The sequence below is a fragment of the Streptomyces sp. DvalAA-43 genome, from assembly GCF_900091725.1.
GTDB lineage: Bacteria > Actinomycetota > Actinomycetes > Streptomycetales > Streptomycetaceae > Streptomyces > Streptomyces pulveraceus.
Genome location: NZ_FMBW01000086.1, coordinates 1 through 56830 on the forward strand (window position 1 = coordinate 1; position 56830 = coordinate 56830).

The following is a 56830-nucleotide window of genomic DNA, read 5'->3' on the forward strand; positions in this document are numbered from 1 at the left end:
GATCCTCAGCATTGGTCTTCTGACCTGTCTGGGGACCAACCCCGCACGCGCGGGGACCACACCTTGGCTCCTGAGTCCTTCAGGATCGCCAGGGGACCAACCCCGCACGCGCGGGGACCACGGCATGCCCATGCGTGCTGCAGACTGGGTGACGGGACCAACCCCGCACGCGCGGGGACCACCCGTATGCCTGGCAGCGTGGCCGGGAGCAGAAGGGACCAACCCCGCACGCGCGGGGACCACAGTTCCTGACCTGCTGGTTTATGGCAGGGGGAGCCTGATTTTACTTACTTCTTGAGATTCGGGCATTTCGTCACACTCTCGACTCGGTCAGTCGTGCCTCAGCCCCGCGCGGGAACGAACAAGAGCCGACATCGGCTTCGGCGCGGCAGGCCCGGTGATGCGCGAACGCCCTCCCGTCCTGCGTTTCCGCTGGTCGGGAGGGCGTCGATGGCGGTAGCGGAGGGATTTGAACCCTCGGTGAGTTTCCCCACACTCGCTTTCGAGGCGAGCTCCTTCGGCCGCTCGGACACGCTACCGAGAGAGAGCTTAGACCATGGCGGGCCGTGGACAGAAATCGGTTCTCAGGGGGTGCGGAAGAAGGATGTCAGGAGGCTCGCGCACTCGTCTTCCAGTACGCCCTGGATCACCTCGGGGCGGTGGTTGAGGCGGCGGTCGCGTACGAGGTCCCAGAGGGAGCCCGCCGCGCCCGCCTTCTCGTCGCGGGCGCCGTAGACCACCCGGTCCACGCGGGACTGGACCAGGGCGCCCGCGCACATCGTGCAGGGCTCCAGGGTGACGACCAGGGTGCAGCCGGTCAGCCGCCAGCGGCCGAGGGTCGTCGCGGCGCGGCGCAGGGCGAGGACCTCGGCGTGTGCGGTGGGGTCGCCGGTCGCCTCGCGTTCGTTGTGGCCCGTGGCGAGCGGAGTGCCGTCCGGGCCGAGTACGACGGCGCCGACCGGCACATCGCCGGCCAGCGCCGCCAGATCGGCCTCGGTCAGGGCGCGGCGCATGTGCGCCCGCCACGGGTCCCTCACGGGGTCGTGCGGTTCCGGCGGTCCTTGCGGGTGCGGTGGTTCGCTCACCCGCGGACCCTAACGGACGGTCTCCAGGACCTCGGCCGCGCCCAGCGCGTCCGCGATCTCCACCAGCGCGTCCGTGCGCAGCATCAGCAGTTCGGCCTCGGGGAGCCCGAGATCGGCCAGGAGCCGGGTGTCGCCGAGCGGGCCGGACGGTACGGCGTCGGCATCGGTGTCCAGGCCGTCGTCGTCGTTGTCGTCGTGGTCGGTGGTGTCGTTGTCGGGGGTGGTGTCCGGATCGTCGTCCTCCGTCTCGTCGAGGCCGACGAGCTCTTCGAGGGCGGCGATCGTGTCCTCGGCCCCGGGTTCGCGGCCGAGCAGTTCGTCGGTGAGCAGGATCTCCCCGTACGAGGATCGGGCGGCGGCGGTGGCGTCCGAGACGAAAATACGGGGATCGTCCTCACCGTCCACCCGGACGACGCCGAACCAGGCGTCCTCCTGCTCGATGAAAACAAGCACCGTGTCCTCGTCCACCGAGGCCTCACGGGCCAGATCCGTCAGGTCGGACAGGGTCTCCACATCGTCGAGCTCCGTGTCGCTCGCTTCCCACCCGTCTTCGGTGCGCGCGAGCAGTGCGGCGAAGTACACCGTGACTCTCCCACTGGTCATAGGGGTGTCGGTCCGGCGGGAGGGCAGTCGGTGGCCCGGCTGTCCTGCGTCCCGCCCATCGGAATCGTGGCAGAAACAAGGGCTTCGCGAGAGGAGTTCGGCCGTTGCGTCGGCCATCAGTTCTCCTGGACGCCGCCACCAGGGGGATGCCGGGGAGGCCGGGGAGGCCCGGACGGCCGTCCGGGCTACCAGCGGAAGGTGCGCATGCGCATGGCCTGACGCATCCGGGCCGCCCGCGCGCGGCGGGGCTGCACCCGGTCGCGGAGCGCCTTCGCCTCATGGAGCTCGCGCAGGAACTGGGCGCGCCGCCTGCGGCGTGCCGCGTCGGTCAGCTCCGGGTCCTGCGGGTCCTGCTGGGCCTGGGCATCCTCCGGGGCCGACGCGTCCCCTGGGAGCGGCGCGTCCGGCGCGTCCCGCTTCCGCTTTTCCCCGTCCGGCATCGACTCATCACCCCAATGCTGGGTCCGTATGCCCCCACCTTCCCCCCGAACATGCGGTTGATGCCAGCGCACGCGTGCGGGAGGCACGGTTACTGTTGAACCCATGCGGATCCACGTCGTCGACCACCCACTGGTCGCGCACAAACTCACCACCCTGCGCGACAAGCGCACCGATTCCCCGACTTTCCGGCGGCTCGCCGACGAGCTGGTCACCCTGCTCGCCTACGAGGCCACCCGGGATGTGCGCACCGAACAGGTCGACATCGAGACCCCGGTCACACCGACGACCGGCGTGAAGCTGTCGCACCCGCGGCCGCTCGTCGTGCCGATCCTGCGGGCGGGCCTCGGCATGCTCGACGGCATGGTGCGGCTGCTGCCGACCGCCGAGGTCGGCTTCCTGGGCATGATCCGCAATGAGGAGACCCTCAAGGCGGAGACGTACGCCACCCGGATGCCGGAGGACCTCTCGGGCCGCCAGGTGTACGTCCTGGACCCGATGCTGGCCACCGGCGGCACGCTGGTCGCGGCCATCCGGGAGCTGATCGACCGCGGTGCGGACGATGTCACCGCCGTCGTGCTGCTCGCGGCGCCCGAGGGCGTCGAGGTGATGGAGCGCGAGCTGGCCGGTACGCCGGTGACCGTCGTCACCGCCTCGGTCGACGAGCGGCTCAACGAGAACGGCTACATCGTCCCGGGCCTCGGTGACGCGGGCGACCGGATGTACGGAACGGTCGACTAGACCGGTAGACCGGGAATCCTGCGTGTACGGCTGCCGGGGCGTCCCGGCAGCCGTCAGCAGGACGACGGCGCGGGGGCCGGCTTCGTCAGGGCGGCGAGGGCCTCGGCCGCCGACCGGGGCGTGCTGAACGTCTTGAACTTCGTACCGAGAATCAGATCGATGTCCGTCGTCCTGCGCGCGTCGGTCTTCGGCGTGGCGCCCGCCAACTGCGTCCCCAGGACCGGGAGCGACCCGCCCGTGGCCGAGGGGGCGCCCAGCAGTACCCCGGGGCCGGGGACCTTCTTGTCGTACGCGGCCGGTGCGTTCCCCACCTTGCCGATGGTGAAGCCGCGCTTCTTCAGCTCGTCGGCGGCCTGCTTGGCGAGCCCGCTGCGCGGTGTCGCGTTGTAGACGTTGACGGTGATCTTCGCGGGCTTCGGCAGCGCCTTCGCGGGCGCGGACGGCTTGGTGGAGGGGCAGTCCGTCTTGTGGTCGGCGGCGCTGGCCGTCTTGTCCCCGCCGGTGAAGGCGTCGATGAGCTGCATCGTGCCCCAGCCGGCCAGCCCGAGGGCGACCACGGAAGCGGTGGCAGCGAGGATCAGTCTGCCGCGACGCGGGGGACGGCGCATCCGCGGGTACTTGTCGCCTGTGATGCGGTACTTTCCGCCCATGCCGGGGGGAGTGAGCATGCTCATGGGCGCAGCGTAGTGCGACCCGGTGATGATGCCTACTAAATGATCAATGGATCGCACCCGTCCGGGTGGGAAAGCACCCGAACGAACCCCGAAGTGGCCGTGGGCCGTGGGTCATGGTCCGCGCAGGGGGCGCGGGCCATGACCGTCGTGCGAGTGGGTACGAGTCGTGTGGCTCGTACGAGTCGTCGTGCCGGTCCTTCGGGTCCGTGGACGGACCCGCTTCGGTCAGCCGAGTTCGAGCACGCGGGCGTGCAGCACCTGGCGCTGCTGAAGCGCGGCGCGGACCGCGCGGTGCAGTCCGTCCTCCAGGTAGAGGTCGCCCTGCCACTTCACGACATGCGCGAACAGGTCGCCGTAGAACGTCGAATCCTCGGCGAGGAGGGTTTCGAGGTCCAGGTTGCCCTTGGTGGTCACCAGCTGATCGAGGCGAACCGGGCGCGGCGCGACATCCGCCCACTGCCGGGTGCTTTCCCGGCCGTGGTCGGGATAAGGCCGCCCATTTCCGATGCGCTTGAAGATCACACGGAAAGCCTACCGGGCAAGAGCCTCCGGGCGCAGCCACGGGGCCGGACTGCGATGCTGACGAGAACGCCATAAAACCAGGCATTTCGGAACGGTGACCCCATGAGTGACAGCCCAAGCGGCAGCTTGAGTGACAGTCCGAGTGATAGTCCGGGCTCCAGCTTGACGGACAGCGGCGGCGGTACGGGCAGTGGCGGCAGTGCGGGTGGCAACGGCGGTATGGGAGGTAACGGTGGTGCGGGCAGTGGTGGTGCGCTGCCGGAGCCTGCCCGGGAGATCGCCGCCGGATACGTTGTCTCCGGGGCCGCCCTCGATCTGGGCGCGCTGCTCTGGGACGGCGTCTGCCTGCCGGACGCCCGGATCCGCATTCCGCTGGCGATGCTCAACCGCCACGGACTCGTCGCGGGTGCCACCGGAACCGGGAAGACCAAGACGCTCCAACTCGTCGCCGAGCAGCTCTCCGCCAACGGCGTCCCCGTCTTCCTCGCCGACATCAAGGGCGATGTCTCGGGCATCGCCGCTCCCGGCGTGCCGGGGGAACGGGTCACCGGGCGCGCCGGGCAGGTGGGGCAGGTGTGGGAGGCGCAGGGCTTCCCGTGCGAGTTCTACGCGCTCGGCGGCATCGGCCCCGGCATCCCGCTGCGCGCGACGGTCACCAGCTTCGGACCCGTACTCCTGTCCAAGGTGTTGCAGCTCAACCAGACGCAGGAGCAGTCGCTCGGCCTGATCTTCCATTACGCCGATGCCAAAGGCCTGGAGTTGGTCGATCTCAAGGATCTGCGGGCGGTGGTCGCGTTCCTGGTCTCGGACACCGGGAAGGCCGAACTCAAGGAGATCGGCGGTCTCTCCACCGCTACCGCGGGAGTGATCCTCCGGTCGATCACCGCCTTCGAGCAGCAGGGCGCGGGCGCCTTCTTCGGTGAGCCGGAGTTCGACACGGCCGAGTTGCTGCGGCGGGCGCCGGACGGGCGCGGGCTCGTCTCCGTACTGGAACTGGCGGCGGTGCAGGACAAGCCCCAGCTCTTCTCCACCTTCCTGATGTGGCTGCTCGCCGATCTCTTCCACGATCTGCCGGAGGTCGGCGATCTCGACCGGCCGAAGCTCGTCTTCTTCTTCGACGAGGCGCATCTGCTCTTCAACGGGGCCTCGAAGGCGTTCCTGGAGTCGATCACCCGGACCGTGCGGCTGATCCGCTCCAAGGGCGTGGGCATCTTCTTCGTCACGCAGACGCCGCGCGATGTGCCCGCGGAGGTACTGGCCCAGCTCGGCAACCGGGTGCAGCACGCGCTGCGGGCCTTCACCCCGGACGACGCGAAGGCGCTGCGGTCGACGGTGAGGACGTTTCCGAACTCGCCCTACGACCTGGAGGAGTTGCTGACCCGGCTGGGCATCGGCGAGGCCGTGATCACGGTGCTGAGCGAGAACGGTGCGCCGACGCCGGTCGCCGCGACCCGGCTGTGGGCACCGCAGTCACTGATGGGGCCGTATCCGGCGGCCGAACTCGACGCGGCCGTGAAGGGCTCCTCGCTGTATGCGCGTTACGCGGAGGCGGTGGACCGGGAGTCGGCGTACGAGAAGCTGAGCGCCGGTCAGGAGGCGGAGCGGAGGGCCGCCGAGGCGGCGGCTGCGGACAGGGCGGCGGTGGAGGAGGCGGTGCGCGGCGAGGGGGAGGCCGGGCGGAAGGCCCCGGCGGGCCGGGGCCGGAAGGCGGAGAAGGAGGACGCCTCGCTGGTCGAGCAGGTGGTGGGGAGCGGGATGTTCCGGTCGCTGGCCCGGTCCGTGGGTACGCAGCTGGGCCGGGAGATCTCGCGGTCGCTCTTCGGCACGGCCCGCCGCAGGCGGTAGGCCGGTCCTGTCGCAGGGTGGCGGGCCGCCGGTTCCGTCGTGGGCGGTGGGGTGGCGGGGCGGCGGTGCTGTGGGGCGGTAGTGCTGTGGAGGGTGGCTGGTTCCGGTGCCGGGTGCTGCTGAGCGGTGGTGCGGGCCGGGCCGGGCGGTGGTACCTCTCGGCTTGCCACCGCTCGGCGCGCTACTGCTCGGCGCGCTACTGCTCGCGCTACTGCTCGCGCGCTACTTCTCGGCGGCGCGCTTGGCCGCCTTCGCCGCCTGCTTCGCGTGCTGTTTGAACGCGCGGACCTCGGCGAGTGATTCCGGGCCCGTGATGTCGGCGACCGACCGGTGCGAGCCGGCCTCGCCGTACGGGCCCGCCGCCTCGCGCCAGCCCGTCGGGCGGACCCCGAACTGCTTGCCCAGCAGAGCCAGGAAGATCTGCGCCTTCTGGGCGCCGAACCCGGGCAGCGCGTTCAGCCGTTTCCGCAGCTCGGCCCCGTCGGCGACATCGGCCCACACCGCGCTCGCGTCGCCGTCGTACTCCGCCACCAGGTACTGGCACAGCTGCTGGACCCGCTTGGCCATGGAGCCGGGATAGCGGTGCAGGGCGGGCTTCGTGGTGAAGAGCTCGGCGAACGCCTCCGGGTCGTAGGCGGCGATCTCATGGGCGTCCAGGTCGTCCCCGCTCATCCGCCGCGCCAGCGAGTACGGGCCGGAGAAGGCCCATTCCATCGGTACCTGCTGATCCAGCAGCATGCCCACCAGCGCGGCGAGCGGGCTGCGCGCGAGGAGCTCGTCCGCCTTCGGCTCCTGGGCGATCCGCAGGGTGACGGGCTGGTCCTTGTTGCTCTTGGTCATGCCTTGATCATCCCGATGGCGGTGTGGCCCGGCCACCCCACTGCCCGCCGGTGCAGCCGTTTGCCGTACGGACGGGGCGGGTGCCCGAAGGGGCAGGACCGGCTGCCCCCGGCCGGCGGGGTCCGGGCTGGACGGGGCAGTGGGGCGTCGTGAAGGTGGAGTGGTGAGGCCATCACGACGCGCCGTCGACCGGGCGCGGGCAGGGGAGATGAGGATGCACGCACAGGAATGGGACCAGGAGCACGACCACGAGCGGGATCACGGACAAGGACACGGGCATGAGCACGATGAGCCGGTCCACGCGTCGCGGGCGTCCGAGGGCCGGGAGCCGGCGGACACCCCGCACCTCTACCGGGCGGCGGCCGCCGGGCGGGCCGATGTGGTCGGGGCCGGTGGCATGAGCGTGCTCCAGCGGGCGGTCGGCAACAGCGCCGTGGGGTCGATGCTCCAGCGCAAGGAGGAGGAAGAGCGCTCCCCCGTGCACGATGTGGTCTCGTCGGGCGGAGGCCAACCCCTGGACACCGACACCCGGGCCGATCTGGAGGGGCGGATGGGCGCGGACTTCTCCGACGTACGCATCCACACGGACTCCGCCGCCCACGAGTCCGCGAAGGGCGTGGGCGCGCACGCGTACACGGTCGGCAACAACGTGGTCTTCCAGCGGGACGCCTACGATCCGTCCTCGCCGCAGGGCCGCACCACGCTGGCCCATGAGCTGACCCATGTGATCCAGCAGCGCAACGGTCCGGTGGAGGGCACGGAGGCGCCGGGCGGTATCCGGGTGAGCGACCCCTCCGACCGGTACGAGCGGGAGGCCGTCGCGAACGCCGACCGGGTGCTGTCCGATCCGGCCCCGGCCCCGGTTGCGGAACCGGCTCCCGCTCCGGCTCCGGCAGCGGGGGCGGCCGCCGTGCAGCGGGCCGCGACGGAGGACGAGGACGAGCAGCCGGCCGATGTGCAGGGTTCCTTCGTGCAGCGGGCGAAGGAGGGCGGCGAGGAGGAGGAAGAGGCTCCCGCCGAGTGACGGAGGTGCGGTGTGCGGGGTTCGGTGGGGCGGTGGGGTGGTGCGGGGCCATCGATGGGGCAGGCCTCGTCAGCCGTGTCCGTCAGCCGCGTCAGTCCCCCGTCTCGGTCCCCCGTCTCAGTCCGCCGCGTCAGTCCGCCGTGTCCGTCTTCATCGTGCCGCCGAGGAACAGCGACTCCGAGCACCGCGACGGCGTCGGCGCGTTCACCGGCTTGCCCACCTTCCGGCAGTCCACGGTCATCGTGACCTTGCCACCGGCGGGCACCATGATCGGGGTGACGAAGTGGTAGTCGGAGTCGCGGAAGTTCTCCATCGCCAGCCGGAGCACGGGCGCGTCCCGGCCCGAGGAGACCACGAGCGTGCCCGCGTCGCCCTGCGGGTTCTGGACCACGATGTCGGTCAGCTGGAACGTGTGCCCGCTGGGCACCTGGATGGCTGTCGAGGTGTTCGAGCCGCCGCCCACCGAGTCCCTGACCTGCACCTGCGCACTGGTCGGGGCCGCGGCGGACGCGTCGGAGGAGGCGTCGGCGCTGGGTGAGGGGCTGGGCTTCGGTGAGCCGCCGTTCGCCCCGGAGGAGTCGCCACCGCCCGATCCGGCGCCGGCCGGGTCGCCCTTGTCGGGGGCCTTGCTCTTGTCGGCCGCGGCGGCGGACCGTACCGCCTCCGGTGTGATCGCCTCCCGGGCCGCCGACTTCACGGCCGGGCGCAGCAGCGCGTACCAGAGCCCCACCAGCGCGATCAGCAGAACAGCCGCGGTGATCAGCGCCCGGGGGAGCCAGCGCGGCAGGATCGGTTCCTGCTGGTACGAGCCGTCCACGACCACCGGTGCGACCGGGGCCTGGTCCTCGGCCACCTCGGGGGTGGCGGTCAGCTGGAAGGGGTGCGTGACCGGGATGCCGCGCCATACGCGCTTGGCCGGGCGGATCCGTACCTTCCCGAACTCCGCGCGCCCGGGGTCGATCCGCAGCGCGTCCGCCGCGAACGAGACCCGCGCCCGCTCCGTACCCGACCGGGCTCCCAGCCGTACGGTGACCGGGGCGTTCCCCCGGTTGTCGACGGCGAGTTGATGCCTGCCGCGCCAGGCTCCGTGCGAGCTGCGCGGTACCAGCTCGGCGGTCGTCTCGGTGAAGGGGAGGACGGTCACCCGCCCTTCGGGCACCACCGTGTCGCCCTGCTCGCTGGTGGGCACCACCCGGATCCCGAAGGGAGTCTCCGCGGCGAGCACGGTCGAGTCCCGGGGCGGACGCAGCATGAAGGAGACCGTCTGTGAGTCACCCGGATACAGGGACAGCGTCGCCGGCTCGACCGCGGACCAGGCCGCACACGCACCGACCACCTCGAAGCGGTACTCCTCCACGGTGCTGCCGGAGTTGAGGATCCGCAGAGGGAGGGCCGTCTCCTCGCCCGGTGCGGCAGTGACGGACGATTCGTCGAGGCTTGCCGTGAGACTCATACGGCGCACCGTAGGTTCGCCGCCCAACGCCGACATCGTCCGTGAAGGAACACTTCCGGGCAGATTCCGTGCCCGGATCGGCTTTTTTGTTTCCCTGTAAGGAAACACGGGCATCTTTTGACCGCCTCAGACGAGTGAGGCATGACGAAAACAGCCGTGTTGGTTGTGATCGAACGTGACGCCATCGGCTGTTGCCCAGGGGGAGCATTGCCATGGAGCGCACCACTGTCGCATTAAGGGCCCAGGATCCGATCTCGCAAGCGGGCGTGGCCAGCCAGTTACGTACCCGGCCCGAAGTCAGCGTGATGGAGTGGGGGGAGGGCGACGCCTCTCCTCAGATCGTGATCGTCGTCGTGGACGCGGTCGACGAGGCGGTGTTGACGATGCTGCGCCACATCCAGCGCACCAGCACCTCGCGTACCGTCCTGGTCACCACGGACATCGACGAGCAGAAGCTGGTGAGCGCCGCGGAGTGCGGGGTCGCCGGTGTGGTCAGGCGCTCCGAATCGACCCCGGAACACCTGGTGCAGGTCATCGGGACGGTGGCGCGGGGCGAGGGCCATCTCCCGTCCGACCTGCTGGGAAGGCTGCTTGAGGAGGTGGGGCGCCTCCAGGGCCAGGTGCTCGGCCCCCGCGGTCTGCACTTCACCGGTCTCGCGGCGCGCGAGGTGGATGTGCTGCGGCTGGTCGCGGAGGGGTACGACACCGCGGACATCGCGACGAAGCTGGCCTATTCCGAGCGCACCATCAAGAACGTGCTGCATTCGGTGATGACCCGGTTGCAGCTGCGGAACCGCTCGCACGCGGTGGCGTATGCGATGCGGCAGGGGCTGATCTGAGCCGACCCGCGTCCGTGCGGGTGCCCGTGCGTGCGTCCGTGCGTATATCTGCGCGTACGGCCGTGTGTATATCCGTGAGTACGTCCGTGCGTACGTGGCCTCGGGCCGGCACGTGCCGGTGGGTGCGTGGACCCGGCAGGGCTCCGGCTGCACTTTCGGGCAGCGGTGCCTACCCGAGGGTGTGACTTCCGTACCGCTGTGCGTCCGTCGCCGGTGCAGGACCCTGACGTCCGGCATGCCGATCGGGCGAGGGTGGGGGAGGACTTCCGTGCGCTGGTTCCAGCCGCTTCGGCGGGTGCGGTGGACACGGCGGGACGGAGCGACCCGGGCCCGGCCGCCCATGTCGCACCGTGCTTCCACGTCGCGCCCCGCTTCCACGTCGCGCCGCGCCCTCGCCGTGCTCCGTATCCCGGCCCTCGCGCTGCTGCTCGTGGTCACCGGCATCGCGCCGGGTTCGGCCGTCACCTCCGGTGCGCCGACGGCGGCGGTGCCCGAACCCTGGGTCACTCCCGCCGAGTTCACCGACGCGGTCGACCCGGGCGGCTCCACGGGCGTGGACAAGCAGGTGCGTACGCCGGCGATCCCGCCGAGGCCGGATGTGATCCTGCTGGTGGACGGCACGGGCAGCATGGACGTCCCGATCCAGCGAGTGAAGGAACGGATCCCCGCGATCACGAAGGCGATCCGCGACGAGCAGCGGGACTCACGTTTCGCGGTGGCCACCTTCGGCGACCAGCAGGTGGACCCCGATGCGGGCTTCAAGGTGCTGCAAGGACTGACCGACGACCTGGGCAAGGTGCAGAAGGGCGTCGACCAGCTCAAGGCCGACATGGGCGACTACAGCATCGGCCCGCCCGAGGACTGGATCTACGCCCTGTGGAAGCTGGCCAACGGCGGTGACGGGCAGACCGTGTTCCGCCCCGACTCCAGCCCCGTCATCGTGCTGGTAGGTGACGCGTCCAGCCATGACCCCAGCAACTACCGGACGACTTTCAGTGACGCCGAGTTCGCCCTTCAGGACGCGGGGGTCCGGCTGATCGCGGTCGGTCTGACCAGTGACAAGGGCGACGGTCTCAACGGAAACGGCCAGATACCCGAGTACCCCAATGACAAGAAGCACGATCCGGACCAGGCCCTGCGACTGGCGACCGCCACCAACGGCCGGATGCTCGACGACATCGAAGGCAATGATGTCGTGGACGCCATCATCGAGGGGTTCAGCAACCTTCCCACCAACGTGAGCTACCGCCTGGACAACTGCGATCCGCATCTGTCCGTCAGCCTCGACCCACCCACCCGGCAGCTCACCAGTGGCGACACCGCGCACTTCGCCGAGAACATCGACGTCTCCGCGGACGCGCCCCAGGGCACCCGGCTGAGCTGCACCGTCCAGTTCCTGATGGGTACCCAGGTCCCGGGAGCGGAGGCGATCGGGCCGGCCGCCGCGGCCGATCCGGACTTCCAGGAACAGATCAACATCGATGTGAACGACATCGACGCGCCCGTCGTCACCGTGGACGATCTGACCGTCCGCGCCAAGGACAAGAAGGGCGCGCGGGTGACGTACGCCGCCACCGCCCAGGACGCCACCGACGGCACGCTCCCGGTGACGTGCACCCCTGCCTCCGGTTCGCTCTTCCCGGTCGGCCGCACCACGGTGAGCTGCTCGGCGACCGACTCGGCGGGCAACACGGGGACGGACACGGCGGAGATCGAGGTTCTGGAAGCACCCGTCCCGCCGTCGGCGGATGTGGCGATGAAGGTCGACGTCAGCCCGGACCGTACCTACACCGGCCGCCCGGCCCGTGCCCGCTTCACCGTCACCAATGCCGGTCCGGACCCGGCGACCGGCGTGGTCATCGGCTCCACCTGGCCGAAGCCGTCCCAGGGGAAGGACCGCAGCCTGCCCGCCCTGACCCGTTGCACGGCGGCGAAACCGTGCACCATCCCGGCCGGTGGCCGCATCGAGGTGACCCAGACCGCGACCTACCGCGCGGCCGTCACGGGCGACGTACGGGCCACCGTGCGCGGCACCCTGCCGGACCGCCGTGAGGCCAACAACCAGGACACCGACCGGCTGCGCGTCCTGAAGCCCTCGCTGACCGTCACCCCGCAGGTCGCCAAACCGGGCCAGCCGGTACTGGCCCGCGGCAAGGACTACCCGCCGGGCGCGACGGTACGTTTCACGTGGAACACCGGCATCACCCCCGGGGGCACCACGGCCACGGTGGGCCGCGACGGCACCTTCGAGGTGCAGGTCCTGGTCCTGCGCAAGGACAAGCTGGGCCCGCGCGAGCTGAGGGCGGACTCGCACGACCTCGACCGGCTGAAGAAACCGGTCCTGGTGGTGCAGCGCAATCTCCAGCCACCGGACTTCGCGGGCCGCGCATGAGCACCGGCGACCGCACGGGAGTGATCAGGTGATCCACGAGGTCGACGACGTACTGCGGGCGCTGATCAGGGCGGAGGTGCTCGAAGGCGGCCAGATCGCGGTGGTCTTCGACGCCCCGACCCGGGAATGGGCGGCGAAGGTCAACGCGCCCATGGTCAACCTGTACCTCTACGACATCCGTGAGGACATGCGCAGGCGCGAGCGCGGTCTCCACAACGACTACGACGAGCGGGGCACGATCATCGCGCGCCGCCGCCCGCCCCGGTTCTTCAAGCTGTCGTACCTGATCACGGCGTGGACCAAGCGCCCGGAGGACGAACACCGGCTGCTCTCGTCGCTGCTCGGCTGTCTGCTGCGGTACGAGGCGCTGCCTCCGGAGCGGCTGGCGGGAACCCTGGCCGAGATCGGGGCACCTGTACCGATGTCGATCGCGCTGCCACCGCCGGAGGACCGCTCGTTCGCCGATGTGTGGAGCGCGCTGGGCGGGGAGCTGAAACCCTCGCTCGACCTGGTCGTCAGCGTGCCGGTGACCGCGTCGCCGAGCTATGTCGTCGGTCCGCCGGTGGGCGACGACGGGCTCCAGGCCCGCTTCGGGGACGTACCCGAGGGCGCCGAGCCGGTGTCGGAACCGATGCCGGGGCGCGGGGGCCTCCCGGTGTACGGCGGCCGCCCGGGGCGGCCGGGCGGGGGCGCCGCCTCGCGCACGCCCGACGGGGAACGACGACGCGGCCTGTCCCTCCGCATCGTGGAGACCCGGAAGGGCCGTACGGAGTCCGGGGCGGCCGGTACGGGGTCGGGGGTGGTTGCCGCGGAGTCCGGGGCGGCCGGTACGGAGTCCAGGGCGGTTGGTACGGAGTCCGGCAAGTCCCGTGCGGAGCCAGGGAAGTCCGGTACGGAGCCAGGGAAGTCCGGTACGGAGGAGCGGAAGGCCCACACGGAGGACAGCGCCGAATGACCGCCGCGGGTGATCCGAACCTGCGCCATCTCCTCGCCCGCGCGGTGGCGGTGGAGCAGCGCATCCGACGGGCCGTCGAGGCCCGGCAGCTCACCGATCCGGACCCGGACGACGCCTTCCGCGGCCTCTACCTCACGGACGAGAACATCGCCCGACTGCTGGACGAGAGCCAGGCCCGCGCCTTCCCGTACCCCGTACCGCCGTCCGCTCCGGCTCCCGGTGAGGCGCCGGACTCCTGGGAGGCGCCGGACTCCGGCGAAGCACCGGCGGAAGGGTCCAGACTGACGTCCCTGGCGGGCGAGTTCGGCCTCACCGCCCTCGACGTCGAGATCCTCCTGATCGCCCTCGTACCGGATCTCGACGACCGCTTCGAGGCGTTCTACGGCTACCTCAACGACGACGTCACCCGTCGCCGTCCGTCCATCGGCCTGGCGCTGGGCCTCTGCGGACTCTCCCCGGCCGACCAGGTGGCGCGCGGCCGGCTGTCGGCCCGTGCCCCGCTCCGCGAGGGCCGCCTCCTCCTGGCCGAGGACCTGGACCGGCCGTTCCTGAGCCGGGCGCTCCGCGTCCCCGACCGGGTCACCGCGCACCTCCTGGGCGACGACACCCCCGACCCCCGGCTGGCCGATCTCCTCGCCCGCTGGCACGCCGTACCGGGGGTCGGCGACCCGGTCCCGCTCGCCGGGGCGCTCGCCCACGGTGCCTCGCTGGCCTACCTCCGCGAGGACCAGGGCGGCGCGGGCACGGCCCTCGCGGCCTCCGCGCTGACGCGTGCGGGCCACCGGGTCCTGGGTCTGGACCTGGCACGGCTGGCCGAGGACCCCTCGCCCGCCGAGGCGGTCCGCTCCCTGGTCCGGGAGGCCCGGCTGACCGGCGCGGGCGTGGTCTGCGCCCCGCTCGACGCGGTCTCCCGCGACCACCCGGAGCTCCTCCGGCTGCTCACCGGCACCCCTGTCCCCACGATCCTGGTGGGCCGGGCGCCGTGGGACGCGGCCTGGTCCGCCGCCCCGCCCCTCCTCCTGCACGCCCCACGCGTGGAACCCTCGACCCGGGCGGCCCTCTGGACCGACGCGTACGGCGGTCCCGTCCCCGGGTCCGTCGACGTGGACCGGCTGCTCTCGCCGTTCCTCCTCACCCCGGAACAGATCACCCGCGCCGCCCGGGGCGCCGCCCAGACCACCCACCTGGACGGCGGCACCCTCACCCCCGACCACGTACGCCAGGGCGCCCGCGCCCAGAACGCGGCGGGCCTGGACCGCCTGGCCCGCCGCATCGAACCCACCGTCACCTGGAACGACCTGGTCCTCCCGCCGGACACCCATGCCCAGCTCCGCGAACTCACGGCCCGCGCGCGGCACCGTGACCGGGTCCTGGGGGAGTGGGGCATGCGCCCCGGCGGCGGCCGGGGCCGGGGGGTGTCCGCCCTCTTCGCGGGCGACTCCGGCACCGGCAAGACGATGTCGGCGGAGGTCATCGCCGCCGATCTGGGCCTGGACCTCTACACGGTCGACCTGGCGACGGTGATCGACAAGTACGTGGGCGAGACGGAGAAGAACCTGGAACGCATCTTCTCGGAGGCGGCGGGCGTGAACGGAGTGCTGCTCTTCGACGAGGCGGACGCGATCTTCGGCAAACGCTCCGACGTGAAGGACGCCCACGACCGCTACGCGAACGTCGAGAGCGCGTACCTCCTCCAGCGCATGGAGTCCTTCGACGGCCTGGCCATCCTCGCCACCAACCTCCGGGCCAACCTGGACGACGCGTTCACCCGCCGTCTGGACCTCGTCATCGACTTCCCGGTCCCGGACCCCGAACAACGCCTCGTCCTCTGGGAGCGGTGCCTGGGCCCCGTACTCCCCCGGGGCATGGACCTGGACCTCGCCTTCTGCGCCGAGAACTTCGAGCTGGCGGGCGGCAACATCCGGTCGGTCGCGGTGACGTCCGCGTATCTGGCGGCGGACACGGGCGAGCCGGTGACGATGGCGACGCTGATCCACGCGATCCAGCGCGAGTACCAGAAGCTGGGCCGGCTGACGCTGGCGTCGGAGTTCGGCCCGTATCTGAAGCTGCTGGGCTGAGGCGGTGCGAAGCGCGGGCGGTGCCCTTGCGCGGGCCCGGAGTTGGCGCCACCGTGGGCGGGGGGCCGGTCGGTGACCGGCCGGTTCCTCTCCGTACGGCGACGGGAGTCAGCGTGACCGCATTGCCTGTTCTGCCCCACGAACTGCACGGCGACGGCCCGCACAAGGTGATCGCGGTGCACGGCTGGCTCGCCGACCGCTCCGCGTACGCCCCCGTGCTGCCGGACCTCGATCTCGGTGCGTTCCAGTACGCGGTGGTGGACCTGCGCGGATACGGCGAGGCGCGGGACGCGGGCGGCTCGTACACCACGGCCGAGGGCGCCGAGGACGTGCTCGCGCTGGCCGACCGGCTCGGCTGGGAGCGGTTCTCGCTGATCGGCCACTCGATGGGCGGCTCGGTCGTCCAGCGGGCGCTGGCCGCCGCGCCGGAGCGGGTGCGCCGGATCGTCGGGATCTCGCCCGTCCCCGCGTCGGGCCTGCCGCTCCCGCCCGAGCAGTGGGAACTCTTCGCCGCGGCGGCGCACACCCCGCGGAACCGCCGCGTCATCCTCGACACCACCACCGGAGGCCGGCGCCCCGCGGGCTGGCTGGACCGCATGGTGCGCCGCTCGGTCGCGTGCAGCGACGCCAAGGCCTTCCGTGCCTGGCTGGATTCCTGGGCGGGCGAGGACTTCCACGAGGAGGTCGAGGGCTCGCCCGTGCCCGCCCTCGCCGTCGTGGGCGCGCTGGACCCGGCCCTCTCGGCCGACGTGCAGCGGGCGACCTGGATGCGCTGGTACCCGCGGGCCGAACTGGTGGAGCTGCCGTCGTGCGGCCACTACGCGATGGACGAGACCCCGCTCGACCTGATCCGCGTGGTCGAGGACTTCCTGCGGGCGGACGCGGGGGCATGAGCGCGCACGTCGCCCCCGGCGCGCCCGTGCCGGACGTCTTCGACCCCAGGCAGTACGGGCGAGGCATCCCCCACGACCACTACCGCCACCTGCGCGACCACCACCCCGTGGCGTGGCAGGAGGAACCGGAGGTGCTCGGCTGGCCGGCGGGCCCCGGCTTCTGGGCGGTCACCCGGCACGAGGACGTGGTCCGGGTCCTGAAGGACTCCGCCACGTACTCCTCGTACCTGGGCGCCACCCAGATCCGCGACCCGGACCCCGCCGACCTGCCGTTCATCCGCCGCATGATGCTCAACCAGGACCCGCCGCACCACCGACGCCTGCGCGTACTCGTCAGCCGCGCCTTCACCCCGAAGCGCGTGGACCGTTTCGCCGAGGTCGTCCGCGAACGCGCCCGCTCGCTGCTCACCGGGGCGGTGGCCGAGGCGAGGTCCGGCGACGGCACGTGCGACCTGGTCGCCCGGGTCACCGACGACTACGCGCTCCTCAACCTGGCGGACCTGCTCGGCGTACCGGACACCGACCGCGCGCTCCTCCTCCACTGGACCCGCCGCGTCATCGGCTACCAGGACCCCGACGAGGCCGGAACACCATCGCTCGGCCCGGACGGCAGCCCGGTCAATCCCCGCTCCCCCTCCTCACTCCGCGACATGTTCGACTACGCGCACGCCCTGGCCGCCCACAAGCGCCGCGACCCCGCCGACGACGTCATGACGTCCCTGGCCACGGACCCCGAACTGACCGCCCCCGAGCTGGAGATGTTCTTCTTCCTCCTGGTGGTGGCCGGCAACGACACCGTACGCAGCGCGGCCCCCGGCGGCCTGCACCTCCTGGCGGAGAACCCCGAGGCGTACGGCCGCCTGCGCGATGGCGAGGCGGGGTTCGCGACGGCCGTGGAGGAACTCCTCCGCCGCCACCCCCCGGTCCTGACCTTCCGCCGCACGGCGACCCAGGACACGGCCCTGGCGGGCACGCGCATCCGCGCCGGCGACAAGGTGGTCGTCTTCCACGCCTCCGCCAACCACGACGAACGCGTCTTCTCCGACCCGTTCGCCCTGGACCTCTCCCGTACCCCGAACCCCCACGTCTCCTTCGGCGACGGCCCGCATGTCTGCCTGGGCGCGCATTTCGCGCGCTTGCAACTACGGGTGCTCTACGAGGAAGCGTGCCGGATCCTTCCGGCGTCGCTCGAACCTGCGGGTTCGCCGGGGCGACTGGTGTCGAACTTCATCAATGGGCTGAAGTCGCTGCCGGTGCGGGTGGGCGGGGGCTGACAGCCGACTCGTCAGGCAGAGGCCGGACGCCCGGCATGGTGGCAACCGCAGGCGCAATGCAGCTGTTCGACGGGAGCATCGCCAGGCCTGACGCGGATGACCTGTTCGCCGTGGCACAGGCGGTGCCCCTCGGGCCAGGTGGTGCCTGAAGTTCTGCATTCCGGGGATGTGTAAGAGGCATGAGGCACCGGCTGGGACCTGGTGCTCACGACAGACTGGCGGCATCGGAGGCGGTGAACGGCACACAGTCGGGATGGGCGAGGGCATCGGGCCGCGCTCCGCTCATCGAGAAGCCGTCGCCAAGCGCGGCGGCCGCACCTTCGATGACTTCCTGGCAGTAGATACAGATCTTCATGACGTCTCTCGCTTCCCGCAGGTGTTGCAGCAGCGAGGGAACCAGACGGCGATGCAACCATGACCGCCCCTTCCCCTCGGGCCAAGGTCCACCGCTGTGCGCGGGGTCAGGGCAACGTCGCACCACACGCAGTGTGCCCCGCGCTGCTGGGCCTGGGAGAGGCAGTCAGGGTCCGGAAGCATCCTGGAGCCGCGCGTATCGCTGTTCGTCCTGTAGGTGTCCACGCAACGACGGTCCCAAGCGTGGGAGCCTGACGGGAGACGACAACCTATGACACGGAGTTGATCATGCACACCGTGGCGATTACGGGCACTCGGTCAACAGACCATCGCCCGCAAGACGAATACGTGGCGCTCTTTGCCACGTACCTCGGGGCGTTCGCTCGCAGCACCTTCTACATCGGTGGTGCAAAGGGCATCGACTCATGGGCTTTGCTGTGGCTGGCGGAAAGTACATCCGCAGACATCACGATCGTCGTTCCGGGCACGGTGGCCCAGCAACCGGAAGAGGCTCAGCAGGCCGTCTCCCGTGCCCACAACGGCCAACGGATCAAGGAGATTGTCGAACTCGGAGCTCCTGTCCTGTCCGCCGAGGCGTACCACGTGCGCAACCGCTGGATGGTCGATCGTTCCGCGCTGACGATCGGGTTTCCTCACGCGACTGAGCCGTCATCGGGCACGTGGCAAACCATCAACTACACAGTAGAACAGGGCAAGCCGCGGCTGATCGTGCCCGTGTAGCAGCGGTATGCGTCACGATGAGGGGATGGGCAGCTCAACCGTGGGCGCGGCGGCACTGAAGAGGCTGAGGGTTCGACGTGGCCTGTCTCTGGCCGACATGGCTCGTGCTCTGACGCAGATCGCACAGGACTTGGGCATGCCCAGGCTGCCGCAGGTCGCGAGTGTCCAACGTTCGGTCGCACGTTGGGAGTCGAAGTCGGCGACGATGCCGGACGAGCGCTACCAACTGCTGCTTGCTCATCTGTACGCGACTACGCCCGGCAGCAGCCGCTCGCTCGGAGCAGGCTCGGACTTCGCGCAGTACCTAGATGCGTTGGGGCAACTGGGAGAGAGCGAAAGCCGGGTCTCGGAGCTGCGGAGCATGCTGGTCCGGGCAGTGACGGAGGACAGCGGCGGACTGCTGATGTTGCTGGCGCCAGAAGCCGGTGCAGGCTTGGGACAGGCCCTCGCGGATGCGTCTCTCTTGAACTCTGAGACCGTCTCTGGGCTTGCCTCCGTTGTTGCGGGCGTTAGTGCGCAGGTGGGGAGCCTTCCGTTCGTACGTTTGCATGTGATGCTCGCTCCAGCGTTGGAGGCATGCCGCCGGTTGATGGCCGACGGGCAGCCGGAGCCGGTGCGTGAGCACTTGCGGTGCACGCGGGTGGAGGCAGCGATGCTGGCAGGCCGCCTTGCGTTCGAGACGCGTGACGATGCTGCCAGTCGGGCTCTGTACGAGGAGGCGACCCGGGAGGCCGCCTGCTTGGGACAACCTTGGCGACAGGCATCGGTGCACCTGAGCCACGCTCTCACTGTCCTGTACGCGTCGCCCGAGATCGCGAACGCGGGCGCGCTCGTTGAGAAGGCGGTCCGCACAGCCAGTGGTGGAGAAAGCCGTCTGGTCCGTGCGCGAGCGCATGCACTGCAGGCGGAAGTTGCTGCTCGGTCGGGTCAGATCCGACAATCTGACGCTGCGCTTGGGTTGGCCTGGTACGACATCGAGCGGCAGTCTCCCGACGACCCTCTGCCGGGCGCGTTCTCTGCGGAGTACCTGCGCGGCTTCGAGGGGGTATGCCAGCTGTATGTGGGTGATCCGGCAGTCGCGCACGATCAGTTCGCGGCCTCGGCCGACTCTCTCGTATCCCCTCGGCAAAAGGTGCAGCGCGTCATCGTCACAACGGACCAAGCACTGGCGAGGATGCGGCTCGGCGAGCCGCATGCGGCAGCCGATCTCCTGCATGAATGCATCACAGAGGCGGCATCGGTGGGCGGGAGGGTGCCAATGATCCGTTTGCGGAGGGCCCGGCAGGAGCTTCGACCATGGCGACGGGAGGACTTCGTGGCGGATTTGGACGACCACATGATGGACGTGCTCGGTCGGTGACTTTGCTGCGGATTCCTGCTCTGAGCGGCGAAACCGAGTGCACAAAACCGATGAGAGGGCGCCGTTTATGGCGAGAATCACCTGGCCCCGATGCGTCAAGTGGGCACGACGTACCCGCTGTCGAATATGGAGTCCTCCAGCGGTCCGTAAATCTTGGCAAAGGGTCTACGAGCCAACAGAAGAAATCTTACCCGCTACCTGGATCTATTCGCAAGGTCATTGGATAGGGGGCTATTTTGTATACTCTATTTAAAATTTATTAGTGACATTGATGCCAGATCTCGGACCTGTTCATCAGAATCGCTGTTTGCCGCAGCTGAGATGGCATCCTTGAGGTCGGGCCAGGGGGCATACATTGAAGCAATTGCGGCAGCCTTCCTGACGTCTGGCTGATCGAACCTGATTCCATGTTTGATGACTTGGCAGATGCCGGGTGCGAAATCTTCTCCGGCTGCTGCAGCAATCATCATCAGTGCGAGAACGCGCGCATTCCAATCTGGCTCAGCGTAATAGAGGTCGATCAACTCCTGGGTAGGTATTGTGTCGAATTCTCCTGTAACTGAATTTAGTGTCGATCGCACGGCTTCCGGAGAGGTACCCTTAATGGAGTAGTTCTCGATGGAGAGGTATATCAAGTCTAGTGCTGCGTCTTCGATCAAGTGCAGTCCTACTCCGGCTGGTGTAGCCCATACCATTTCTGCCGGCGCTGATTCGACGGCTGGGTAGGTTCCCTGGAAAGCCCAATTCTGCCCCTCGGCGAATCTGGCGAATATTTGAGGGTCAATGGAGTCTCGAAATATCACGTTGAGGCGCATTAGTCACCTTCATTTGTGTGATGATCCGTTGATTGATTCGATGACCCAATTCGTTTACTTATTCGTGTTCTCTAGCATGTCGCGTATCCCGATCTTAAGTAAGCGGAATTCATGTTCTATTTGCGAGGGGGAGGCTCCAGACATTTTGGACTCTGCGTACCTTTCGATCTGCTCCGCGAGCGGGTTGACACTGTAACCGTCCGCCACCAGCATGTGAACTGAAGAGATCAGACTTTGTCCCGCTATCTGTGATTGTCCAGCTGTGGGAGCGGACTTGATCATCTCAATGAGGACGGTGCCGAGGCGCTCTTCGCGTTTCTGTTGCTGAGCGGGGTCCTGGGCGAGGGGCGCCATGATGTTCATGCTGCCATCCACCCCAAGAATCGGATCCAATCCCGTAACGGTGCCAGATTGCACCAGTGAATTCCTCATGGTGGTCGCGCTTGGCACACCATGCATGCGTCCTGTTTCCACGGACTGCACGAGTCTGTGATTCCTCCTCATGGCACGTATGAATATTTCCAGAGCCTTCTGTGCGGTCTTTGTGGTTCGTGTGGCGCGACTACGCAACACCGTTTCGTTAAATTCTGAAGAGCTCAATGATTTCGCTATGTCTTGATCGGGTAAAGGTGCCCCGTATGCTTTTTGTGACTTCCTTCGCAAGTCTTCCGATACGCTGAGTATGTCGACAATCTTTCCCTTTTTGTTCATTTTCTGCTTGGCGGCATAGGCGCCAACAGCGTTGACTCTCCCGATCACTCCTACGGATGAACTGCTTCGCTGGCTGTCCGGAGTGAATATAGAAACGGATTTTTCGATTGCCAGTACCTTTGCTCCGGGGCGGAAATATGCCATGACCATGGCTCTCTCGAAAGATGAAAGTTTGGCGAGAGAGTTTGCCCGTCCGCCTGTCCAGCCGGAAATTGCCTTCGTTATCACCGGGCCGCGATCTTCGGTGAGTAAGAGGTGGGCAAAATATTCCTGCTCGACTTGCGCCAGGGCTGGGATAATGAGAAGTGCCAATTCTTGATCCTTGACGCTGATGTTGCCTATGGTGATAGAGGGGTTGATCTTAGCGGTGATCGAACCGTCCTGTGACACCGTCAGACTTGTAAGGCGGTACTGTCGGCGCCAAATCCCTAGCCTTGCTTCCAGGGCTTTGTGGGACTTTCCCGACCCTACATATTTGGCAATTTTTGGCGTTAGGGAAGCTACTATTCGGTTGAGGTCTTCTTGTTTCTTTTTAGGGCTGTCCTTTTCGCGGCTTTCATTTGTTTTGCTCTTTGGATTATTCTTGGTGTCTCTCTTTTTGAGTTTCTCCCAGAGGCCTTTTCCTTTCTTGGTGATGAAGTTGACGATTTTGTCGATGGCTCTGTTCACGGGGCGGGCAACGGCGTGAAAAACGCTCTTGACCTTGTTGGCGAGGCTGCCGATGCCGAGGAGTGAGGCGAGGAAGCCGATCAGCAGGGGGACGCTGGTGGCGAGGGCGGCTTCGACCATTTTTGGGACGCCTGCCGAGCCGCCGTTGGCGATGGCGATGACCGCGTCCAGGACCGCGTTGACGAATTCGACGATCTGGGCGCCCTGGTTCACGATGAACGTGACGATGTCGATGATTCCCTTGACCGCGCGGACGAAGGCGGAGGCGGGGTTGAGGAGGGAGATGATCCAGGTGATCCCGGCGATGATGACGGTGGGGATCAGGTAGCTGGTGAGTTTTTCGAGGATGGTGGCCTTGAGGTCGCCTGCCTCGGACTCGATTTCCTTGACGGCGCCTGCGGGGCCCTCGGCGGCGAGTTTCTTCGCGACCGGGACGGACTGTTCGACGGCGGTCAGGGCCTGGTCGGGGATGCCCTTGCGGGTGATGCGGGCGCGGATGTTGGCCCAGGTCAGGCCCAGGAGGGCTCCGATGAGCTGGATGATGCCCTTGAGGTCGAACTTCTGCGGGAGTTCGAGGCCCGCCTTGACGGCGGTGCCCAGCAGCCAGGACACGACACCCGTTTTGAGGTGTTCGGCGACGTTGGTGATGAAGAGGTTGAGGCCTGCGCCGACCGCGCGGACGAGGTTGCCGAGGAACCCGATGGGGTCCTTGATGATCTTCATGATCGCGGAGGCGGCCTTGGCGAGGATCCCGAGCAGGAGGTTCTTCAGCTCGTTGATCGTCTTGATGACGCCGACGATCGCGTCCTTCGCCTTGTCGATCAGGCCCTTGTTGGCCTCCTGGAGCTTCTTGATCTCCTCGTCGACCTTGTTCAGTGCCGCGGTGTACTTCTGTGCGAGGTCCTGGACCAGCTGGTCGGACTTCTCGTTGACCGTGGCTTCGAGGTCGTCGAACTTCCCCGCGAAGTCCTTCGCCGCGTCTTCGCCGAACTGCTTGAGGTCGGCGGGGAGTCCGTCGACCTCGGCCTTGAGCTCGGTGCGGCCCTTGGCGATGCGGGCCTTTGCCTTGCCCAGTTCGGTACCGATGATGTCGGCCACGGACGAGATGACGGTCTGCATCTTCGCCACGTAGAGCTTGCGGGCCTCCTGGTAGAGGTTGTTCGCCTCCTTCGGGAGGCCGGCGAACTTGTCCTTCACCCAGCGGGCCTTGCCGGTCCAGCTCGAATAGCGTTTGTCCTTGTACGCCTTCATCCGGCGCTTGTGGTCCGCGGTGAACGCGTCCCGGGCCGCCTTCTCGCCCGAGGTGAACGCCGTGTCGACCTTCTTGTCGAGGCCGGAGAGGGTGGTCTCGACGTCCTTCTTCGTGCCGTCGTAGACCTTCTGGAGCTTCGCCGTGACCTCGGCGCGCTTCTTCTCGTCCCTGCTCTTGGTCTCGCCCTTGCCGCCGTCGACCTGCTTGCCCGCCGACGCCCGGGTCGCGGTCAGGGCGTTCATGGCCTGGGTGCCGGAGGCCGCCGCCCCGGCCTTCGCGGTGCTCAGCTGCTGGGCTTCGGCCGCCTTGCCCTTGGCGGGGGCCTTCGCGGAGTCCGTTTCCGCGGTCTTCTTCGCGGACAGGGCCTGGTCGAACTCCGGCTCGTTGCCCTTGGCCAGCTGGTCCTCGGTGACCTCCGCGTCCGCCATCGCCTGGTCGTTGGCGGCCGGGCCCTGGGAGAAGTCGGTCACGGAGGCGGGCTGCTGGGCGGGGACCGCGTCCGCCGCCGACGGGGCGCCGGGGTTGCCCGGGGCCTGGTCCGGGGTCATCGGGGTGACGGGCTTGTCCTTGGCCGCCGAGGTGTCCGGCGGGGCCTTCGTCGCCGTGTCGATGTCCTTGGCCGAGGACTCCTTGCCGTCCTTGACCTTCCCGTCGACCTCGCCCTTGATCTTGTCCGCCTTGCCGGACTTCGAGAACTTGTCGGCGTCGTCGAGATTCTTCGGGGCCTGTGCGTCGATCGCCTTGTTCACCGCGTCGATGAACGCCTGCTTGTTGAACTCGCCGGGCTTCGCGGCGTTCATCTTCTCGGCGTTGGCCGCCTTGCCCTGCGCCTCCTTGTCGTCGGGAGGTGCGACGGCCGCGTCCTGCGCCGATCTGGACTCGGCGGCGGCGGGGGCGTGATGGGCCAGGCGGACTCTCTTGGCCGCCACGTCCGAAGTGACCTTGCGGAAGCCGGGGGCCTGGGCGGGGGACGGCTTCACCGGGGCCGTGTACCGCTGCGCGACCAGGCGGGAGACGGCCCTGTTGCCCGCCGCCCGCTGCAGGCCGACCAGGCCGCGCCGATCGGGGGCGGGGCGGTCGCCCGGTAATCTCGCCGGCGCGGCCGTCGCCGTCGTCCGGGAGACAGCCGGGTGCGCGGGAGACGGGTGGGCGGCGGCGGGGTTCTTGTCCGGAACCGCCTTCATCCGTCCTCCCGGCCGCACATGTGCTCCGTCGACGTCCCAGGGTGTGGGCAGTGCCGACCCCGTACGCAGCGCGCGCGCACCGTGAACGGGGGCAGTTACCGGCAGTACGTACGGCGTCGGCGCATTGCCTGATCGGGCAGCGGCCGGTGCACGGGTGGGCGGCCGAGCGTCCGTTCCCGGTGATCGCGGGTGTCGCGAGAATTGCGGGCGTTCCCGGCCAAGGAGAGACTCATATGCCGTCGTACCTGTCCCCGGGCGTCTACGTCGAAGAGATCGAGTCCGGGTCCCGGCCGATCGAAGGGGTGGGCACCTCGGTCGCCGCCTTCGTCGGTTTCGCCCAGAAGGGGCCGTTCGACGAGCCGACGCTGATCACCAACTGGAGCCAGTTCGCAGGCACGTTCGGTGACTTCGTCGATGGGACGTATCTGGCGTCGGCCGTCTACGGGTTCTTCGCCAACGGCGGCGGCGTCTGCTACGTGGTGCGGATCGGTGACGGCACCGAGCCCCCGGCGGACGGGGACGACGAGCAGGGCGCCGGGCAGCTGCCCGTGGGGTCGGAGACGCAGCTCGGGCCGTACGCGGTGAAGCCCCGCCCCGGTGCGGCCGGAGAGATCACCGTCGAGGTGGCCGAGGCGGAAGGGGACGATCCGCCCTCCGACGTCTTCCAGCTGATCGTGAAGCGGGACGGGCAGGTCGCGGAGACGTACCCGGGCGTCACGACCAAGCGCAGCAAGGAGAACGTCGCCACCCGGGTCAACGCGAAGTCGGAGATCATCGAGATACGCGAGACGGCCCGCGGCGCCGCCCCGGCCAGGCCCGAGCCGCAGAGCGTGACCCTGGCGCCCGCCGCGCCCGCCTCACCCGCGAGCGGGGCGCTGACCCCCGAGCTGTACGTCGGCGATCCCGACCGCCGGACCGGTCTCGGCGGGCTCGAAGCGGTCGACGAGGTCACGACCATCGCCGTGCCCGACCTGATGAGCGCGTACGAACGCGGGCTGCTGGACCTGGAGTCGGTCATCGCCGTCCAGCAGGGGCTGATCACCCACTGCACGCTGATGGGCGACCGCGTCGCCATCCTCGACCCGCCGCCGGGGCTGAGCCCGCAGCAGATCCGCGCCTGGCGCACCGACCGCGCCAACTTCGACTCCAAGTACGCCACGCTCTACTACCCCTGGATCCGGGTCGCCGACCCCTCGTCCGGGCGCGCCCGGCTCGTTCCGCCGAGCGGTCACATCGCCGGGGTCTGGGCGCGCAACGACGAGTCGCGCGGGGTGCACAAGGCACCCGCCAACGAGGTCGTCCTCGGGGCGGTCGCCCTCCAGACCCAGCTGACCAAGGGCGAACACGATCTGCTCAACCCGATCGGGCTGAACTGCATCCGGTCCTTCCCCGGGCGCGGCATCCGGGTCTGGGGCGCCCGGACGCTGGCCTCCGACCCGGCCTGGCGCTATCTGAACGTCCGGCGCCTCTTCAACTACCTGGAGGAGTCGATCCTCGCCGGTACGCAGTGGGTCGTCTTCGAGCCGAACGACGACGCCCTGTGGGCCCGTATCCGGCGCACCGTCTCGGCGTTCCTGGTCAACGAGTGGCGCAAGGGGGCGCTGTTCGGGCTCACGCCGGAAGAGGCGTTCTACGTCAAGTGCGACCGCGAGACCAACCCGCCGGAGAGCATCGACGCCGGCCAGGTCATCTGCGAGATCGGGGTGGCACCGGTCAAGCCGGCCGAGTTCGTCGTCTTCCGCCTCTCCCAGCTGACCGGGGGCACCGGTGGCGTCGACGAGTAGCGCCGCCGGGAGCGGTGCCCCAGCAGCGCGGCCGTCCTGAGGTCCACCCAGCGGTATGAGCGGTAAAGGAGTCTGTTGTGCCACTTCCCGATCTCGACAGCACCGTCGGGGCCTCCTTCGGCCTCGAATTCGACAGCGTCGTCATCAAGCAGATCACCGAGGTCAGCGGTCTGAAGATGGAACAGGACGTCATCGAGCTGAAGCAGAACACCGCCGACGGCCGCTACGCCATCAAGAAGCTCCCCGGCAGGCCGAAGGCCGGTGAGGTGACCGTGACCCGTGGTCTCACCGAGGACAACAGCTTCGAGCGGTGGATCAAGGACTCCCGGTTCGGCCGGATGACCGCCGCCCGCCGCAACGGCGCCGTCATCGTGTACGACCACGAGGGCATCGCCATCAAGCGCTACAAGCTCATCAACGCCTGGCCGAAGTCCCTGGAGATCGGCACCCTCAAGGCCGGTGACACCTCGGTCCTGACGGAGAAGCTCGCCATCACCTACGAGAGCATGGAACTCGACTGATGCGGCGTACGGCTCCGGCGGAGGCCCCCGAACGGCCAGGCACGCACCACCCGGCCGGTGGCAACGGACGTTCCGGCCAACGGGAGCCGCTCCGTACCGAGTTCACCTTCGAGCTGCCGCGCGGTTACGTCGACGAGACGGGCGCCGTGCACCACACGGGTGTCATGCGGCTCGCGACCGCGCGCGACGAACTCGTGCCGCTGCGGGACGACCGGGTGCGGGAGAACTCCGCGTACCTCTCGGTCGTGCTCATCTCCCGGGTCGTCACCCGGATCGGCACGATCGACGACATCCACCCCGGCGTCATCGAGGACCTCTTCGCCTCCGACCTGGCCTTCCTCCAGGACTTCTACCGGCGGATCAACGCCGAGGGCCACACCCGCGCCGCCGTCACCTGTCCGTCCTGCCAGGAGGAGTTCGCGGTGAATCTCGCCGGTGGCCGCCTGGGGGAATCGTGACGTACGCGGCCGACCTGCTCTACGAGGAGGTCGCGTACCTCGCCTATCACTTCCACTGGCCGCTCGATGAGCTGCTGGACCTGGAGCACCCGGAACGACTGAGGTTCGTCGCGCAGGTCGCTCGCCTCAACGGGCAGTAGCGAACGGCGCGGGGAGGGCGGAGGATCCATGGGCCTGATGTCCTGGCTGCTCGGAGGCGGGCGCACGGAGACGGGTACGGGGGCGGGGGCCGGTGGTGCGGGCGTCGCTCCGGCGCCGCCGCGCGAACGGGTCGACCCGAGTGAGCTGCCGCCCATCCAGCGGACCCTGGGCGCCCAGGATCTGGTCATCGACCCCGCCGGGTTCCAGGGGTCGCTCTCCACCCGGCAGGACGTTTCGCTCGGGACCCCGCTCGGGCACCTGGTCAGCCCGGACGCGCCCACCGGGCTGGTGCACGGGATCAGCGCTCCGGCCGGTACGGACGGTCCGGCCGCCGTGGACCGTCCGTCGGCGGTGCAGCGGTCCGTGGAGCGTCGGGGGGAGCTGCCGGTCGGGACACGGTTCGTCCCGCTTTCCGTACCCCTCTCCGTGCCTGTGCAGCGCGTCGTTCCGGGTGACGCGCCTGCGATGACGTCGGCGGGAGCGGCCGCCGTGGCGGAGTTGCCGGTGCGCCAACTGGTGGGCGAGCAGCCACTTGTGGCGGCGTCCGGAGCGGTTGCGTCCGAGGCCGAGCCGCCGGCGCCGGGCCCGTCGTCGCCCCCGGCTCCGCCCGTTCAGCGGTCGGTGATGCCGGCCGGCCCCGCCCCCGGCACGGCCCGGCGCGCGCCCGGTCTCGGCGCTCCCATGTCCGCCCTTCCGCCAACGGCTCAGCGGCAGGCTGACGTTGAGGGTTCCGGTGCGGAGGCCGGGGGGATGCCGATGGCCCGGAGCGCGGTGGACGGTGGGGGCCATGGGGACAGTGGGGGCGGTGAGGTCTCCGAGGTTGCCCAGGTGCCCGTGGCCCCGGAGGTGGAGCCCGATGCCGGCGGGCCCACCGCGCCGCTGCTCGGCGACTCCCCCCTGCTCCCCGCCGCGTCGGACTCCACACCGCCGGGCCCCACGCAGGCGGTGCAGCGGACTCCCGCCGTGCCGCCGCAAGCCCCCCTGGCGCCGCCCCCGAGCACTTCTCCGGTCGCGCCGCTGCTCGCCGACCGGCCCGTGACGCTGCGGAACGTGAGCGGTGGCGGGCCGGGGGCCGTACAGCGTTCCGCAGTGGACGGGGTGGCGCCGTCTCCGCCGGCCGGTGCGGGGCCGGGGCCGATGCAGGTGCAGGTGCCGGGTGCGGAGCCGGTGTACCTGGACGATGCCGTTCCGGTGCGCTGGACCTCCGGCGGGGCGGGTACGCCGTCGATGGCGTCGGCGACGCCGTCCGCACCGGCGGCGCTGCAACGTACCGCCGCGGCTCCGGGGCAGGCGACGGGCGCCCCGCCGCTTCCCGCCCTCCAGCGTCAGGCAGTCGGGGGGCCTCCGGTGCCGCGTTCCCTGCCGGGTTCCGGTGGCACCGGCACACCGACGACCGCCCGCGTCCCCTCCGCGCCCTCCTTCATCACGGCGGGCTCGGCCGCCGTGGCCGCCGGGGTGGCCCAGCGGATGGCCGACGGCAGCGTCGTCTTCGGGTCGCCGCCCCCGCCGTACGCGCCGCCCGTCGTCCAGCGCGAGACGGAGACCGAGGAGCCACCACCCCCGGACCCGCCTGCCCAGGAGCTCGCGCCCGAACCCGACCCGGAGCCGGAGGCCGGGCCCGTGGCCGAGGGGCACGGGCCACCGGGCGCCGCCGCGGCCACCGGGCCCGGAGGAGCGCCCGTCGTCACCGACGAGCTGGTACGCGCCCTGTATCCGCCGCTCAGCAGGCTCTTCAAGGCGGATCTGCGACTGGAACGCGAACGAGCGGGATTCCTCATCAACACCAGGCACTGAGAGCACCGCCGGGGACAGAGAACTGAACGCACCACCAGGCACGGAGAACTGAGAGCACCGCCAGGAACCGAACGCACCACCAGGCACTGAAACGAGAGGTACGCGCCATGGCCACCGCCCAGGACAACGATCCCGCCGTCAGTGTCTGCTTCGTCGTCACGATCGACGACATCGAGCTCGGATCGTTCAACACATGCGACGGGCTGGGCTGCGAAGTGGTGCTCGAAACACGGGAGGAGGGCGGGAACAACGGGCATCTGTGGCAGCTGCCGACCCGCCTGAAGTACTCGAACGTCAAGCTCTCCCGGCCGCTCACCAAGGAGACCGAGAAGGTGGCGCGCTGGTTCGCCACCATGACGACCGGGTTCAGCCGCAAGACGGCGCACATCGAGGCGCGGACCGGTGACGGGCAGAAGGTGGCCCAGTGGGGGCTGCTGGAGGTCGTGCCCGTCCGCTGGACCGGCCCGTCCTTCACCCCGGAATCGCCCAAGGTCGCGATGGAGACGATCGAGATCGCCCACCACGGCTATGTGATGGAGGGCTGAGCGTCGTGAGCGGTGCGGGTCCCATCGCCTTCAGCGCCGCCGGTACGTCCGGGGCGTCGGCCGCGAAGGCGGGCAGGGGAGGTTCGGCCAGGCCCAAGCTGGAGCACGCCTATCTGGAGCTGCGGACCCCGCCGACCGGCGGCGGCCTCACCCCCGGCGGCCCGTGCGGGCGGATCGACTTCCAGTTCAACCCCAAGGAGCTGAGCCTCACCAAGGCCGCTTCCTGGAAGCGGAGCCCGGCCAAGGGCGCGAAGAGCTCCGGGCCGCCGGAGTACCAGGGCTCGCAGCCCAGCAAGCTCACCGTGGAGATGTTCTTCGACGCCAGCGACACCCAGGACACCCGGGTGGTGACCTCGGTGGAGCAGCTCTTCGCGTGCTGCGTGCCGACCAACGAGACCCGCCAGCAGCAGCGCTCCTCGCCGCCGTGGGTGGTCTTCCACTGGGGCGGGCTGACCGGGTTCCCCGGCTATGTCAGCCAAGTGCAGGCGAAATACACCCTGTTCACCACCTCGGGCGTGCCGATCCGGGCCGTCTGCCAGGTGACCATGGAGGAGATCAGCGGCGACACCCCGGGCCAGAACCCGACCTCGGGCGCCCTCGCGGCCCGTCGGGTGCACCGGCTGGACGCCGGGGACTCGCTGCCCTCGCTGGCGCAGCGCGAGTACGGCGATCCGGCGGCCTGGCGGGTGATCGCGGAGGCGAACGGGATCGACGACCCGCTGCGGCTGGCCCCCGGACGGCAGCTGCTGCTCCCCGCGCTCGACGAGCTGAGCCGGCTCGAAGAGGGCCGGGACGGAGGGCGGTCCTGATGGCGCAGCCGGGCGTCGCGACGGCGCTGGTGGTGGAGTTCGGCGGCAGCCCGCTGCCGCCGAAGTTCGTGAACACCCTGGTCGAGGGGTACGTCGACGACAGCCGGACGCTGCCCGACCTGTTCCTGCTGCGCTTCCGCGACCCGGACCGGGTGCTGCTGGAGCAGACCGGGCTGAAGATCGGCAGCGAGGCCAGGCTGCTGGCCCGCGCGGGCGGGGACTCGGCACCGAAACCGCTGCTCAAGGGGGTCGTCACCGCCCTGGAGGTGGAGCTCGACGAGACCGGCACCTTCACCGTCGTACGCGGGCTCGACGAGTCGCACCGGCTGTTCCGTGGCCGCAGGGTGGCCAGCTACCAGAACATGACGCTCGCCGACATCTGCGCCCAGGTCGCCCAGCGCGCCGGACTGAAGCCGGGCACGGTCGACGTGGCCGGGCCGGTGCTCGAACACATCGCCCAGCCCAACGTCACGGACTGGGAGTTCATCCGGGACCTGGCCGAGGAGGCGGGCGCCCAGGCGTATGTGCTCGACGGACAGCTGCACATCACCCGGCCGTCCGAGGCGAGCGGCGCACCGGACGGTTCGGCGCGGGCCGACCGCCATCCGCTGGTCCTGGAGATGGGCAGCAATCTGCTGCGCTGCCGGGCCGGGGTGTCCTCCGCCGAACAGGTCTCCGAGGTCGAGGTGCGCGGCTGGGACGTCAAGGCCAAGCAGCCGCTGATCGGACGGGCCCCCGCCGGGAAGTCGGCGACGCTGGAGCTGGGGGTGAGCGCGGCCGAGGTGTCCGCCCCGTTCGGCGAGGCGCGCTTCGTGGTCACGGACGCGGCGTACGGGGCGCAGGCGCAGGTGGACCAGGCGGCGAAGGCCCTGGCCGAGCGGATCGCCGGGTCGTTCGCGGAGCTGGAGGCGGTGATCCGGGGGAACCCGGAGGTGCGGGCCGGGAGCGCGGTGGCGCTCAACGCGGTGGGGGCGCCGTTCGAGGGCCGGTACACGGTCACGTCGTCGCGGCATGTCTTCGACCCGGTGCGCGGCTACGAGACCTGGCTGACCGTCTCGGGCCAGCAGGAGCGTTCGCTGTTCGGGCTGACCGGCGGAGGGCCGGGTTCCGGCGGCTCCGGCGCGGGGGGCGGGGGCGCGTCGCGCTGCGCGGGGCTGGTCAGCGGGACGGTCACGGACACCCACGACCCGGAGGGCTCGGGCCGGGTCAAGGTGCGGTTCCCCTGGCTGTCGGACGAGTACGCGAGCGACTGGGCGCGTACGGCGCAGTCGGGCGGGACGAGCGGGGGCGAGGCTTTCATCCCCGAGGTCGGCGACGAGGTGCTGGTCGGGTTCGAGCACGGGCACCTGGACCGTCCGTACGTACTCGCCGGGCTCTACAACGGGAAGGACCGGCCGTCCCAGGGCAGTGGTGGCGGTGGCGGGAACGGTGGTGGGCCGGCCGGAGCCGTGACCGGCGCATCGTCCGCCGGGGGAGCCGCCCCGGAGCCCGCCGCCCCCGGCGGCTCGCTGGTCGACCCGACCAGCGGGGCCGTCAACCGGCGCTCGGTCGCCTCCAAGAGCGGCAACCAGCTGGAGATCCTGGACGGCGCCAACGGCCCGCAGGGCGTACGTCTGCTCACCGGCGACGGAAAGCTGAAGATCGATCTCGACCGCAAGGGCACCGTGATCGTGATCAACAGCGACGGCAGCGTGAATATCGAGGCCAAGCAGCAGGTGTCCATCAAGGCGGACCGCGGGGTCGCGCTGGACGGCGGCCAGGGAGCCCTCGAACTGCGCGGCGACAGCGTCACGTTGACGTCCCGCGGCGGAGTCAGCGTCGACGGCGGGAACGGCGAGGTCAAGCTCTCCACCGGCGGCACGGTGAACGTCCGGGGTGCCCAGGTCGCGGTCGACGGAACACAGCGCACCGACATCAAGAGCGGCGGTTCCCTGGCCGTCAACGCACCCATGGTGAAGATCAATTGACCGCGCGGACGCGCCGATCGAGAGGAACGGGCTCCCATGCCAGCAGTCGCGGCGGCAGCCGCACGGGTCGGCGACCCCACCGGACACCCCGGCACGGTCGGGCCACCCGGCGTCCCGACCGTGCTGATCGGCGGGCTCCCCGCCGCCACGGTCGGCACCCCGCACCTGTGTGCCTTTCCGCCGCCCGCGGTGCACGCCCCGTCCGTGATCGTCCCGCCCGGCAGCACCACGGTGCTGATCGGCGGGCGGCCCGCCGCACGCGTCGGGGACCGGTCCGCCTGCGGCGCGCCGATCGTGTCCGGGTGCCCGACGGTGCTGATCGGAGGCTGAGCGGCCATGGGTCAGGAGTTCATCGGCGCGGGCTGGGCCTTCCCGCCGCGCACCGACGCCACCGGTTCCATCGCCCTGGTGCGCGGGGAGCACGAGCTGGAGGAGTCCATCCGGCTGGTCCTGGCGACGTCACCGGGCGAACGCCCGATGCGGCCGGAGTTCGGCTGCGCCATCAACGACTACGTGTTCGCCCCGGCGGACGCGGGCACGGCCGGGCAGCTCGCGTACGAGGTGCGCCTCGCGCTGGACCGGTGGGAGCCCCGGATCGAGGTCACCGAGGTCGTCGTCCGGTTCGACCAGGTGGACGACGGGGTCCTGTACATCGACATCGGCTACACCGTCCGGGGCGCCAACGACCCCCGGAACCTGGTCTTTCCGTTCTATGTGATCCCGCAGCACGAGGAGGTGGACGGCGCGTGACGCTGCCCAGCCCGCATCTGGACGACCGCCGTTTCCAGGGCCTGGTCGACGAGGCGAAACGGCTCGTCCAGCAGCGCTGCCCCGAGTGGACCGACCACAATGTGTCGGACCCGGGCGTGACCCTCATCGAGGCCTTCGCGACCATGGTCGACCAGCTGGTCTACCGGGTGAACCGGGTCCCGGAGAAGAGCTATCTGACCTTCCTCGACCTGATCGGGGTCCGGCTCCACCCGCCCACGGCCGCGCACACCGATGTGACGTTCCGGCTCTCCGCACCGCAGCCCGGACCCGTGCGGGTGCGGGCCGGGACGGAGGTCGCGACCGTCCGTACGGAGACCGAGGAAGCGGTGGTCTTCACGACCGTCGGCGAACTGTCCATCGTCCCCTGCGAGTTCGCCCACCTCGCCACCTGGCCGACTGCCGGGGACGCCGTCGACCGCTCCGAGGAACTCGCGCTCGGCCGGTCCGTCCCCTGCTTCGGCGCCACGCCCGCGCCCGGCGACGCCCTCTATCTGGGCCTGTCCGCGGCCGTCCCCTCGGGAGTCGTCGCGCTGCGGCTCGACTGCTCGGTCGAGGGCGTCGGCGTGGACCCGCTGCGGCCGCCGCTGGTCTGGGAGGCGTGGGACGGCAGCGCCTGGACGGCCTGCGAGATCGAGAAGGACGACACCGGCGGCTTCAACCGGTCCGGCGAACTGATCCTGCACCTGCCCGAGGGCCACACGCCCGCCGTCGTCGTACGCCGGACCGGCGGCTGGCTGCGCTGCCGTCTGGTGGAGGCCGCCCCGGGGCAGCCCACCTACATGGCGCCCCCGGTGGTCCGCCGGATCACCGCGTTCACGATCGGCGCGACCGTCGGGGCGGTGCACGCCGAGACCGTGACCGACGAGGTGCTCGGCCCGGCCGAGGGCGTACCCGGCCAGACCTTCACGCTGAGCCGGCCGCCGGTCGTCCCCGGCGACTTCGTCGTCGAGGTCGCGGATCCGGCGGGCGGCCCGGACGGCACGGAGTGGACCCGGGTCGACGACTTCGCGCACTCCGGCCCCGAGGACCGGCACATCACCCTCGACCCCAACTCGGGGCGGGTCGAATTCGGTCCGGCGGTACGGGAGCGGGACGGCTCCATCCGCTACTACGGGAAGGTGCCGCCGAAGGGCGCCGCCGTACGCGTGCGCTCGTACCGCACCGGCGGGGGGCTGCGCGGCAACGTCGCCCGCGCCACCCTCCAGGTGCTGCGCAGCGCCATCCCCTACGTGGCCCGGGTGGAGAACCGCCGCCCCGCGCTCGGCGGGGTCGACGGCGAGACGGTCGAGAGCGCGCGGGTGCGCGGCCCGATGACGCTGCGGACCCTGCACCGGGCCGTGGTGCCGCACGACTACGAACTGCTCGCCCGGGAGGTCGCGCCCGACGCGGCCCGGGTGCAGTGCATCCCGGCCGGCGGGGACCCGGACGTCGAGGCGGGCGGGGTGCGGCTGCTGGTCGTACCGGCCGGGCGCAGCGACGAGCAGGGCCGGATCCGGTTCGACGAGCTCGTCCCGCCGCAGCACACCCTCGCCCTGATCGCGGGCCATCTCGACGAACGCAGGCCCATCGGCGCCCGGTTGGTGGTCGAGCGGCCCTTCTACCAGGGGGTCACCGTGGTCGCCACGGTCCAGGCCCGCCGGGGCGTCGTGCTGGAGCGGGTGCGCGAGGAGGCGCTGACCGCCCTCTACAGCTACTTCAACCCGCTGAGCGGCGGACCGGGCCGCGACGGCTGGCCGTTCGGCCGGCCGATCCAGTCGGGCGAGGCGTTCGCCGTACTGCAACAGGTGCCGGGCGTCGACCTGGTGGAGGACGTACGCCTCTTCCCGGCCGACCCGGTGAACGGGCAGCGCGGCGAACCCACCACCAAGATCGCACTGGACCGGCACGCGCTGGTCTTCAGCTACGAGCACCAGCTCCGGGTACGGGAGGCCTGACCACCATGCGCACAGCCGTGACCGGGCTGCCGACACCGCACCCGCTGATCGAACAGCTCCCGGCGGTCTACCTGGAGCAGGACTTCCTGCGGCGGTTCCTCGCGGCGCTCGACGACGTACTCGCCCCGGTCCTGCTCTCCATCGACAACCTGCCCGCCCACCTCGACCCGCGCAGCGCGCCGGAGGACTTCCTGGCCTGGCTGGCCCAGTGGGTGGCCGTCGACACCCGCACGGACCACCCCGTCGCGCAGCGGCGCGCGACGGTGCGCGGCGCGGTCGAGCGGCACAGCCGGCGGGGCACCCGGCGCGGTCTGGCGGAGGCGGTGTTCCTGGAGACCGGGATCGAGCCGGACATCGTGGAGAGCGGCGGCACGGCCTGGTCGACGACACCGCGCACCCAGTTCCCGGGCGGCCCGCGCCCGTGGGTCACGGTCCGGGTCCGGGCCGCGCAGCCGTACCAGGTCGACCGGGTGCGGCTGGAGGAGCTGATCCGGACCGAGATCCCGGCGCATGTGGGCTTCGACCTGGAGGTCCTGTGATCTGCGGGGCGTGCGGCCAGAGCAACGCGCCGGGGACGCAGTTCTGTACGTCGTGCCGGGCGTTCCTGGAGTGGGAGTCACCGGAGAGCGGTACGCCGACGGCCCCTGAGGCCACCCCTCCTCCCGCACCACACCCTGCGCCTGTGCCGCGTCCCGCTCCCGCGCCTCAGCCGCAACGACCTCCTCAGCAGTCCCCCACCCCTCAGCCCCCCGTCGCCGCGACCGCCGCCCCGCGTCGCCCCGGCGACGAGGCGGCCACGCCGGTGCCGGGGCCCGAGGCGCTGCCCGACGTACCGCCCACTCCCGCGCACCCGCCCCCGGGCCCGGCACCCGCCCCGCCCGTCCGCTGCCCCAACTGCCGTACGGAGAACGACCCGGGCCGCACCCTGTGCGTGCGCTGCGCGCTGCTCCTGGACCCGGGCCCGCCGCCCGGGGTCCGGCCCCCCTGGTGGCGGCGGATCCTCCGGCGGCGCACGCGTCAGGCGCCCACCGCGGGTACCCGGCCGAAGCGGCGGCTGTGGCGCCGTCCCGGTCTGACGCTGCCGATCCTGCTGATCGTGCTGGCGTGCGGGGTCTGGTTCGCGCTTCCGCACCTGTCCGGCTGGTTCGGCTTCGCCAAGGACGAGACCGGGACGCCGGAGGCGGTGCCGCCCACCCGGTTCCGGGCCTCCAGCAGGGCTCCGGGGCATCCGGCGGGCGAGGCGTTCGACGGCTTCAACAACCGTTACTGGGCGCCCTCGGCGGCCGGACCCGACACCGGGGTGGGCCAGTACCTGGAGTGCGACTTCGAGCAGCCGGTACGGGTGCTGAAGCTGGTCGTCTTCTCGGGCACCTCGACCAAGATGGACGAGTTCCTCACCCAGGCCCGCCCGGCGCGGATCACCGTCGTACTCACCTCCGCCGACGGAACCAGCGCCACCAAGCAGCTGCGGGTCAAGGACCAGCCGGGCCAGCAGACCTTCGACCTGCGCGGATCGGAGGTCGTCAGGGCCCGGCTCACCACCGACACCACATACGGAGCGGGCCCCGGCCGCCGGCTCGCCGTCGCCGAGATCGAGTTCTTCGGCCGCAGATCCTGACCGGAGTCATCCCGTGCGCAGCGCCACCAGGTTGTCGGCCTGTGCGAGGCCGCTCTCCTCGACGACCTCGCGCACGCTCTGCGCCTCGCGGACCAGCGCGAACCGCACCTGCCCGTCGGCGCCGGTGCGGTAGCCGTACACGGCGGGCCGGGGCAGCGAGTTGTACGAGAAGTGCGAGGAGAAGTAGTACGCCCCGGTGTCGTACAGCGCCACCACGTCGCCGGGTTCGATGGCGGGGAGTTCGGCCGCGGTCGCCGTGAGGTCCCCGGCGAAACAGCAGGGCCCCGCGATGTCGACGACCTCGGCCGGGCCGTGCTTGGGGCGGCCCGCGGCGTCGAGGACGCCGACGCGCAGCGGCCAGGAGCCGGGCATGAACACGGTACGGGTGGCGACCTGGGCCCCCGCGTGCGTGACCGCGATCCGCCGCCCGCCCGCGGACTTGGTGTACTCGACGACCGTGCCGATCGTCCCGCTCTTGGCGAGCAGCGAGCGGCCGAACTCGGTGACGAGGGTGTAGCGGCCGTCGAAGAGGCCGGGTGCGGCGGCGCGGAGTCCGGCGACGTGGTCGGCGTACGTGGGGCGGTCGTCCTCGTCGGCGAAGTTGACGGGCAGGCCGCCGCCGATGTCGATCCCGGTGATCCGGGCGTGGCCGAGGCGCGTGTTGATCCGCTCGGCCAGCTCGTACGCGGCGCTGATGCCCTCGGCGATGAGCGGCAGCGGGCAGCCCTGGGAACCGACGTGCGCGTGCAGCCGGTTGAGCCAGGGGTGGCGCTCGAAGGCCTCGATCACCGCGTCGACGGCCCCCGGGTCGCGCAGTGCGACGCCGAACTTCGAGGTCGCGGTGGCGGTGCTCATCGCGCCGATGGCTCCGGCCCCCACCTGCGGGTTCACCCGGAGCCCGAGGGGCCCGGAGGCCTCCCGCCCGGCCAGCAGGCGGTCCACCCGGGCCAGCTCCTGGAAGTTGTCCAGGTTGATCGCGATGCCGTGGTCGAGGGCGGACTCCAGCTCCTCGACCGTCTTCGCGGGGCTGTCGAAGACCAGCCGGTCGTACGTGAACCCGGCCGCCAGCGCCTGTTCCAGCTCACCGGGCGAGGCCACCTCGCACCCCATCCCGGCGTCCGCGAGCAGCCGCAGTACCGGCACCAGACCGCACGCCTTGGCCGCGAACGTGTGCTGCACCGGGGCGGGCCCCGCGAAGGCCTCGTGCAGCGCGTCCACCGCGGCCAGCACCCCGTCCACGTCGAGGAGACCGACCACGGGTGCGTGCGGACCGAGCAGCCCGCCCTCGACGGCCTGCGCCAGCGCCGCCGTGCGGCGGTCACCGCGCTGCCGGGCCGCCGATTCCGAAGTCATGTTCACCATCACCACACCCCTCCGTCTGCCGTGCCGTCACGTCACGTCACGTCACGTACGGACAGCTTCGGCGCGCGGGGCCCGGCGCGTCTTCGACCGACACGACGACGCCTGCCCGATTCCTTTGCCGGACCGGACAACCGGGCGATCAGCCGAGCGGTGGGGCGGGAGGCGGACGGCGGGCCGCGAGCCGCAGCCCGATGTCCGCCAGGAGCCGTACGGCGGGGTCGGCCGGATCGACGCCGAACAGCTCCCGGGCCCGGCGCAGCCGGTACCGCAGGGTGTTGGGGTGCACATGGAGGTGCCGGGCGGCCGTGCCCATGTCGCAGGAGGCGTCCAGGTAGGCGGCGACCGACGCGCCGTACGCCGAACCGTGCGCCCGGTCGTGCTCCACCATCGCGTGCACCGGCCCCGACAGCGACCCCCACAGCGGCTCCACCCGGTCGAGCAGCCGGAGGACCGTCGTCTCGGGGACCACCTCGCCGTGTGCCGCCACCGCCGACACCACCTCGCCGGGCGGCCGCCGCGCGGCCCGCTCCCGCAGCACCCGTACCACCAGCTCGGCCGTCTCCCGCGAGGCGGGCAGCCCCGAAAGCCCGTCCGCCACCGGCCCGGCGCCCGCGAGGACCACGCTGCGGGGCACCGAGCGCGCGGTCGCCAGCAGGGGGCGGGCCGGATCGGTCTCACCGTCGCCGGCCGGGACCAGGACGTACAGCAGCCGCCCGGACCGCGCGGTCACACACCCCGGCCGGTACGCGGCGGCCTGGAGCGCGAGCACGTCCAGCACCCGCTGCCCGGCGGCCCCGGACGCCTCGTCAGCAGCGGAGCCCAGGCCGCCGTATGTCTCACCAGCACCAGCACCAGCACCAGCACCAGCACCAGCACCGGCACCAACACCGGCTTCCTGCCCGTCGTGCGCCCCGCCGCTACCGGCGCCCCGGCGGTCGTACGCCTCCGCGACCACCACCGCGTACGGCCGGTCCGCCGTGACCCCGGCCTCGGGCGCGGCCCGGACGTCGCCCTTCAGGAGCGCGTGCACCGCCCCTTCCCGCGCCCGCGCCGCCGCCCGGCCCCAGGTCTGGTGGTGGGAGAGATGGGGCACGGCGGCCCGCGCGGCCGTGCGCAGCGCGGCTGCGGCGTCCTCGGCGAGCGGCCGCCCGTCGGTGGCGGCCCAGAGGGACCCGAGCACCTCGGAACCGTGGCGCACCGCGATGGCCAGCCGCTCGGCGTACCGGGCGTCGGCGGGCAGCCGCACCACGCCGTCGGTGCTCCACAGCCTCTGGAAGAAGCCGCTCTCGCGGAGTTCGACGACCCGCCAGCGGGGGACCTCCTGCCCCAGGATCGTCAGCCGGCGCATCGGATCGGGTTCGTGGTCCAGCCGTGAATAGGCCAGCACCCGAGACTGCGGGTCCTCGATCGTGATGGCCCCGCCGACCAGGTCCGCCACCGTGTTGGCCAGCCCGGACAGATCGCCGAGCCGCAGCCCCGCCGCCGTGCCGCCCGCCCCGGCCGGGACGCTGTGCGCCAGGGCGGTCCGCAGCCGGCCGAGCACCTCCGTCCAGCCCTGCCCCGGCCGCCGGGTCAGCAGCGCCGTACGCCCCAGGCCCGCGGCCTCCACCAGCGCGGCCCGCGGCCCCCGGTCGCCCCGGCGCATCACCACGGCCGCGGCCCCGGCCCGGTCGGCGCCGCGCAGCACGTCGAGCGCCTCGGGCGAGGCGACCTCCACGCCGACCGCGAGCAGGATCAGCCCGGACACCGCCCAGGTGCCGTCGTCCCGCTCCTCGCCGGGGTCGTGCAGCACCACGTCGGCCACCGCCACACCGGTACCGCGCGGCGCCACGACGACATCGAGCATCCCGGGGGCGATCAGCCCGAGGATCTGCTCCAGCGAGGGTCCGGCGTCACGCCGGTCCGGTCCGTGCGTCGGCATCCACCCATCATCGTCGGACCACGGCTATGCGCGGAGCCCGTCGAACGCGACTTCCAGATGCCGGGGCCCGCGCAGCACGGCGTTCTGCCGGTACGGGGGCGGGTCCGCCACCAGCCGGGGGCCGTCGAGCCTGCGGGCGAGCGCGGTCAGGGCGAGCTGCGCCTCCAGCCGTGCCAGGGGCGCGCCGAAGCAGTTGTGGATGCCGCTGCCGAAGCCGAGGTGCTGGTTGTCCTTCCGGTCGGGGTCGAAGCGGTCGGGGTCGGGGAACCGTTTCGGGTCCCGGTTGCCGGAGGCCAGGACGAGCCAGACGGAGGCGCCCTTGGGGATGGTGGTGCCGGCGATGTCGATGTCGGCGAGGGTGGTGCGCTGCGGAAGCAGTTGTACCGGCGGCTCGAAGCGCAGGAGCTCCTCCACGAGCGGGACGGCCAACGCGGGGTCGTCGCGCAGCCGTTCCAGGACGTCGGGGTTGCGCAGCAGGGTGAGCGTCCCGTTGGTGATGAGGTTGACGGTGGTCTCGTGGCCGGCGATCAGGAGCAGGGCGGCGGTGCTGAGCACCTCCATCCGGGTCATCTGCCCGTCCGGGCCGTGCCCGGTGACCAGCTCGGAGAGCATGTCGTCGCCGGGCGCCGAGCCGCGTGCGTCGATGAGCCCGGAGAGGTACATCCCCAGTTCGGTCCGGGCCTGCTGGGTGACCCGGCGCCGCTCGCCGGGGTCCTGGTCCGGGTCCGGGTCGAGGCCGGCGGCGATGGTGTCGGCCCAGGAGTGGAAGCGCGACTCGTCCTCGCGCGGAACGCCCAGCAGCCGGCAGATCACGGTGACGGGGAAGGGGTACGAGAAGTCGTCGACGATGTCGACCTGCTTCCGGTCCCCGAAGCCGTCGATGAGGTCGGCGACGATGCGGGTCAGCTCGCCGCGCATGTCGTGCACCCGCCGGGGTGTTTCGGGCGGCCCGAACGGGCGCATCGTCATGCGGCGCAGGCGGTCGTGCTCGGGCGGGTCCAGCCGCAGGAAGGCGGGCGGCAGGGGAGAGGCCTCCTCCTCCTGGAGGAGGGTGCCCGCGGCACCGGGGGAGAGGTTGCGGGCGTCCGAGCTGATCCTCGGATCGTGCAGCAGACTCTTGATCTCCCAGTACGTGCTGACGACGAACAGTTCGTCCCCCTCCTGGCGCACCGGTTTCTTGCGGAGCTCGGTGTACAGCGGGTACGGGTCGGCGCGGTTGTCGTAGTCGATGATCTGCCGCAGGAGCGTGTCTCGCGTCATGGTGGCGGTCCTTGCTGGGGGATCAGACCCGGGCGGGGGTGAAGGTGATCCGCTGGTCGGTCGGCGAGTAGCCGCTGACGGTGACGGACGGGCCGTGGGTGGGCAGCGAGGGGTCCGGGAAGTCGGCCGGGACCGGCTGGAGACCTTCGGCGCGGCGGTCCACCGAGGAGTAGTCCGGAGGGAACGGAGCGGCCGATTCGATCTGCCGCTGGTAGAACTCCAGCCACTTCGTCTGGTCGAAGGAGACCGCGGCGATGACCCGGCCCTGGTATCCGTACACGCCGGTGAAGCGGTGCTCGGCGAGCGAGCCCTGGGCGACGATGACCTCCTCGCCCAGGGACGGGACGCCGACCGACTTGATGTTGACCCCGAACTGGGCGGACCAGAAGGCCGGCACCCACAGATGCGGGCGGCGCTCGGAGCTGCTGCTGATCATGTTGTGGGCGGCGGTCGCGGCCTGCGCGACGGCGTTGCCCCAGTGCTCCAGGGAGAGGAACTGGTACCCGAAGAGCGCGTGCGGGGACCGTGCGACATCACCGGCGACGAAGACGTCGTCGGTCACGATGCCCCGGACGTCGAAGGCCCGGCAGCCCGCGTCGCAGGCGATTCCGCGCGGACCGGCGCCCAGCCCGGATCCGGCCAGCCACTCGGTGTTCCGGGTCGCGCCGAGCGAGACGACGGCGACGTCCACGTCGAGGGCGGTGCCGTCGGACAGATGGGCGCGCCGCAGCCGCCCCGCCGGGTCGCCCTCAAGACCGGTGACCATGATCCCGCAGCGCAGGTCCACCCCGTGCTCGCGCTGGAGCTCCGCGGCCACCTGGCCGATCACCCCGCCGAGCGCGCCCACCAGGGGCGCCGCCCCCCGTTCGGCGACGGTCACCGACAGCCCGCGCTCGCGGCAGGCCGAGGCGATCTCCGAACCGGTGAAGCCCGCGCCGATGACGAGCACCCGGTGGGGCGACGCGGCCAGCCGCCGCTGCAACCGGGCCGCGTCGTCCCGGGTGCGCAGCACGAAGACCCCGTCCAGCTCGGCCTCCGCCGGATGCGGCCACGGCCGGGCCCGTACCCCGGTCGCGATCAGCAGCCGGTCGTACTCCACCTCGTCCCCGTCGGCCAGCCGCACCCGCCGGGCCGCCATGTCCAGCCCGGCGGCGGCGACCCCGAGCCGCCACTCCGCGTCGAGCCCGTGCCGCCGGGGCAGCCCGGTGCGGTCGGCGGAGGCGTGGCCCAGCAGCACCTGCTTGGAGAGCGGCGGACGGTCGTACGGCTCATGGGGCTCGTCGCCGATCAGCGTGAGCGAACCGGTGAAGCCCTCCTCGCGCAGGGTCTCCGCGGCCCGGAGACCGGCCAGCGAGGCGCCGACGATCACGATCCGCCCCTCGCGCCTCAGCCGTTCCAGAGCACCGTCACCGGACACCGGAAAGCCCCCCTTCCGCCGGGGCCGGTGCGTCGTCCGGGTCCTCCACGCGGATGGCCTGCACCGGACACGCGGTGGCGGCACGCATCACCTGCTCGCGCTGCGCCTCGTCGGCGTGCGGGTTGTACAGCAGCGATTCCTCGCCGTGCATGGCGAAGACATCCGGGGCCAGGAACGCGCACTGCGCGTACCCCTGACACCGGTTGAGATCGACGACAAGCCTCATCAAGGGGCCGCCCTTCCAGTAGTAACCCCCGCCCCAGCGTGCGAGGGCCGTGCCGGAACCGCGAGCACAGACGGACCGATGGAGTTATCGACGGGCGGACCGACGGACCGATCCACTGACCGGCCTCCGGCTCCGGGGCCTCAGCCGGCCCAGCGTCCGGAGAGGAAGGTGACGGCGAAGACGGCCATCAGGGGTGCCACGACGGCGAGATACGCGGTCTTGACGCGGGGACTTCGCAGGCTCCAGGCGGCGAGCCCGGTCCACAGCGGCCACCACAGGAGGGTCGCGCGGGGAATGGAGGTGTACCAGTACGAGGTGCCCAGCGCCCACAGGCTGAGGGCGATGTACGCGGCCTCCGCCCAGCGCCGCCGCCACAGCAGCAGGCCGCACAGGACGACACCGACCAGCATGGTGAGCAGTTCGGCCTGGCACATCAGGGCGTACCCGGTGGCCTGCGAGTGGCCGAACGCGGCGTGCCAGGTGTTCGCCCAGGCTTCCCAGGGGGCGTGGAAGTCGCGGTACCAGCCGCGTTCCTCGGCGTGCTTCCAGGCCATCCAGTCGGCGGTGTGCGCGTGCAGGTACCAGCTGTGGAGGAACGGCGGCAGGGCGGGCAGCGCGAGCCAGGGCACCCGGCGCCAATGGGCGGCGGTGCGCGCGGTCACCAGGAAGTGGACCCCGATCGCCGCCGCGAGGAAGAGGCCGCTGACCCGGACGGTGGTGGCCAGACACGTCAGTACGGCCGCGAGCCGCCAGTCGAGGCGCTGGGCGGCCAGCCAGGCGGGCAGGGCCAGGGCGAGGAAGAGCGCCTCGGTGTAGCCCGCGGCCAGGAAGACCGCGCAGGGAGAGACCAGGAAGAACAGGACCGCGCGCTGCCCGGCGTGGGCGTGCGGCAGGTGCAGCCGGGCGATACGGGCCAGGGCCAGTACGGCGACACCGCCGGCGACCAGGGAGATCAGTAGCCCGGCAGCCGCCCAGCTCGGCACGACGGTGTGCACGGCCCGCAGCAGGAACGGGAAGCCGGGGAAGAAGGCCTCCCGGTTGTCCCAGCCGGCCGTCCAGGGGCCGGTCCCGTCCGGGAAGTAGCCCTGCTGGGCTATGTGCAGGTAGTGCCACCAGTCCCACCGCTCCCACGACGAGAGCGACCGGGCGGCGTAGTGGCTCCCCTTGTCGTCGGGGAACATCCAGCGGGTGCAGTAGGCGGTGGTCCAGAGGCCCACCCGGGTCAGCAGATAGAGCCAGAGCACCTCGCGATCGGCGGACCGGATCCGCAGCCGGAGCCGGTCGAAGGCCGTCGCACCCGTCTCCGCGCCCTGCTCCGCGCTCGTCTCCGCGCCCTGCGACGGGGCGTCGCGGGGCGCGCCGGGAACGGTGTCGGCCCGTACGGACCGATGCCCGCGCGGCAGTTGGCGGGTGGAAAGGCTCACAGCGCAATCTCCTGGGTCGGTTCAGCGCACATCGAACGACCTGGCCGGGCGCACGGGGAGGCAGCCGGGCGGCCGGGGGCCGATGGTCGGGCAGGGGGGTCAGGACGGCGGGAAGGTGGCGCTCCGGGTGGGCGTGCCCGGTGATGTCGTCCACGTCGACGGGTCGTCGCTGGGCGAGTTCGACGGCGGCGGGCTCGTCCGCGGCGAGGAGGGCGAGAAGGACGAGGAACTCGGCGAGGTCGGGGACGGGGAGAGCCGGGGCGAGGGAGCGGGCGAGGGCGTGTCGGCGGGGACGGTCGTGCCCGTGCTGTCCGGCACCAGCGACGCCACGGCCGCGCCCGCACCCGAGAAGACCAGACAGGCCCCCACGGCCAGCGCCAGGATCCGGCGCCTGCGCACCCGTTCCCCGCGCTCGGCGATGAACGACGGCGGAGCCGAGCGCGCGCGGGACTGCCCGGCGGCAGCGGCTTCCTTGAACAGGGACCTCAGTGGGTCGTGGGATTCAGACACAGGGCCCCTCCTCGGTACGCGGATCCTGCAGACGGTGGGAGAGCGTGGCCCGGCCCCGGGCCAGATGCGTCTTGACGGTGCTGGCCGCCAGACCGGTCTCCGCGGCGATCTGTTCGACGGTCAGATCGCAGACGTAGTGCAGGGCCAGCGTGCGCCGCTGCTTGGGCGGCAGTTCCCGCAGCGCCTCCACCAGGGCCACCGACTCCGGCCCCGGCGCCTCCGCATGGGGCGGGGCACCACTGCGCTGCCAGGCCTCCGCCGTACGCCGCCGCCCCCGCCACCGGCTCACCGCCAGCCGCCAGGCGACCGTACGGATCCAGGCCTCGGGCTGCCCGTCACGATCGAGCTGACGCCGCCGGCTCCAGCCCTTGATGAAAGCTTCCTGCACCACGTCCTGCGCCTCGTGCTGGTCGCCGAGCATCACAAACAGCTGCCCGGTCAGCCGGGCAGCCGTCTGCGCGTAGAACTCTTCGAACTCCTCGACGGTCAACAAAAAACTCCTGGATCTCCTCGGTCTCACCCGGCATACGCCCGGCGCCCCGCATCCGGACGACACCGGACCCGAAGAAACCGGGTGACGGTGATCACAGGCCCTCCCGGCCACGGGCATACACGAGGAAGAGGTATCAAACCTCCTGATCCCCGTACGGGCCGGTACCGCCCCCCGCACTGCCGGTGTCGCCGATCCGGCGCAGCACCTCGTCGCCCTGCGGGACTCCCACGTCGCTGAGGACCCGTGCCATGTTGGCGCCGACGAAGCTCCGGTCCTCCGGTGTCAGCGACTTGAGCGCCGCCGCGAGGCCGTGCTCCCAGTCGTCGCGGTCGGCGAGGAGGCCGCGGTGGGTCACCGTCCAGTCGAGCACGTCCTTCGCCTCCTCCGGACGGTGCAGCAGCCAGAGGGCCGCCAGGCCGACCGGACCGCCCGCGACGACCTCCCGGTAGAAGCGGTACGCCTCGCGGTGGACATCGCCGAAGCCTGCCGGGAGCGCCGGTCCCGCGCCGACGCCGGAGGCGGGAAGCAGCGCGGCCGGCGGGTCCAGGAACCAGTAGGTGAGACCGGAGCCGTCGATCACCCGCGGGCGGCTGGGCGGCTCCACCTCGGTCGTACCGAAGTGGGGCGGTGGTGCCCGCAACGGGTCGGGGACACCGGGCAGGGTGGCGTTCTCGTCGATGTGCCGGAGGATCAGGTCCCGGGCGCCTTGCTCGGTGAGCCGGTCCCGGGCCGCGACGACCGGGTTGCTGACCTTCCAGACGACTCCGTAGCGGGCGGGTGCTTTCGGCGGGCGGCGCGGGATGTCGACCGAGAGCCGCCGCTCCGCGAGCGAGACCCACACGATGTCGAAGAACGCCTCCTCGCGCACCTCGCGCCGGGTGGGCCACGGATAGCCCCAGTAGTCGCCTTCCCGGGGCGGCACCATCGCGTCCTGCCCGTCGTCCGCGAGGAACACCAGGGCCCGGCCCTCGGGGGCACCGAACCGGAGACGGAACAACTGCCAGGCCGCCGAGGAGTCCAGCGGCGAGATGAGCGGGCCGGTCATGAGGCGAGCCTTTCCGTCGGGGCCGTACGGGCCCGGTGGTGACGCAGGACGAAACGGCGGACGCCGCGGTGGTGCTGGGCCGTCGCGGCGAGAGCGGCGAGGAAGCGCGGGAAGGCGGTCCGCCGCCGCAGCTCCGGATCGCCGTCGATCAGGAGCAGGCCCGCCGCCACCGATTCATGGGTGGCGGGGTCGTCCAGGCCCGCGGCGACGAGGCCGCGGGCCCGCTCCGGATGTTCCGCGAGCACCTCGGCGAGCCGCACCCGCCGTACGCCCGGGGCGTTGGGCGCGGGGAAGGAACCCCGGCTCATCGATTCGACGGCGTGGACGGCCAGACCATGACGGGGCGTCCCGGGAGAGGCGCCCTGCCACTCCCGCAGGAGGTCGAGGACCCGGGCGTGGTTGGTGTCCTCGGAGAGGAGGGCGCTGAGGGCGAAGGACACCGCGGTGCGCAACGGGCCCTCCAGCTTCTCGCCCGGTCTGCCGAGCGTGGTGTCCAGGAGCCTCAGCGCGGCGGCGGGGCGGGCCAGTCCGTAGCTGCCCCCGCAGGTCTCGGCCACGGTGCAGCGGAGCGCGACGGGCGCGGCCCCGCTCCACTGCCGCAACTGCTCCCGTACCGCTCCGGTGAGGGCGGGGTGCTGGACCATCTCGCCGAGCGCGTTGGCCACCAGGCGGCGGCGCCAGCGCTTGTCCGACGCGGCGAAGGGGTGCAGCTGGCGCAGGGTGTCCGGCCCGGTCGAGTGGGCCAGCACCTTCCCGATCGCCACGCCCGCCGCCAGTTCGACGCCGGGGTGGTGGGGGGCCTCGTCCAGGCTCTTCCACAGCAGTTCCGCCATGCCCTCGTACTCCAGCCAGAGCGACCGGAGCAGGGCGTCCGACCGGTGCCGTCCGGAGAAGACGACCGGCTGGACCGGATAGCGCGGCGCCGCTCCGTACCGGGTCGGCAGCAGGCGCGCGCCGACCGCCGCCAGCCGGTCCTCGAAGGCGGGCCCGAGCACGTCGCACCGGCCCGCCGCCCCCTCGGCGGTCCCGGCTCCCCCGGCCGGGCCGCCGCGGCCGTCGACATGGGGGCGCAGGATCGCGCCGAACCGCTCGACGACCGTCCGGTCCTGTCCCGGCAGCAGTGAGATCGCCGCCATCAGCGAGACCAGATCCGCCCGGTCGCGTGCCTGCACGAGCGCCTCACGGGCCGCCGCGGGGCTGCCGGTCCGCAGGTCGTCCAGTACGGACGCGGCGGACTTCCCCGCCACGACGAGGTCGCGCAGCCCCTCCGCCACCGCGACGGCGTCCCCCGGCAGCGGGTGGGCGTCCAGATGACCGGTGAAGTCCGGCTGGGCGAGGTGCCGGAGCGCCTCGGCCTCCTGACCTGCGGTGAGTTCCCCCGTATCGGCCATGGTGCGCAGGTGTTTCCTCGCCACCTCGGCCGGCGGCGGTGGGCGGTGCGTGACCTGCCGGGTCGCCGTGGCGCCGGGCAGCGGGATCTCCCTCCGTACGGTGACGACCAGATGGGCGCCGGTGCCGCGCAGCCCGGAGACCAGCGAGGTGAGCCCGACCTCGTCGAGCGAGGCGGCGGCCGCCGGGGACAGGCCCTGGAGCAGATAGCCGCGCCGCTCCTTGGGGCGCCACCGCGACAGGTCGTCGGGCGAGTCCAGGCCGGTGATGCCGTCGGCCCCGTACCGCTCCTCCAGCAGCGCGAACGCGGCCGTGCCCGCCCCCGTACCGCTCGCGGTCCGCAGTACCAGGAGGTGGCCGTCCAGCACCTTCCGGCACCGGGCGTGGGTCGGCGGCTCGACGAACCCGCGCAGGCGGGCGTGCACATCGTCCGCGGGGTAGGGGCCCTCCCGCAGCCGGGGTTTGCGGATGAGATTGCTGACCTCCTCGTCGGAGGCGCCGAAGAACACGTTGGTGTCGCCCGCGATTCCGCCCATGACCGCGAAGCCCTGGCCCACCCGCTGCTGGTTGTCGCGGTAGGAGTCCCCGGGGCCCGGAGCGCCTTCGGGGCCCTCGCCGTCCCCTCCGGGAGGGGCGCCTTCGGCGGCGCTCACCGGTGGTCCCCGGCGTCGCCGACCCGCTTGTCGCCCGCCACGTTGTCGCCGCCGCCCCAGTGCTGGTTGGTGCCGTGGTACGTGGTGGATTCGCCGGTGTACGTGAGGTCCCGCCCGACGTTCCCCATCACGGCGGCGCCCTTGCCCACGTGCTGTGTGTTGCCCTGGTAGTGCGTGCCGGACCCCGTCGCCGGGTCCTGCTCCCGCTCGGCGGGGGCGTCGTCCGGCGCCTCGGGTTCCTCGCGCGGCCGCACACCGGCCTGCAACAGGTTCCCGGACGGCGACGGGACGTACAGCCATGCCCGCTGCGAGAAGTTCTTCCCCTCCACGGTGGCCGGGACCTCCACACAGCGGTCGGGGTGCAGTCCGGTGTACGCGCCCAGCACGACGTCCTCGTAGACGCGCTGGGAGATGACCGCCGCCAGGTGGGTGACCTGCTCGCTCGACGCGGTCAGGATGGCCTTGACCGGGCGGGAGTCCAGCAGCCGGTGCGTGTCGTTGCGGGCGGTGCCGTTGCCGTCACCGGCACCGTCCCCGTCCGGCAGCGGGCCGACATGGACACTGGCCCGGAGCCGGATGCGGGGGCCCACGCACTGCCTGTTGTACGCGCCGAGGGTGTCGTCCAGCACGCCGAGGAAGGGCCAGAGGACATGGGGCAGCAGGGCCGGATCGAAGCCGAAGACCACGCCGTCCCCGGTGTTGGCCGGAAACCGCTTGGAGTCGCGCAGCGCGGAGAGCCCGGCCCGCTCCAGCGCCTGGTCGACGAGCTCGGGGATCAACTGGCTCACCGGACCGTGCTGCACGGCGGGCAGCCCGGTGAAGTCCTTGGCGTCCACGGCGAACAGGGCACGGTAGGGCGGCAGCGGACGGCTGACGGCGTACGGGGCGGGAACGGGACTGGAACCGGACATGCGTGATCTCCTCGCGGACGGTGGAACGGATGCGGACACGGACACGGATGCAGATGCGGATACGTATCCGCTGCCCCGGTGACCGGCTGATCCGAGGTTCCGCCGGTTCCGCCCGCCGGACTGCCCAGCGCAGGGCAGTTCACGGGTGTCCCACGTCACAGCACGCGCGTGCTACCGGCCCGGTGGCGGCGGGAAGGACGACGCGGGCATGGCTCCCGGCCCGGTCATCGCCCAGTCGCGCAGCGCCCGCATGTCCTTGATGACGATCGTCCTGCGGGCCGTCTCCACCGCCCCGGACTCGCGCAGCCGCCGCAGTCCGGTGATGACCGCGTTACGGGTCACCCCGGTCGCCTGGGCGATCTCCTCCTGGCTCAGGCCGGTCAGCCGTACGACCTCCGACTCGCCTCCGGGCGAGGTGAGTTCGACCAGCCGCAGCAGCGCCCGCGCCAGCCGGGCGACCAGCGGAAGGGTCAGCAGTTCGGTGCGGTGCGCGTCGGATTCCCGCAGCCGGGAGAAGGCCTGGCGCATCAGGTCCAGGATGAGCCCGCGCTGTTCGATGAACCGGCGGAACCGCTCCGCCTCCAGCACGACGGCCGTGCACGGGGTGAGCGCGACCACCTCCGCCGTGCGCGGGGTGCCGTGGAAGACGGACACCTCGCCCAGCAGGTCGCCCGGCCCCCGGAAGGCCAGCCAGGTCACGACTCCGCCCGGCTCCCGGCACACGACCTTGGCGAGCCCCTCGGTGAGGGCGAGCAGATGTGTCCCCGCGGACCCCTGCCGCAGCATCACGCTGCGTTCACGAAAGGTGCGGGTCGCCCCCTGGCCCCGTAACTCGCGCCACGTCTCGTCCGACAGCACCCGTCGCCTTTCCCCCTGCCGTGCACCCGGCACGCGGCCCCGCCCCGTACGCGCCCTCCAGAGCCTCTCCCGCTCGCACGAGTTCTACGCCGCCCGGCCCGCTTCCACCGCGAGTCGGCCGACCTTGTCCGAGAACGGCCGCCTCCGGAGCAGGCACGCCCGCGGCCGGGCGGTCACGTCACCTCACGTCACCTCACGTCATGTCACGTCATGTCACGGCGACGGGGCGCGGGGCGCCGCGGAAGACCTGCTCGGTGTGCCAGGAACGGTGGTGCGCGGCGATCGGGCTCGTGCCCGGCCGGGGCCCGGTCAGGGGGCGGCCCGCCAGCGCCGTCACATGCTGCCGGGCCGCCGGGCTGTGCCCGACGAACTTCTGGGAGACCAGGATGCGGTGGCCTTCGCCGACGCCGAGGACACCCCGGTCGAACAGCTTGTGGTGCAGCGCGCACAGGCACAGCCCGTTGTCGAGGTCGTCCGGGCCGTCCAACGCCCACCAGCGCACATGGGCGGCCTCCAGCCCGACCGGCATCGCACCGATCCTCCCGTCGTAGCCGCAGAAGGCGCACCGGTACTCGTAGGCGGTCAGCACCATCTCCCGCATCCGCCGGTCCCGTTGCCGCCGCGGCCCGGCCGGGATCGTCGGGGACTCCACCGCGGGCTCCAGACCCACGGCCTCGCACAACTCCCCATGCAGCGACGGCGGGAAGTGCTGATCGAGCAGCACTCGGGCAATCCGGCCGAGCAGCACCGGATCACGGCGCAGTGCCGCCCGCAGCTCCGGCGCCAACCGCCCCGCCGCGCCCGTCGCACGCAACTCCAGCACCCCGGTACCGGGACTGCCGGCCCCGCGATCGGTGCGTACGTCCCACACCCCGTCACTGACCAGATGGTGGAAGGGATAGGCGGGCGTGGTCCTGTTGGCCGGCCCGTACTCCGCCAGCAGCCGCTTCAGGTCCTCCTCCACCGCGCTGTACCGCAAGGCGCCGTCGGCATCCTCCTGGAACCGGCCGAGGGCGTACAGGAACAGCAGGGGCTTGTGCGGGGCCCGTATCCCGTTCCCGGTCCATTGCCTCAGCTTCGCAGCGCGTTCGAGCCAGTCCATGACCGGCGATCGTAGCGGCATCGCGGCCCGGTCGAAGGCGACGGAAAAGAAATGAAGGAATGAGGGGGAGGTATTCTCCGGCGTGCGAAATCTGGATGGGTCGTCCGGGCTGAGCAATAAAAGCCAACCAGATCACCAAGAGATGGTCAAGGGCCCGCTAGGCGAAAACGGTCTCCACCCCTCAAATCTGGCGATGATGGCACCACATGTCAGGCACCAGAGGTTAAAGTGATTCTAAAGAGAGGAAGCCATCAAGGCAATCCCGGGTGGCCCCGCAGGAGATTATTCGGAGGAATTGAATCCGCTTTCCGTGTGGGATGTGAACGTGCCAGTATCGATTTCACCTCTCCATCCCCCACTTCGAGGAAGGACAGATGGCGGCGGAAAACAGTCACATCCATGCCCAGGACGTCTGGCGCCGATACGGAACGGGCAAGAAGACCTTCGATGCCGTACGCGGTGTCAGCTTCACCGTCCGGCCCGGCGAGCTCTTCGCGCTCCTCGGCACCAATGGCGCCGGCAAGACCTCGACCGTGGAGATGCTGGAAGGGCTCGCCGCTCCCCATCGGGGCGGCGTCCGCCTGTTCGGCACCCTCGACCCGGTGGCCGACCGGGCCCGGATACGCCCACGGACCGGCGCGATGCTCCAGGAGGGCGGATTCATCTCCCACCTGACCGCCCAGGAGACCGTCGGGATGTGGGCGGGGCTCACCACCCGGCCCCGCCCCGTCGCGCAGGCACTGGATCGCGCCGGGCTGTCCCACCGCGCCGCGGTGATGGTGCGGAACCTGTCGGGGGGCGAGCGGCGGCGCCTGGACCTGGCCATCGCCACGCTCTCGCACCCCGATGTCCTCTTCCTTGACGAACCCACCGCGGGCATGGACGTCGAAGGGCGCCACGCCACCTGGCAGTTGATACGCGAACTCCAGGGGCGGGGCACGACGATCCTGCTCACGACGCACTACCTGGAAGAGGCCGAATCCCTCGCCGACCAGCTGGCGATCATGCACCGTGGACGGATAGCGGCGTCGGGCTCCGTCCCGGACATCGTCGCCGGTCACCCGTCCACACTGTCGTTCGGCCTGCCGGAGCAGTGGACTGCCGGTGATCTGCCCGTCGGCGGGACGGTGGCGGAACGTGACGGCCGGGTGACCGTGACGACCGGCGAACTCCAGAAGGACGCCGCCCGCCTCCTCGCCTGGGCCGAGAGCCACGATGTGGCCCTCGCCCGGTTCACCGCGCGACCGGCGTCACTCGAAGAAGCCTTCATCGCCGTCGCCGGCCGCGACGGCGGACGGCGGGAGGAGGGTGCATGAACAGCCCGACCACGCAGCACATGAAGACCCTGTTCCGCATCGAGTGGACGCTGTTCCACCGGATCAAGTCCAACTACGTCTTCGTGGTGCTGGTCCCGGCGATGCTCCTCTTCACGATGAGGTCCGTGCAGAAGCAGCTGCCCCTTCGCGAACACGGCATCGAAGCCGGCCCGTTGATGGTGTCGACCGCCACCGGCGTGCTGCTGATCTTCTCCCTCTACTCGTCCGTCACCGGTCTGTACGTGGCGCGCAGGGAGGAACTCGTCCTCAAGCGCCTGCGCACGGGCGAAGTGGCCGACCCGGTGATCCTGGCCGGCGGCGCGTCCATGTACGTCGCGATCTGTGTGACCCAGATCGTCGTCGTGGCGGCGGTGCTGTCGGTGATGTTCGGCGTGATGCCCCGGCAACCGCTCGCGGCCGCCGCGGGACTCCTCACCGGCATCGCCCTGATGACGGCGATGGCGGCCACCACGGCCGCCCTGTGCCGGACCGTCGAGTCCGTGCTCGTCGCCACGCTCCCGGCGATCTTCGTCCTGCCGATGATCTCCGGCGTCTACATCCCCCGCGAGGTGCTGCCGGACGCGCTCGGCGAGGCACTGCTGTTCGCGCCGCTGTCCTCCACGATCGACCTGATGAGATCGGGCTGGACCGGCGAACTGACAGCCCCCGAAACCCTGACCAGAACCGCACTGGCCACCGCGTGGACAGCCCTGTTCGCCTGGACGGCAACCCGCAGATTCCGCTGGGAGCCCCGCACCTGAACCTCCCGACCCTCCGAACCCGGCCGGGCCAGGGCACGTGGGCCATGGCGGAAGGTGCGAGGAGCACGAAACGGGACCTGCACGTCCATGCCCGGACAGTGGGCGCGAGGCTGAGAGAGCCCCGCGAGCGGGCCCGTGACCGGTCGCCGGGGTCTTCCCCTCGGGGATACCAATTCGCTTAATAAACAGCCTACTTGACGATGGATACTGTGTTGCAGTGAACGTGTACCACGTGGTTTATGTTGTTCTACGTTCAGTTGGCATTGCATCAACCTCTGGGGGAACGGCATGGAGCCAACAGATCCGGCGGGGCGGCCGTGGAACGCCCCGCCCCCACCCCCGGTGCCGCCGCTCACACGCGGCGCCGATGTCGATCTGCGGGTCAGCAAACGGCTGCTGTGGGTCGGCGGCGCCGCCTATCCGCTGCAGAACATCGCGCGGGTGTACACGCTCACCATCCACCCCAGGCGCAAGGAAGCCGTCGTCCGCTTCTGCAAGAGCGTCGCGATCACGTTGGCGGTCGCGATCGCCCTCACGATCCTCGGCGCGGTGGCCACCCTAGGGAGTGAGGACGTGGGAGGCGGCATCGTCACCTTCGTCTGGTATGTCACGGTGGCCGGGCTGATCTACTTCCTCGTGGAGCTGATCTCCGTACTGTCGGCTCAGTCGCACTACGTACTCGCCGTCGAAACCTCCGGCCCGTCCACCGCGGTCGTGACCAGCACCAACCGGGAACACCTGAACCAGCTCGTCGGATACATCGCCCACGCGATCGAGAATCCCGAAGCCGAGTTCCAGGTGAAAGTGGAGAGCATCACGATCAGCCCCAGGAACTACTACTTCGGGGACAACGTCAACATGTACGGCGGCACCGGAAACGTCGGGATGGCGAGCGCATGAGCGGCGACAGCTACTACTTCGGCGACAACGTGAACATGCATGGTGGACGGGGCAACACCGGCATCGTCAAGAACCAGGCGGTGGCCGCCGACGCCGCAGTGGTGTCTCCCGCACTTCGGTCGGCCGTCGAGGAACTGCTCCAGCTGGTCGCGGAACTCCGCGACCGGGTTCCGCCGGCGAGCGCCCAGGCCATCGACGAATCCCTCGGAGACATCAGTGCCGACGACACCGCGCCGCCGCAGGACAGACACCGCGCCCTGATGGCCGTCGCAGGCATCGCCGCGACGGTCGGCGCCGTCGGCCAGCCGGTCCTCGACGCGGTCAACAAGATCCTCGAACTGCTGGGTGCGCGGTAGGACGACATCGGCCACCGGTTGGCAGCTCCGGGTTCGGAGTCGGGACTGGACGCGGGGCAGTCGCTGCGGCGATGTCGTTCGTGCGTTCACGTGCTGGACTGCCTGAAGCGTCCTCGCATCGGCCGACATGTCGTCCGGTTGGTCTTGAGCGGCGTGGTGTTGGCCGGAGTGAGGTGGGCGCCGATGACGTGGGCCTGGCCGAGGGCGATGGTGAGGCCGAGGCCGAGGCCGTGTCCGTGTCCGTGGCCCCGTTCGGCAGCTTCGGTGCGGAAGCGCTGGGGTCCGTGGGCGAGGAGTTCCGGGGAGAAGCCGGGGCCGTGGTCGCGTACGACGATGGTCGTGCCGTCGACCGTGACCTCGGCCGGCGTCGCGCCGTGGCGGTGGGCGTTGAGGATCAGGTGGGTGACGAGGCGGTCGAGACGGCGCGGGTCGGTCTCGGTGACCGGGTGGCCGGTCACCCTGCCCCGCGTCTCCAGGCCCTTGCGTCGTACGGATTCCGCCACCAGCTCGTCGAGTGGCACCGCCTGGACATCGGCCCTGACGACCACATGGTCCAGGAGGAGCTGGAGGACACGGAGGCGCTGCGCATCATTCTCTACAAGCTCTTCGGCCATCTCCCGGCACCGCCCCTGCTGGACGGCCTGCCCACCGTATGGGCGGCGGGCCGCGCGCTCGCAGGCCCGGTCATCGGCACGATCACGGTGGCGTCCCTCCCCGAGCCCTTCCGCCGACGGGCGGGTCTGCCCGAAATCCCCGGCGCCCAGACGCTGATGCAGAGCGTCTACGTGGCCGTCGGCCTGGCGCGCTTCCTGCCCGGCAACCGGCTCCGGGCCGAGGGCCTCACCGGCCTGCTCCCCTGTCCTCGGACAGCGACGTCCCCCAAGCCGCGACGCCCACCGCGCTGCGCGGCCGGATGAAACAGGTCGGCGCCCTGTTCCGGATGGTCACGCCCTTTGCCGTGCGGCACGGTCCCGCCGAGAGAACCGGATCGCAGCGGAGCGCTGACGAATTCTTCACCGCGGTGCCGGACCAGACCGGCGACGGCTACCTGGACTGGCCCGATCTCGCCGCCCTGGCCCGGGAGCTGTCCTCCCGCCTCGATCCGGACGAACCGGAGGAGGCCAGGCTCTGCCACGCGTATGCCGAGTGGTGGAGGGAACTCCATGCGGCCCTCGACGTCGACGGCGACGGCCGCATCAGCAAGGAGGAGTACGCCGCCGCTGTCCTCTCCCTCGCCGGGCCCGCGCTGATCAGGGTCGCCGAAGAGCTCTTCGACGTCACCGACGCGGACGGCAACCAGTTCATCGACGCGGACGAGTACCGGGCCCTGTTCCGGACCGGGTTCCGGCGCACGGTGGCCGACGTCGACGCAAGGTGCTCACGCAGCGCGCTCGTGAAGGACTTTCTCTCCTTCATGTCGGGCCGCCGGCGCTCGACCGCCCATGACCCACTGCTCGCCGACGCGTAGGACCCCCGGACCGAAGGGGCCGCCGGGAGGACAGGACTGCGGGAGGAGCTTCACCACCCCGATCCGGTTCGGCAGTCCCCGCGTGGCCCCCTCACGCCGATGGCACCGGTCCCCGTGGCGGGGGCCGGTGCCATCGTTCAGGTGGTGCGCTCAGGCACTGTCAGCGGGGACGTGGCCCCCGGGCGTCAGCCCTGGTGCGCGTCCGTGACCTTCCCCGTGAGGAGGGGGCCCTCCAGCCACTCGTTCTCCTTGAGGATGTTCACCTGCATCCGCAGGGACTCCTCCGACTCGGTCAGCGCGTCGGTGACCGTGGGCACGGACACTTCGGTGCTCGTCTCGCCCTTGGGGACGGACACCCAGAGGGAGGGACTGTT

At 70.9% G+C, this 56830-nt stretch carries 53 protein-coding genes, 1 tRNA gene, 1 pseudogene and 1 CRISPR repeat array (1 of these 56 cut by a window edge); of the genes and pseudogenes, 29 read left to right on the top strand and 26 right to left on the bottom strand.

Features of this window, described 5'->3' with window-relative positions; all coding sequences use genetic code 11:
- The first annotated feature begins 31 nt into the window (after positions 1–31).
- A CRISPR array of direct repeats spans positions 32–243; the repeat unit is 29 nt; unit sequence GGGACCAACCCCGCACGCGCGGGGACCAC.
- 208 nt (positions 244–451) lie between these two features.
- The 4 genes from GA0115234_RS34585 to GA0115234_RS34600 all read right to left on the bottom strand — a co-directional run bounded on the left by GA0115234_RS34585 (position 452) and on the right by GA0115234_RS34600 (position 2128).
- A tRNA-Ser gene (locus tag GA0115234_RS34585) sits at positions 452–539 on the bottom strand.
- 45 nt (positions 540–584) lie between these two features.
- On the bottom strand, positions 585–1013 hold the full coding sequence (tadA, locus tag GA0115234_RS34590) for a tRNA adenosine(34) deaminase TadA (RefSeq protein WP_093549644.1): 429 nt from the start codon (positions 1011–1013) through the stop codon (positions 585–587).
- A gap of 81 nt (positions 1014–1094) precedes the next feature.
- Entirely contained in the window at positions 1095–1667 is a 573-nt protein-coding gene (locus tag GA0115234_RS34595; protein ID WP_093549646.1) for a tRNA adenosine deaminase-associated protein, read from the bottom strand.
- 206 nt (positions 1668–1873) lie between these two features.
- Positions 1874–2128, bottom strand: a complete 255-nt coding sequence (locus tag GA0115234_RS34600; protein WP_093549648.1) for a hypothetical protein — start codon at positions 2126–2128, stop codon at positions 1874–1876.
- Positions 2129–2231: 103 nt separating this feature from the next.
- On the opposite strand from GA0115234_RS34600, the gene upp reads away from it, so the two are divergent.
- Entirely contained in the window at positions 2232–2867 is a 636-nt protein-coding gene (upp, locus tag GA0115234_RS34605; protein ID WP_093549650.1) for a uracil phosphoribosyltransferase, read from the top strand.
- Between the two features lie 53 nt (positions 2868–2920).
- Here the strand turns inward: upp and GA0115234_RS34610 are convergent, their stop codons facing one another.
- Complete coding sequence (locus GA0115234_RS34610) at positions 2921–3517, bottom strand: LytR C-terminal domain-containing protein (RefSeq protein ID WP_093549652.1); 597 nt, start codon at positions 3515–3517, stop codon at positions 2921–2923.
- A 249-nt stretch (positions 3518–3766) separates the two neighbouring features.
- Positions 3767–4063 carry a type II toxin-antitoxin system VapB family antitoxin gene (locus GA0115234_RS34615; RefSeq protein ID WP_072488263.1) on the bottom strand — a complete coding sequence of 99 codons (297 nt, stop codon included), beginning with the start codon at positions 4061–4063 and terminating at the stop codon, positions 3767–3769.
- Positions 4064–4282: 219 nt separating this feature from the next.
- Here GA0115234_RS34615 and GA0115234_RS34620 point away from each other — a divergent pair, with 219 nt between their 5' ends.
- Positions 4283–5908 (top strand): helicase HerA-like domain-containing protein, encoded by a 1626-nt coding sequence (locus GA0115234_RS34620; protein ID WP_093549654.1) that lies wholly within the window; start codon positions 4283–4285, stop codon positions 5906–5908.
- Between the two features lie 222 nt (positions 5909–6130).
- On the opposite strand, the gene GA0115234_RS34625 is transcribed toward GA0115234_RS34620, so the two are convergent.
- On the bottom strand, positions 6131–6748 hold the full coding sequence (locus tag GA0115234_RS34625) for an HhH-GPD-type base excision DNA repair protein (protein ID WP_093549656.1): 618 nt from the start codon (positions 6746–6748) through the stop codon (positions 6131–6133).
- Between the two features lie 208 nt (positions 6749–6956).
- Between GA0115234_RS34625 and GA0115234_RS34630 the strand changes: the two genes are divergently transcribed.
- On the top strand, positions 6957–7772 hold the full coding sequence (locus GA0115234_RS34630; protein WP_093549658.1) for an eCIS core domain-containing protein: 816 nt from the start codon (positions 6957–6959) through the stop codon (positions 7770–7772).
- 130 nt (positions 7773–7902) lie between these two features.
- Here GA0115234_RS34630 and GA0115234_RS34635 read toward each other — a convergent pair whose 3' ends face one another.
- Complete coding sequence (locus GA0115234_RS34635; RefSeq protein WP_093549660.1) at positions 7903–9225, bottom strand: COG1470 family protein; 1323 nt, start codon at positions 9223–9225, stop codon at positions 7903–7905.
- A gap of 212 nt (positions 9226–9437) precedes the next feature.
- On the opposite strand from GA0115234_RS34635, the gene GA0115234_RS34640 reads away from it, so the two are divergent.
- The 6 genes from GA0115234_RS34640 (at position 9438) to GA0115234_RS34665 (ending at position 17656) form a co-directional block, all read left to right on the top strand.
- Entirely contained in the window at positions 9438–10064 is a 627-nt protein-coding gene (locus GA0115234_RS34640; protein ID WP_093549662.1) for a helix-turn-helix transcriptional regulator, read from the top strand.
- Positions 10065–10404: 340 nt separating this feature from the next.
- A complete protein-coding gene (locus GA0115234_RS34645; protein ID WP_093549664.1) occupies positions 10405–12456 on the top strand; it encodes a VWA domain-containing protein in 2052 nt (683 codons plus the stop codon).
- A gap of 28 nt (positions 12457–12484) precedes the next feature.
- The gene (locus GA0115234_RS34650; protein ID WP_093549666.1) at positions 12485–13411 is read left to right on the top strand and encodes a DUF4255 domain-containing protein; all 927 of its coding nucleotides are present in this window, start codon (positions 12485–12487) and stop codon (positions 13409–13411) included.
- The gene (locus GA0115234_RS34655) at positions 13408–15489 is read left to right on the top strand and encodes an ATP-binding protein (RefSeq protein WP_093549668.1); all 2082 of its coding nucleotides are present in this window, start codon (positions 13408–13410) and stop codon (positions 15487–15489) included. The genes GA0115234_RS34650 and GA0115234_RS34655 overlap by 4 nt, the downstream gene beginning before the upstream one ends.
- 113 nt (positions 15490–15602) lie before the next feature.
- Positions 15603–16382 (top strand): alpha/beta fold hydrolase, encoded by a 780-nt coding sequence (locus tag GA0115234_RS34660; protein ID WP_093549670.1) that lies wholly within the window; start codon positions 15603–15605, stop codon positions 16380–16382.
- Positions 16379–17656 (top strand): cytochrome P450, encoded by a 1278-nt coding sequence (locus tag GA0115234_RS34665; protein ID WP_093549672.1) that lies wholly within the window; start codon positions 16379–16381, stop codon positions 17654–17656. Before GA0115234_RS34660 ends, GA0115234_RS34665 begins: the two co-directional genes overlap by 4 nt.
- A 205-nt stretch (positions 17657–17861) precedes the next feature.
- Here GA0115234_RS34665 and GA0115234_RS42640 read toward each other — a convergent pair whose 3' ends face one another.
- Complete coding sequence (locus GA0115234_RS42640) at positions 17862–18068, bottom strand: hypothetical protein (RefSeq protein WP_161275719.1); 207 nt, start codon at positions 18066–18068, stop codon at positions 17862–17864.
- Between the two features lie 230 nt (positions 18069–18298).
- On the opposite strand from GA0115234_RS42640, the gene GA0115234_RS34675 reads away from it, so the two are divergent.
- The gene (locus GA0115234_RS34675) at positions 18299–18751 is read left to right on the top strand and encodes a DNA-processing protein DprA (protein ID WP_093549676.1); all 453 of its coding nucleotides are present in this window, start codon (positions 18299–18301) and stop codon (positions 18749–18751) included.
- A gap of 25 nt (positions 18752–18776) precedes the next feature.
- Entirely contained in the window at positions 18777–20111 is a 1335-nt protein-coding gene (locus GA0115234_RS34680; RefSeq protein ID WP_176729363.1) for a hypothetical protein, read from the top strand.
- 245 nt (positions 20112–20356) lie between these two features.
- Here the strand turns inward: GA0115234_RS34680 and GA0115234_RS42000 are convergent, their stop codons facing one another.
- Both GA0115234_RS42000 and GA0115234_RS34685 read right to left on the bottom strand, forming a co-directional pair.
- Positions 20357–20926 carry a hypothetical protein gene (locus GA0115234_RS42000; RefSeq protein ID WP_141718525.1) on the bottom strand — a complete coding sequence of 190 codons (570 nt, stop codon included), beginning with the start codon at positions 20924–20926 and terminating at the stop codon, positions 20357–20359.
- Between the two features lie 54 nt (positions 20927–20980).
- Positions 20981–24742, bottom strand: coding sequence for a phage tail protein (locus GA0115234_RS34685; protein ID WP_237541982.1), 3762 nt, complete (start codon positions 24740–24742; stop codon positions 20981–20983).
- 233 nt (positions 24743–24975) lie between these two features.
- Here GA0115234_RS34685 and GA0115234_RS34690 point away from each other — a divergent pair, with 233 nt between their 5' ends.
- From GA0115234_RS34690 to GA0115234_RS43955, 13 genes are all read left to right on the top strand, one after another.
- Entirely contained in the window at positions 24976–26526 is a 1551-nt protein-coding gene (locus GA0115234_RS34690) for a phage tail sheath family protein (RefSeq protein WP_093549678.1), read from the top strand.
- 77 nt (positions 26527–26603) lie between these two features.
- The gene (locus GA0115234_RS34695; protein ID WP_072488539.1) at positions 26604–27047 is read left to right on the top strand and encodes a phage tail protein; all 444 of its coding nucleotides are present in this window, start codon (positions 26604–26606) and stop codon (positions 27045–27047) included.
- Entirely contained in the window at positions 27047–27505 is a 459-nt protein-coding gene (locus GA0115234_RS34700; RefSeq protein ID WP_093549681.1) for a hypothetical protein, read from the top strand. Before GA0115234_RS34695 ends, GA0115234_RS34700 begins: the two co-directional genes overlap by 1 nt.
- On the top strand, positions 27502–27645 hold the full coding sequence (locus GA0115234_RS42645; RefSeq protein WP_093549683.1) for a DUF6760 family protein: 144 nt from the start codon (positions 27502–27504) through the stop codon (positions 27643–27645). The genes GA0115234_RS34700 and GA0115234_RS42645 overlap by 4 nt, the downstream gene beginning before the upstream one ends.
- Positions 27646–27673: 28 nt before the next feature.
- The gene (locus GA0115234_RS34710; RefSeq protein WP_093549685.1) at positions 27674–29440 is read left to right on the top strand and encodes a hypothetical protein; all 1767 of its coding nucleotides are present in this window, start codon (positions 27674–27676) and stop codon (positions 29438–29440) included.
- A 107-nt stretch (positions 29441–29547) separates the two neighbouring features.
- Positions 29548–29985: a phage tail protein gene (locus GA0115234_RS34715; protein ID WP_093549687.1), complete on the top strand. Its 438-nt coding sequence runs from the start codon at positions 29548–29550 to the stop codon at positions 29983–29985.
- Positions 29986–29990: 5 nt separating this feature from the next.
- Positions 29991–30794 (top strand): CIS tube protein, encoded by an 804-nt coding sequence (locus GA0115234_RS34720; protein WP_093549689.1) that lies wholly within the window; start codon positions 29991–29993, stop codon positions 30792–30794.
- Complete coding sequence (locus GA0115234_RS34725) at positions 30794–32761, top strand: VgrG-related protein (RefSeq protein ID WP_093549691.1); 1968 nt, start codon at positions 30794–30796, stop codon at positions 32759–32761. Before GA0115234_RS34720 ends, GA0115234_RS34725 begins: the two co-directional genes overlap by 1 nt.
- A 36-nt stretch (positions 32762–32797) precedes the next feature.
- On the top strand, positions 32798–33091 hold the full coding sequence (locus GA0115234_RS34730; RefSeq protein ID WP_093549693.1) for a PAAR domain-containing protein: 294 nt from the start codon (positions 32798–32800) through the stop codon (positions 33089–33091).
- Between the two features lie 6 nt (positions 33092–33097).
- A complete protein-coding gene (locus GA0115234_RS34735; RefSeq protein ID WP_093549695.1) occupies positions 33098–33511 on the top strand; it encodes a GPW/gp25 family protein in 414 nt (137 codons plus the stop codon).
- Entirely contained in the window at positions 33508–35466 is a 1959-nt protein-coding gene (locus GA0115234_RS34740; RefSeq protein WP_093549697.1) for a putative baseplate assembly protein, read from the top strand. Before GA0115234_RS34735 ends, GA0115234_RS34740 begins: the two co-directional genes overlap by 4 nt.
- A 5-nt stretch (positions 35467–35471) precedes the next feature.
- Complete coding sequence (locus tag GA0115234_RS34745; RefSeq protein ID WP_093549699.1) at positions 35472–36005, top strand: phage tail protein; 534 nt, start codon at positions 35472–35474, stop codon at positions 36003–36005.
- Between the two features lie 143 nt (positions 36006–36148).
- Entirely contained in the window at positions 36149–37084 is a 936-nt protein-coding gene (locus GA0115234_RS43955; protein ID WP_237541983.1) for a discoidin domain-containing protein, read from the top strand.
- Between the two features lie 6 nt (positions 37085–37090).
- On the opposite strand, the gene GA0115234_RS34755 is transcribed toward GA0115234_RS43955, so the two are convergent.
- The 13 genes from GA0115234_RS34755 to GA0115234_RS34815 all read right to left on the bottom strand — a co-directional run bounded on the left by GA0115234_RS34755 (position 37091) and on the right by GA0115234_RS34815 (position 51655).
- Entirely contained in the window at positions 37091–38437 is a 1347-nt protein-coding gene (locus GA0115234_RS34755; RefSeq protein WP_093549733.1) for a diaminopimelate decarboxylase, read from the bottom strand.
- A 148-nt stretch (positions 38438–38585) separates the two neighbouring features.
- The gene (locus tag GA0115234_RS34760) at positions 38586–40367 is read right to left on the bottom strand and encodes a helix-turn-helix domain-containing protein (protein WP_093549701.1); all 1782 of its coding nucleotides are present in this window, start codon (positions 40365–40367) and stop codon (positions 38586–38588) included.
- Between the two features lie 24 nt (positions 40368–40391).
- Positions 40392–41627, bottom strand: coding sequence for a cytochrome P450 (locus GA0115234_RS34765; protein ID WP_093549703.1), 1236 nt, complete (start codon positions 41625–41627; stop codon positions 40392–40394).
- A 22-nt stretch (positions 41628–41649) separates the two neighbouring features.
- Positions 41650–43044: an NAD(P)/FAD-dependent oxidoreductase gene (locus tag GA0115234_RS34770; protein WP_093549705.1), complete on the bottom strand. Its 1395-nt coding sequence runs from the start codon at positions 43042–43044 to the stop codon at positions 41650–41652.
- On the bottom strand, positions 43034–43270 hold the full coding sequence (locus GA0115234_RS34775; RefSeq protein ID WP_093549707.1) for a ferredoxin: 237 nt from the start codon (positions 43268–43270) through the stop codon (positions 43034–43036). The genes GA0115234_RS34770 and GA0115234_RS34775 overlap by 11 nt, the downstream gene beginning before the upstream one ends.
- Positions 43271–43410: 140 nt before the next feature.
- A complete protein-coding gene (locus GA0115234_RS34780) occupies positions 43411–44673 on the bottom strand; it encodes a mannosyltransferase family protein (RefSeq protein WP_370804691.1) in 1263 nt (420 codons plus the stop codon).
- A 120-nt stretch (positions 44674–44793) separates the two neighbouring features.
- The gene (locus GA0115234_RS34785) at positions 44794–45204 is read right to left on the bottom strand and encodes a hypothetical protein (protein WP_093549709.1); all 411 of its coding nucleotides are present in this window, start codon (positions 45202–45204) and stop codon (positions 44794–44796) included.
- A complete protein-coding gene (locus GA0115234_RS34790; RefSeq protein WP_237541984.1) occupies positions 45197–45694 on the bottom strand; it encodes a SigE family RNA polymerase sigma factor in 498 nt (165 codons plus the stop codon). Before GA0115234_RS34790 ends, GA0115234_RS34785 begins: the two co-directional genes overlap by 8 nt.
- Positions 45695–45830: 136 nt before the next feature.
- Entirely contained in the window at positions 45831–46742 is a 912-nt protein-coding gene (locus GA0115234_RS34795) for a hypothetical protein (RefSeq protein WP_202554496.1), read from the bottom strand.
- Positions 46739–48784, bottom strand: a complete 2046-nt coding sequence (locus GA0115234_RS34800) for a hypothetical protein (protein WP_093549713.1) — start codon at positions 48782–48784, stop codon at positions 46739–46741. The genes GA0115234_RS34795 and GA0115234_RS34800 overlap by 4 nt, the downstream gene beginning before the upstream one ends.
- Complete coding sequence (locus GA0115234_RS34805) at positions 48781–49695, bottom strand: hypothetical protein (RefSeq protein WP_093549715.1); 915 nt, start codon at positions 49693–49695, stop codon at positions 48781–48783. Before GA0115234_RS34805 ends, GA0115234_RS34800 begins: the two co-directional genes overlap by 4 nt.
- 171 nt (positions 49696–49866) lie before the next feature.
- Entirely contained in the window at positions 49867–50586 is a 720-nt protein-coding gene (locus tag GA0115234_RS34810; protein ID WP_343335966.1) for a Crp/Fnr family transcriptional regulator, read from the bottom strand.
- A 175-nt stretch (positions 50587–50761) separates the two neighbouring features.
- Positions 50762–51655, bottom strand: coding sequence for a phosphorothioated DNA-binding restriction endonuclease (locus GA0115234_RS34815; RefSeq protein ID WP_093549719.1), 894 nt, complete (start codon positions 51653–51655; stop codon positions 50762–50764).
- A 374-nt stretch (positions 51656–52029) separates the two neighbouring features.
- Here GA0115234_RS34815 and GA0115234_RS34820 point away from each other — a divergent pair, with 374 nt between their 5' ends.
- From GA0115234_RS34820 to GA0115234_RS34835, 4 genes are all read left to right on the top strand, one after another.
- On the top strand, positions 52030–52971 hold the full coding sequence (locus GA0115234_RS34820) for an ABC transporter ATP-binding protein (RefSeq protein ID WP_093549721.1): 942 nt from the start codon (positions 52030–52032) through the stop codon (positions 52969–52971).
- Positions 52968–53732 (top strand): ABC transporter permease, encoded by a 765-nt coding sequence (locus tag GA0115234_RS34825; RefSeq protein ID WP_093549723.1) that lies wholly within the window; start codon positions 52968–52970, stop codon positions 53730–53732. The genes GA0115234_RS34820 and GA0115234_RS34825 overlap by 4 nt, the downstream gene beginning before the upstream one ends.
- Before the next feature lie 288 nt (positions 53733–54020).
- A complete protein-coding gene (locus GA0115234_RS34830) occupies positions 54021–54632 on the top strand; it encodes a DUF6232 family protein (protein ID WP_093549725.1) in 612 nt (203 codons plus the stop codon).
- Positions 54629–54988 carry a hypothetical protein gene (locus GA0115234_RS34835; protein ID WP_093549727.1) on the top strand — a complete coding sequence of 120 codons (360 nt, stop codon included), beginning with the start codon at positions 54629–54631 and terminating at the stop codon, positions 54986–54988. Before GA0115234_RS34830 ends, GA0115234_RS34835 begins: the two co-directional genes overlap by 4 nt.
- Before the next feature lie 86 nt (positions 54989–55074).
- Here the strand turns inward: GA0115234_RS34835 and GA0115234_RS43960 are convergent, their stop codons facing one another.
- A complete protein-coding gene (locus GA0115234_RS43960; protein WP_370804689.1) occupies positions 55075–55446 on the bottom strand; it encodes an ATP-binding protein in 372 nt (123 codons plus the stop codon).
- Between the two features lie 84 nt (positions 55447–55530).
- Here GA0115234_RS43960 and GA0115234_RS34840 point away from each other — a divergent pair.
- A pseudogene (locus tag GA0115234_RS34840) lies at positions 55531–56456 on the top strand (oxygenase MpaB family protein); the annotation flags it as partial.
- A gap of 185 nt (positions 56457–56641) precedes the next feature.
- Here the strand turns inward: GA0115234_RS34840 and GA0115234_RS34845 are convergent.
- Positions 56642–56830 carry the end of a hypothetical protein gene (locus GA0115234_RS34845; protein ID WP_093549728.1) on the bottom strand. It continues 2583 nt past the right edge of the window, so the window shows 189 of its 2772 coding nt (coding positions 2584–2772); its start codon lies beyond the right edge, outside the window; its stop codon occupies positions 56642–56644.

Coding starts and splice junctions, on each gene's coding strand:
- GA0115234_RS34645 (WP_093549664.1), top strand. CDS start 10,405: ATGTCGCACCGTGCTTCCACGTCGCGCCCCGCTTCCACGTCGCGCCGC.
- GA0115234_RS34830 (WP_093549725.1), top strand. CDS start 54,021: ATGGAGCCAACAGATCCGGCGGGGCGGCCGTGGAACGCCCCGCCCCCA.
- GA0115234_RS34600 (WP_093549648.1), bottom strand. CDS start 2,128: ATGCCGGACGGGGAAAAGCGGAAGCGGGACGCGCCGGACGCGCCGCTC.
- GA0115234_RS34700 (WP_093549681.1), top strand. CDS start 27,047: ATGCGGCGTACGGCTCCGGCGGAGGCCCCCGAACGGCCAGGCACGCAC.
- tadA (WP_093549644.1), bottom strand. CDS start 1,013: ATGCGCCGCGCCCTGACCGAGGCCGATCTGGCGGCGCTGGCCGGCGAT.
- GA0115234_RS34755 (WP_093549733.1), bottom strand. CDS start 38,437: ATGACTTCGGAATCGGCGGCCCGGCAGCGCGGTGACCGCCGCACGGCG.
- GA0115234_RS34760 (WP_093549701.1), bottom strand. CDS start 40,367: ATGCCGACGCACGGACCGGACCGGCGTGACGCCGGACCCTCGCTGGAG.
- GA0115234_RS34805 (WP_093549715.1), bottom strand. CDS start 49,695: ATGTCCGGTTCCAGTCCCGTTCCCGCCCCGTACGCCGTCAGCCGTCCG.
- GA0115234_RS34640 (WP_093549662.1), top strand. CDS start 9,438: ATGGAGCGCACCACTGTCGCATTAAGGGCCCAGGATCCGATCTCGCAA.
- GA0115234_RS34680 (WP_176729363.1), top strand. CDS start 18,777: ATGGGCAGCTCAACCGTGGGCGCGGCGGCACTGAAGAGGCTGAGGGTT.
- GA0115234_RS34815 (WP_093549719.1), bottom strand. CDS start 51,655: ATGGACTGGCTCGAACGCGCTGCGAAGCTGAGGCAATGGACCGGGAAC.
- GA0115234_RS34735 (WP_093549695.1), top strand. CDS start 33,098: ATGGGTCAGGAGTTCATCGGCGCGGGCTGGGCCTTCCCGCCGCGCACC.
- GA0115234_RS34835 (WP_093549727.1), top strand. CDS start 54,629: ATGAGCGGCGACAGCTACTACTTCGGCGACAACGTGAACATGCATGGT.
- GA0115234_RS34715 (WP_093549687.1), top strand. CDS start 29,548: ATGGCCACCGCCCAGGACAACGATCCCGCCGTCAGTGTCTGCTTCGTC.
- GA0115234_RS34765 (WP_093549703.1), bottom strand. CDS start 41,627: ATGACGCGAGACACGCTCCTGCGGCAGATCATCGACTACGACAACCGC.
- GA0115234_RS34630 (WP_093549658.1), top strand. CDS start 6,957: ATGAGGATGCACGCACAGGAATGGGACCAGGAGCACGACCACGAGCGG.
- GA0115234_RS34665 (WP_093549672.1), top strand. CDS start 16,379: ATGAGCGCGCACGTCGCCCCCGGCGCGCCCGTGCCGGACGTCTTCGAC.
- GA0115234_RS34635 (WP_093549660.1), bottom strand. CDS start 9,225: ATGAGTCTCACGGCAAGCCTCGACGAATCGTCCGTCACTGCCGCACCG.
- GA0115234_RS34685 (WP_237541982.1), bottom strand. CDS start 24,742: ATGAAGGCGGTTCCGGACAAGAACCCCGCCGCCGCCCACCCGTCTCCC.
- GA0115234_RS34710 (WP_093549685.1), top strand. CDS start 27,674: ATGGGCCTGATGTCCTGGCTGCTCGGAGGCGGGCGCACGGAGACGGGT.
- GA0115234_RS34725 (WP_093549691.1), top strand. CDS start 30,794: ATGGCGCAGCCGGGCGTCGCGACGGCGCTGGTGGTGGAGTTCGGCGGC.
- GA0115234_RS34655 (WP_093549668.1), top strand. CDS start 13,408: ATGACCGCCGCGGGTGATCCGAACCTGCGCCATCTCCTCGCCCGCGCG.
- GA0115234_RS34825 (WP_093549723.1), top strand. CDS start 52,968: ATGAACAGCCCGACCACGCAGCACATGAAGACCCTGTTCCGCATCGAG.
- GA0115234_RS34820 (WP_093549721.1), top strand. CDS start 52,030: ATGGCGGCGGAAAACAGTCACATCCATGCCCAGGACGTCTGGCGCCGA.
- GA0115234_RS34610 (WP_093549652.1), bottom strand. CDS start 3,517: ATGGGCGGAAAGTACCGCATCACAGGCGACAAGTACCCGCGGATGCGC.
- GA0115234_RS42000 (WP_141718525.1), bottom strand. CDS start 20,926: ATGCGCCTCAACGTGATATTTCGAGACTCCATTGACCCTCAAATATTC.
- GA0115234_RS34730 (WP_093549693.1), top strand. CDS start 32,798: ATGCCAGCAGTCGCGGCGGCAGCCGCACGGGTCGGCGACCCCACCGGA.
- GA0115234_RS34620 (WP_093549654.1), top strand. CDS start 4,283: ATGGGAGGTAACGGTGGTGCGGGCAGTGGTGGTGCGCTGCCGGAGCCT.
- GA0115234_RS34795 (WP_202554496.1), bottom strand. CDS start 46,742: ATGACCGGCCCGCTCATCTCGCCGCTGGACTCCTCGGCGGCCTGGCAG.
- GA0115234_RS34625 (WP_093549656.1), bottom strand. CDS start 6,748: ATGACCAAGAGCAACAAGGACCAGCCCGTCACCCTGCGGATCGCCCAG.
- GA0115234_RS34690 (WP_093549678.1), top strand. CDS start 24,976: ATGCCGTCGTACCTGTCCCCGGGCGTCTACGTCGAAGAGATCGAGTCC.
- GA0115234_RS34745 (WP_093549699.1), top strand. CDS start 35,472: ATGCGCACAGCCGTGACCGGGCTGCCGACACCGCACCCGCTGATCGAA.
- GA0115234_RS34775 (WP_093549707.1), bottom strand. CDS start 43,270: ATGAGGCTTGTCGTCGATCTCAACCGGTGTCAGGGGTACGCGCAGTGC.
- upp (WP_093549650.1), top strand. CDS start 2,232: ATGCGGATCCACGTCGTCGACCACCCACTGGTCGCGCACAAACTCACC.
- GA0115234_RS34675 (WP_093549676.1), top strand. CDS start 18,299: ATGCACACCGTGGCGATTACGGGCACTCGGTCAACAGACCATCGCCCG.